General features: G+C 70.3%; 55 protein-coding genes and 1 pseudogene (1 of these 56 running past the window's edge). 25 read left to right on the top strand and 31 right to left on the bottom strand.

Features of this window, described 5'->3' with window-relative positions:
* Nucleotides 1-257 carry the 3' portion of an IclR family transcriptional regulator gene (locus AAFN86_RS16890; protein ID WP_347544532.1) on the top strand. The gene continues 562 nt to the left of window position 1, outside the view, so only the last 257 of its 819 coding nucleotides appear in the window; the start codon falls outside the window, past its left edge; it ends in the stop codon at nt 255-257.
* 127 nt (nt 258-384) lie between these two features.
* Here AAFN86_RS16890 and AAFN86_RS16885 read toward each other — a convergent pair whose 3' ends face one another.
* Nucleotides 385-1,905: an ABC-F family ATP-binding cassette domain-containing protein gene (locus AAFN86_RS16885; RefSeq protein ID WP_347544531.1), complete on the bottom strand. Its 1,521-nt coding sequence runs from the start codon at nt 1,903-1,905 to the stop codon at nt 385-387.
* A 559-nt stretch (nt 1,906-2,464) separates the two neighbouring features.
* On the opposite strand from AAFN86_RS16885, the gene AAFN86_RS16880 reads away from it, so the two are divergent.
* The 3 genes from AAFN86_RS16880 to AAFN86_RS16870 all read left to right on the top strand — a co-directional run bounded on the left by AAFN86_RS16880 (nt 2,465) and on the right by AAFN86_RS16870 (nt 6,047).
* Nucleotides 2,465-3,421 (top strand): tripartite tricarboxylate transporter substrate binding protein, encoded by a 957-nt coding sequence (locus AAFN86_RS16880; protein ID WP_347544530.1) that lies wholly within the window; start codon nt 2,465-2,467, stop codon nt 3,419-3,421.
* A 102-nt stretch (nt 3,422-3,523) separates the two neighbouring features.
* Nucleotides 3,524-4,588 (top strand): patatin-like phospholipase family protein, encoded by a 1,065-nt coding sequence (locus tag AAFN86_RS16875; RefSeq protein WP_347544529.1) that lies wholly within the window; start codon nt 3,524-3,526, stop codon nt 4,586-4,588.
* A 4-nt stretch (nt 4,589-4,592) separates the two neighbouring features.
* Complete coding sequence (locus tag AAFN86_RS16870; protein WP_347544528.1) at nt 4,593-6,047, top strand: GntP family permease; 1,455 nt, start codon at nt 4,593-4,595, stop codon at nt 6,045-6,047.
* Between the two features lie 370 nt (nt 6,048-6,417).
* On the opposite strand, the gene AAFN86_RS16865 is transcribed toward AAFN86_RS16870, so the two are convergent.
* From AAFN86_RS16865 to AAFN86_RS16855, 3 genes are all read right to left on the bottom strand, one after another.
* Nucleotides 6,418-6,975, bottom strand: a complete 558-nt coding sequence (locus AAFN86_RS16865) for a nucleotide exchange factor GrpE (protein ID WP_347544527.1) — start codon at nt 6,973-6,975, stop codon at nt 6,418-6,420.
* 207 nt (nt 6,976-7,182) lie between these two features.
* Entirely contained in the window at nt 7,183-7,530 is a 348-nt protein-coding gene (locus AAFN86_RS16860; RefSeq protein ID WP_347544526.1) for a hypothetical protein, read from the bottom strand.
* Between the two features lie 118 nt (nt 7,531-7,648).
* On the bottom strand, nt 7,649-8,206 hold the full coding sequence (locus AAFN86_RS16855) for an HD domain-containing protein (protein ID WP_347544525.1): 558 nt from the start codon (nt 8,204-8,206) through the stop codon (nt 7,649-7,651).
* Between the two features lie 53 nt (nt 8,207-8,259).
* Between AAFN86_RS16855 and AAFN86_RS16850 the strand changes: the two genes are divergently transcribed.
* A complete protein-coding gene (locus AAFN86_RS16850; RefSeq protein ID WP_347544524.1) occupies nt 8,260-8,628 on the top strand; it encodes a hypothetical protein in 369 nt (122 codons plus the stop codon).
* A gap of 9 nt (nt 8,629-8,637) precedes the next feature.
* Here the strand turns inward: AAFN86_RS16850 and AAFN86_RS16845 are convergent, their stop codons facing one another.
* The 10 genes from AAFN86_RS16845 to AAFN86_RS16800 all read right to left on the bottom strand — a co-directional run bounded on the left by AAFN86_RS16845 (nt 8,638) and on the right by AAFN86_RS16800 (nt 20,211).
* The gene (locus AAFN86_RS16845; RefSeq protein WP_347544523.1) at nt 8,638-10,527 is read right to left on the bottom strand and encodes an AsmA family protein; all 1,890 of its coding nucleotides are present in this window, start codon (nt 10,525-10,527) and stop codon (nt 8,638-8,640) included.
* Nucleotides 10,528-10,960: 433 nt separating this feature from the next.
* Nucleotides 10,961-12,235, bottom strand: coding sequence for a transcription termination factor Rho (gene rho / locus AAFN86_RS16840; protein ID WP_347544522.1), 1,275 nt, complete (start codon nt 12,233-12,235; stop codon nt 10,961-10,963).
* A gap of 362 nt (nt 12,236-12,597) precedes the next feature.
* On the bottom strand, nt 12,598-13,050 hold the full coding sequence (hemJ, locus tag AAFN86_RS16835; RefSeq protein WP_347544521.1) for a protoporphyrinogen oxidase HemJ: 453 nt from the start codon (nt 13,048-13,050) through the stop codon (nt 12,598-12,600).
* Entirely contained in the window at nt 13,047-13,340 is a 294-nt protein-coding gene (locus tag AAFN86_RS16830; RefSeq protein ID WP_347544520.1) for a DUF1330 domain-containing protein, read from the bottom strand. Before AAFN86_RS16830 ends, hemJ begins: the two co-directional genes overlap by 4 nt.
* 95 nt (nt 13,341-13,435) lie before the next feature.
* A complete protein-coding gene (locus AAFN86_RS16825) occupies nt 13,436-14,377 on the bottom strand; it encodes a tripartite tricarboxylate transporter substrate binding protein (protein ID WP_347544519.1) in 942 nt (313 codons plus the stop codon).
* 68 nt (nt 14,378-14,445) lie between these two features.
* Entirely contained in the window at nt 14,446-14,754 is a 309-nt protein-coding gene (locus tag AAFN86_RS16820) for a plasmid stabilization protein (protein ID WP_347544697.1), read from the bottom strand.
* A 161-nt stretch (nt 14,755-14,915) separates the two neighbouring features.
* A complete protein-coding gene (locus AAFN86_RS16815) occupies nt 14,916-15,806 on the bottom strand; it encodes an alpha/beta hydrolase (RefSeq protein ID WP_347544518.1) in 891 nt (296 codons plus the stop codon).
* 82 nt (nt 15,807-15,888) lie between these two features.
* Complete coding sequence (locus AAFN86_RS16810) at nt 15,889-17,001, bottom strand: NADH:flavin oxidoreductase/NADH oxidase (protein ID WP_347544517.1); 1,113 nt, start codon at nt 16,999-17,001, stop codon at nt 15,889-15,891.
* On the bottom strand, nt 16,998-17,768 hold the full coding sequence (locus AAFN86_RS16805) for a DUF2272 domain-containing protein (RefSeq protein ID WP_347544516.1): 771 nt from the start codon (nt 17,766-17,768) through the stop codon (nt 16,998-17,000). The genes AAFN86_RS16810 and AAFN86_RS16805 overlap by 4 nt, the downstream gene beginning before the upstream one ends.
* Nucleotides 17,769-18,474: 706 nt before the next feature.
* A complete protein-coding gene (locus AAFN86_RS16800; RefSeq protein ID WP_347544515.1) occupies nt 18,475-20,211 on the bottom strand; it encodes a hypothetical protein in 1,737 nt (578 codons plus the stop codon).
* 47 nt (nt 20,212-20,258) lie between these two features.
* Between AAFN86_RS16800 and AAFN86_RS16795 the strand changes: the two genes are divergently transcribed.
* On the top strand, nt 20,259-21,053 hold the full coding sequence (locus tag AAFN86_RS16795; protein WP_347544514.1) for a hypothetical protein: 795 nt from the start codon (nt 20,259-20,261) through the stop codon (nt 21,051-21,053).
* A 306-nt stretch (nt 21,054-21,359) separates the two neighbouring features.
* On the opposite strand, the gene AAFN86_RS16790 is transcribed toward AAFN86_RS16795, so the two are convergent.
* From AAFN86_RS16790 to hslV, 4 genes are all read right to left on the bottom strand, one after another.
* Nucleotides 21,360-22,061 (bottom strand): ribonuclease activity regulator RraA, encoded by a 702-nt coding sequence (locus AAFN86_RS16790; RefSeq protein ID WP_347544513.1) that lies wholly within the window; start codon nt 22,059-22,061, stop codon nt 21,360-21,362.
* 253 nt (nt 22,062-22,314) lie between these two features.
* Complete coding sequence (locus AAFN86_RS16785; RefSeq protein WP_347544512.1) at nt 22,315-23,103, bottom strand: FTR1 family protein; 789 nt, start codon at nt 23,101-23,103, stop codon at nt 22,315-22,317.
* Between the two features lie 365 nt (nt 23,104-23,468).
* Nucleotides 23,469-24,794 (bottom strand): ATP-dependent protease ATPase subunit HslU, encoded by a 1,326-nt coding sequence (gene hslU, locus AAFN86_RS16780; RefSeq protein ID WP_347544511.1) that lies wholly within the window; start codon nt 24,792-24,794, stop codon nt 23,469-23,471.
* A 162-nt stretch (nt 24,795-24,956) separates the two neighbouring features.
* Nucleotides 24,957-25,517, bottom strand: coding sequence for an ATP-dependent protease subunit HslV (gene hslV / locus AAFN86_RS16775; RefSeq protein ID WP_347544510.1), 561 nt, complete (start codon nt 25,515-25,517; stop codon nt 24,957-24,959).
* 192 nt (nt 25,518-25,709) lie between these two features.
* Here hslV and AAFN86_RS16770 point away from each other — a divergent pair, with 192 nt between their 5' ends.
* The 6 genes from AAFN86_RS16770 to AAFN86_RS16745 all read left to right on the top strand — a co-directional run bounded on the left by AAFN86_RS16770 (nt 25,710) and on the right by AAFN86_RS16745 (nt 30,222).
* Nucleotides 25,710-26,084: a PilZ domain-containing protein gene (locus AAFN86_RS16770; protein ID WP_347544509.1), complete on the top strand. Its 375-nt coding sequence runs from the start codon at nt 25,710-25,712 to the stop codon at nt 26,082-26,084.
* A gap of 72 nt (nt 26,085-26,156) precedes the next feature.
* On the top strand, nt 26,157-26,771 hold the full coding sequence (hisB, locus tag AAFN86_RS16765) for an imidazoleglycerol-phosphate dehydratase HisB (RefSeq protein WP_347544508.1): 615 nt from the start codon (nt 26,157-26,159) through the stop codon (nt 26,769-26,771).
* Between the two features lie 2 nt (nt 26,772-26,773).
* Nucleotides 26,774-27,148: a DUF2628 domain-containing protein gene (locus AAFN86_RS16760; protein WP_347544507.1), complete on the top strand. Its 375-nt coding sequence runs from the start codon at nt 26,774-26,776 to the stop codon at nt 27,146-27,148.
* A gap of 11 nt (nt 27,149-27,159) precedes the next feature.
* Complete coding sequence (gene hisH / locus AAFN86_RS16755; RefSeq protein ID WP_347544506.1) at nt 27,160-27,816, top strand: imidazole glycerol phosphate synthase subunit HisH; 657 nt, start codon at nt 27,160-27,162, stop codon at nt 27,814-27,816.
* 8 nt (nt 27,817-27,824) lie between these two features.
* A complete protein-coding gene (locus AAFN86_RS16750; RefSeq protein ID WP_347544505.1) occupies nt 27,825-28,403 on the top strand; it encodes a GNAT family N-acetyltransferase in 579 nt (192 codons plus the stop codon).
* A gap of 67 nt (nt 28,404-28,470) precedes the next feature.
* On the top strand, nt 28,471-30,222 hold the full coding sequence (locus AAFN86_RS16745) for an LIC_10190 family membrane protein (RefSeq protein ID WP_347544504.1): 1,752 nt from the start codon (nt 28,471-28,473) through the stop codon (nt 30,220-30,222).
* Nucleotides 30,223-30,592: 370 nt separating this feature from the next.
* Here AAFN86_RS16745 and AAFN86_RS16740 read toward each other — a convergent pair whose 3' ends face one another.
* Nucleotides 30,593-31,576 carry a tripartite tricarboxylate transporter substrate binding protein gene (locus AAFN86_RS16740; RefSeq protein WP_347544503.1) on the bottom strand — a complete coding sequence of 328 codons (984 nt, stop codon included), beginning with the start codon at nt 31,574-31,576 and terminating at the stop codon, nt 30,593-30,595.
* 181 nt (nt 31,577-31,757) lie between these two features.
* Here AAFN86_RS16740 and secB point away from each other — a divergent pair, with 181 nt between their 5' ends.
* The 3 genes from secB to AAFN86_RS16725 are packed head-to-tail and all read left to right on the top strand — an operon-like array spanning nt 31,758 to nt 34,049.
* The gene (gene secB, locus AAFN86_RS16735) at nt 31,758-32,273 is read left to right on the top strand and encodes a protein-export chaperone SecB (protein ID WP_347544502.1); all 516 of its coding nucleotides are present in this window, start codon (nt 31,758-31,760) and stop codon (nt 32,271-32,273) included.
* A gap of 52 nt (nt 32,274-32,325) precedes the next feature.
* Nucleotides 32,326-33,408, top strand: a complete 1,083-nt coding sequence (gene hemH, locus AAFN86_RS16730; protein WP_347544501.1) for a ferrochelatase — start codon at nt 32,326-32,328, stop codon at nt 33,406-33,408.
* Nucleotides 33,405-34,049 (top strand): HAD family phosphatase, encoded by a 645-nt coding sequence (locus AAFN86_RS16725; protein WP_347544500.1) that lies wholly within the window; start codon nt 33,405-33,407, stop codon nt 34,047-34,049. Before hemH ends, AAFN86_RS16725 begins: the two co-directional genes overlap by 4 nt.
* Nucleotides 34,050-34,189: 140 nt before the next feature.
* On the opposite strand, the gene AAFN86_RS16720 is transcribed toward AAFN86_RS16725, so the two are convergent.
* Nucleotides 34,190-34,978, bottom strand: a complete 789-nt coding sequence (locus AAFN86_RS16720) for a hypothetical protein (protein ID WP_347544499.1) — start codon at nt 34,976-34,978, stop codon at nt 34,190-34,192.
* 400 nt (nt 34,979-35,378) lie between these two features.
* Nucleotides 35,379-37,205: a hypothetical protein gene (locus AAFN86_RS16715; RefSeq protein WP_347544498.1), complete on the bottom strand. Its 1,827-nt coding sequence runs from the start codon at nt 37,203-37,205 to the stop codon at nt 35,379-35,381.
* A gap of 160 nt (nt 37,206-37,365) precedes the next feature.
* Here AAFN86_RS16715 and AAFN86_RS16710 point away from each other — a divergent pair, with 160 nt between their 5' ends.
* On the top strand, nt 37,366-38,220 hold the full coding sequence (locus AAFN86_RS16710; protein WP_347544497.1) for a peptidase: 855 nt from the start codon (nt 37,366-37,368) through the stop codon (nt 38,218-38,220).
* Between the two features lie 129 nt (nt 38,221-38,349).
* On the opposite strand, the gene AAFN86_RS16705 is transcribed toward AAFN86_RS16710, so the two are convergent.
* The 6 genes from AAFN86_RS16705 to AAFN86_RS16680 form a co-directional block, all read right to left on the bottom strand.
* On the bottom strand, nt 38,350-38,736 hold the full coding sequence (locus AAFN86_RS16705; protein ID WP_347544496.1) for a hypothetical protein: 387 nt from the start codon (nt 38,734-38,736) through the stop codon (nt 38,350-38,352).
* Nucleotides 38,733-39,332, bottom strand: coding sequence for a hypothetical protein (locus tag AAFN86_RS16700; RefSeq protein ID WP_347544495.1), 600 nt, complete (start codon nt 39,330-39,332; stop codon nt 38,733-38,735). The genes AAFN86_RS16705 and AAFN86_RS16700 overlap by 4 nt, the downstream gene beginning before the upstream one ends.
* A 5-nt stretch (nt 39,333-39,337) precedes the next feature.
* Nucleotides 39,338-40,300 (bottom strand): tripartite tricarboxylate transporter substrate binding protein, encoded by a 963-nt coding sequence (locus AAFN86_RS16695; RefSeq protein ID WP_347544494.1) that lies wholly within the window; start codon nt 40,298-40,300, stop codon nt 39,338-39,340.
* A 304-nt stretch (nt 40,301-40,604) separates the two neighbouring features.
* Entirely contained in the window at nt 40,605-41,480 is an 876-nt protein-coding gene (locus AAFN86_RS16690; RefSeq protein ID WP_347544493.1) for a class I SAM-dependent methyltransferase, read from the bottom strand.
* 126 nt (nt 41,481-41,606) lie between these two features.
* Nucleotides 41,607-45,104: a double-strand break repair helicase AddA gene (addA, locus tag AAFN86_RS16685; RefSeq protein ID WP_347544695.1), complete on the bottom strand. Its 3,498-nt coding sequence runs from the start codon at nt 45,102-45,104 to the stop codon at nt 41,607-41,609.
* On the bottom strand, nt 45,101-45,661 hold the full coding sequence (locus AAFN86_RS16680; RefSeq protein WP_347544492.1) for a hypothetical protein: 561 nt from the start codon (nt 45,659-45,661) through the stop codon (nt 45,101-45,103). Before AAFN86_RS16680 ends, addA begins: the two co-directional genes overlap by 4 nt.
* 175 nt (nt 45,662-45,836) lie before the next feature.
* On the opposite strand from AAFN86_RS16680, the gene AAFN86_RS16675 reads away from it, so the two are divergent.
* The gene (locus tag AAFN86_RS16675) at nt 45,837-46,796 is read left to right on the top strand and encodes a tripartite tricarboxylate transporter substrate-binding protein (RefSeq protein WP_347544491.1); all 960 of its coding nucleotides are present in this window, start codon (nt 45,837-45,839) and stop codon (nt 46,794-46,796) included.
* Between the two features lie 347 nt (nt 46,797-47,143).
* Here the strand turns inward: AAFN86_RS16675 and AAFN86_RS16670 are convergent, their stop codons facing one another.
* Together AAFN86_RS16670 and AAFN86_RS29585 are read right to left on the bottom strand one after the other, a co-directional pair.
* Nucleotides 47,144-48,379 (bottom strand): argininosuccinate synthase, encoded by a 1,236-nt coding sequence (locus AAFN86_RS16670; RefSeq protein WP_347544490.1) that lies wholly within the window; start codon nt 48,377-48,379, stop codon nt 47,144-47,146.
* A gap of 150 nt (nt 48,380-48,529) precedes the next feature.
* On the bottom strand, nt 48,530-48,982 hold the full coding sequence (locus tag AAFN86_RS29585; RefSeq protein ID WP_408906608.1) for a DUF302 domain-containing protein: 453 nt from the start codon (nt 48,980-48,982) through the stop codon (nt 48,530-48,532).
* Between the two features lie 378 nt (nt 48,983-49,360).
* Here AAFN86_RS29585 and AAFN86_RS16665 point away from each other — a divergent pair, with 378 nt between their 5' ends.
* The 8 genes from AAFN86_RS16665 (at nt 49,361) to AAFN86_RS16630 (ending at nt 53,931) form a co-directional block, all read left to right on the top strand.
* Nucleotides 49,361-49,510: a hypothetical protein gene (locus AAFN86_RS16665; protein ID WP_347544489.1), complete on the top strand. Its 150-nt coding sequence runs from the start codon at nt 49,361-49,363 to the stop codon at nt 49,508-49,510.
* Nucleotides 49,485-50,117: a helix-turn-helix domain-containing protein gene (locus AAFN86_RS16660; protein WP_347544488.1), complete on the top strand. Its 633-nt coding sequence runs from the start codon at nt 49,485-49,487 to the stop codon at nt 50,115-50,117. Before AAFN86_RS16665 ends, AAFN86_RS16660 begins: the two co-directional genes overlap by 26 nt.
* A gap of 86 nt (nt 50,118-50,203) precedes the next feature.
* Complete coding sequence (locus tag AAFN86_RS16655) at nt 50,204-50,569, top strand: hypothetical protein (RefSeq protein WP_347544487.1); 366 nt, start codon at nt 50,204-50,206, stop codon at nt 50,567-50,569.
* A 128-nt stretch (nt 50,570-50,697) separates the two neighbouring features.
* The gene (locus tag AAFN86_RS16650; RefSeq protein ID WP_347544486.1) at nt 50,698-51,138 is read left to right on the top strand and encodes a Rap1a/Tai family immunity protein; all 441 of its coding nucleotides are present in this window, start codon (nt 50,698-50,700) and stop codon (nt 51,136-51,138) included.
* A gap of 16 nt (nt 51,139-51,154) precedes the next feature.
* Nucleotides 51,155-51,433, top strand: coding sequence for a glycine zipper domain-containing protein (locus AAFN86_RS16645; protein WP_347544485.1), 279 nt, complete (start codon nt 51,155-51,157; stop codon nt 51,431-51,433).
* A gap of 86 nt (nt 51,434-51,519) precedes the next feature.
* Nucleotides 51,520-51,684, top strand: coding sequence for a DUF3309 family protein (locus AAFN86_RS16640; protein WP_347544484.1), 165 nt, complete (start codon nt 51,520-51,522; stop codon nt 51,682-51,684).
* A 173-nt stretch (nt 51,685-51,857) separates the two neighbouring features.
* Nucleotides 51,858-52,001: a hypothetical protein gene (locus tag AAFN86_RS16635; protein WP_347544483.1), complete on the top strand. Its 144-nt coding sequence runs from the start codon at nt 51,858-51,860 to the stop codon at nt 51,999-52,001.
* A gap of 112 nt (nt 52,002-52,113) precedes the next feature.
* On the top strand, nt 52,114-53,931 hold the full coding sequence (locus AAFN86_RS16630) for an SbmA/BacA-like family transporter (RefSeq protein ID WP_347544482.1): 1,818 nt from the start codon (nt 52,114-52,116) through the stop codon (nt 53,929-53,931).
* A 48-nt stretch (nt 53,932-53,979) separates the two neighbouring features.
* On the opposite strand, the gene AAFN86_RS16625 is transcribed toward AAFN86_RS16630, so the two are convergent.
* Entirely contained in the window at nt 53,980-54,576 is a 597-nt protein-coding gene (locus tag AAFN86_RS16625; RefSeq protein WP_347544481.1) for an exopolysaccharide biosynthesis protein, read from the bottom strand.
* A gap of 98 nt (nt 54,577-54,674) precedes the next feature.
* Nucleotides 54,675-54,944: pseudogene (locus tag AAFN86_RS16620) on the bottom strand (hypothetical protein); the annotation flags it as partial.

The following is a 54,944-nucleotide window of genomic DNA, read 5'->3' as shown; positions in this document are numbered from 1 at the left end:
AGGTCCGCCGCGACGGCTTTTGCGGCGGTGCGGCCGGGCTGATCCCTGGCATGGCCGGGCTCGGCGCGCCGATCCTGGATCAGGACGGGCGTGCCGTGGCGGCCATCTCGATCGGCACCACCACCGACCGGCTGACGCCCGAACGCCGGGCGGTGATGGCTGAGATGCTGAAGCGCGAAGCCGCGGCGATCGGGCGCGGGATCAACCCCTTCGACCCATCGCTGCGGCGTGCCGGCGCGGCGATGGAGGTCGGGTAGTGACCCGTGCGGCGTTGAGCGGGATGGCTGCCATGCGCGGGCAGTGAGGAACCGGAAGGGGCAAGGCCCCCTTCCGCCTTCCCTTCCTTTGCGCATCCCGGCCGGAGCCCCTCCAACCAGCCCCTCGCTATCGCTCCTCCATGGCCGTTGCGAAGAAGTCGTCCGGCGCATCGACCTCGACCAGCCGCCCACGCTCGATCAGCCAGAACCGGTTGCCGACATTCCGCACGAAGCGACGATCGTGGGACACGAGCAGGCAGGCCGCCTCGCCCCGGTTGAGTTCCCGCTCCAGCGCCTCCTGCCCCTCGATATCCAGGTGGTTGGTCGGTTCGTCGAGGACGTGGAAGTTCGGCTGCTCCAGCCGCAGCACCAGCATGGCGAGCCGCGCGCGCTGTCCACCGGACAGCACAGAGACGGGGCGGGATTGCTGTTCAACCGGAAAGCCCGCGCCGGCCAGCAGTGAGCGGATGCGCTGCTCGCCGACCTGGAATCGGCCGGCGATCACCTGCTGCAAGGTTTCTTCGGGCCGCAGATGGCTCAGCGTCTGGTCGCAGATGCCGGGGATGATCGACGGGTTGCAGCGGATGCCTTCGTACGCCTCCCCGCGCATCGCCCGCGTGACGAGGTCGAGCAGGCATGACTTGCCAGACCCGTTCCGGCCAAGCAGCACGACCCGGTCGCCCGGATGCACCCACAGCCTCTCCGTGGTGAACAGGCGCTGCCCGTCGGGTGCCGTCACCCGCACCTCGTTCATCGCCAACAGCACCTTGGCGTCGGTACCGCTCTCCGCCAGCCGGATGGTCCCGGCCGAGCCCTCGCGATGCGCCGGACGGGCCGCGGACTCGATGCGATCGGCACGGTCCTTCAACTGCCGGGTCTTCACCGTCAGCAGGTCCGACCCGGAATTGACGCCGATGTTGTGGAGCTTCGCGGCCTGGCGGCGCAGCTGGTCCGCCTGGCGCAGGTCGGTCTCATGGCGCCTGGCCGTCGCGGCATCCCAGGCATCCAGGCTGGCGCGCGCCGGGGAATACGGCAGCGCGAAATCCACCGAAGCCTCGCCGCGCAGGAACAATGTCCGGCCGGTGACGGCATCGAGGAATGCTCGGTCATGACTCGCGATGATGACCGCGGTGTCCTTCGGCAGCGCGGCGATCCAGCGTTGCAACTGCCCGATCCGCTGCAGGTCGAGATGGTTGGTCGGTTCGTCCATCAGCAGGATGTCGGGTTCGGTCAGCCAGGCGCGAGCGAGCAGCGCCATCCGCTGCCAGCCGCCGCTGAGTTCACCGAGCGGGCGATCCCACAGCGTCGCGGGGATTTCCAGCGCCTCCAGCGCGACATCGGCGCGCCAGGCCTCCCAGGCGCGGCTGTCGGCCGGCAGTTCCTGCAGCACCACATCGCGGATCGGCAGGGCCAGCAGGTCGGTGCCGGGATCCTGCAGCATCAGCGTGACGCGGGTGTTGCGCGCGAACCGGCAACTGCCCTCGGTCGGCTCCGCCAGGCCGGCCAGGCATCGCAGCAGGGTCGATTTGCCCCGCCCATTGGAGGCAACCAGCCCGATGCGGTCGCCCGCCTGGACGGTGAGATCGAGGCCGGAAAACAGTTGCGCGCCCAGCGTGATGCCGAGCGATTGGATGGAGATCAGGGACACGGTGTTGTCTTCCTCGGTCCCGGCCGCACCAAGGGTGCGGGCGCGGAACGGGTGTTCCGGGTATGAGCCGACCGGGAAGAAGGACGCTTGGGGTCCGTGCCCTGATCAGCCCTGCAAACGCATTTGCAGGGCGGCGACAGGCCCGCGCTGGCGATAGTGCCGGAAGAAGGTCACGCGGCCCCCGTGTATCTGGTGCCAATTGCTGAGGTAGCGAAACTAGCGGCGTGTGCCCGCGCGAACAAGTCGAACGCGGCCATCAATCAGGCAAGCCGCGAACCATGCACGTGACTCGCCTTCCAGGGAGCGCCTGGCGTTCGGAAACCTCGACCTGGAACCGCGCTCCGGAGGTGGAAACGATCCCGGCAGGCCGGATCTGGGGCAATCCGGCAACCCTTGGTCTCGGGCGCCAACGGATCGCGGTCCAGGAGCCCGTTGGCTCCTGGCGGGGTGGTCCGGAGGGGCGGCGCCTCTCCGCTACTCCGTCGTTCCCGATGCAAACCTTCCCCCCGCTCCCCGCCCCGCATAGGCTTTCAGTCAAATCGTCCGGGGAGACAACGCCATGACCACACGCCGCATCCTGATTGCCGCTGCCGGCGGCCTGCTCGCCGCGCCGCGCCTAGCGCGTGCCGCCTGGGAGCCGTCGCGTCCGATCCAGCTCATCGTCGGTTTTCCGCCCGGCGGCGGCGCCGATCTCGCGGCCCGTGCGGCCGCCGATGCCTCGGCGCGCTTCTTCCCCACGCCGCTTGTCGTCATCAACCGCCCGGGCGCCGGCGGGGCGATCGCCGCGCAGCAGATGACCACGACGCCGGCGGATGGGCTGAACCTGCTGGTCAATGGCGGCAGCGAGAGCACGTCCCTGCCGGCCTTCCGCGACGTGCCCTATGACCCCAAGCGGTCGTTCCGCGCCATCATCCGCCTGACGCGCCAGCCCATGCTGATCGTCGCCAAGCGTGGCGGCCGCTACGGCGACCTGCCTTCGGTGGTGGAAGCGGCGAAGCGGGCGCCGGGGACCATCCCGCATGCATCATCGGGCATCGGGTCGATCTACCACGCGGTCTTCGTGCTGTTGTCCCAGGCGGCGGGGATCGAACTGCTGCACATCCCCTATACCGGCGGCGCACCGTCGCTGCAGGCGTTGCTCGCCGGTACGGTCGAACTCGCCGTGCTGGCGCCGGAGGAGATGGCCGGCCTCGCCCAGGCCGGGGAGGTCAAGCCGCTCGCCGTCGCCTCGGCCGAACGCATCCCCGCCTATCCTGACGTGCCGACAATCAAGGAACTCGGCTGGGATGTGGTGGCGGAGAACATGAAGGGCCTCGCCGCCCCGGCCGGGTTGCCGGATGATATCGCGACGTCCCTGCATGACCGCTTCCGCCGCGGGATGCAGGAACCGGGGTGGAAGACCTTCCTCGACCGCAGCGGGGCGATGGATGGCTATCTGGACGGGCCGGCGTTCCAGGCCGCGATGGACAGCGTCCTGGATGCGCTGCGGGCCAGCGTGCGTCGCCCGCCGGCCTGACGTGCTGCTTGGGACGGCCGGCACAGGCCGTCCACACGCAAAGGGTGCCATTTGTGCCCTGTCGGGCTATTGTGCAGCGCACAAACCTGACCGGAGCCGCCTGTGTCCAACACGAGATCGCCCCAGCCGCGGGCGGCGCGCAAGTCCGCGACGAACGAGCCACTGCTGATCGACCTGGCACTGCAGGGCGGCGGCAGCCACGGCGCCTTCACCTGGGGCGTGCTTGATCGCCTGCTCGAGGAAGACGGGCTGAAGGTCGAGGCCATCTCCGGCACCTCCGCCGGCGCAATGAACGCGGCCGTGATGGCCTATGGCCACATGCAGGGCGGCGCCGACGGCGCGCGCGCGGCGCTCGAGACCTTCTGGAAGCGGGTCTCCAAATCCGCCGCCTACAGCCCGCTGAAGCGCGGGCCGATGGATGTGCTGCTGGGCCGCTGGTCGCTCGACAGCTCGCCGGCCTATCTGGCGATGGACATCGCCACGCGGATGTTCTCCCCCTACGACCTCGATTTCGGCCTGCCGAACCCGCTGGCCGCCGTGCTGGCCGAGACGGTGGATTTCGACGCGCTGGCCGCAGCGCCCATCAAGCTGTTCATCACCGCGACCAATGTCCACACCGGCCGCCCGCGGGTGTTCCGCAATGCCGATGTGACGCCGGACGCGCTGATGGCCTCGGCCTGCCTGCCATCGATGTTCCAGGCGGTCGAGATCGACGGCCAGGCCTATTGGGATGGCGGGTATTCCGGCAACCCGACCATGACGCCGCTGATCAATGAATGCGTGTCGGACGACACCATCATCGTCGGCATCAACCCGGTGGAACGGCCGGGCATCCCGAAGTCGGCGCGCGACATCCTCAACCGGCTGAACGAGGTCGCCTTCAACGCCGTCCTGCTCAAGGAACTGCAGATGATGGCGCTGCTGCGGGAGGTTTCCGATCCCGGCAACGAGAAGACCGCCCATTGGGCGAGGATGCGCGTGCACCTGGTGCGCAGCGCGCTGCTGGTCGAACTCGGCGCGTCGTCGAAGCTGAACGCGGAATGGGACTTCCTGACCATGCTGCGCGACGAGGGCCGCCGCGCCGCGGACGCCTTCATGGCCGAGCACGGCCCGTCCCTCGGCCAGCGTTCCACGCTGCCGATCGAATACCTGCTGAAGACGGACTGATCCCATGGGACTGATCGGAATCCTCGCGGGGCTCTCGCTCCTCGTCTGGCTTGCCTATCGCGGCTGGTCGGTGCTGCTGCTGGCCCCCGCGGCGGCGCTGATCGCGGCGGCCTTCGCCGGCGAACCGCTGTTGGCGCATTGGACCGAGACCTTCATGAACAGCGCGGCACGCTTCGTCGCGCAGTTTTTCCCGCTGTTCCTGCTCGGCGCGCTGTTCGGCAAGCTGATGGAGGATTCCGGCGCGGTCGGCACCATCGCGCGGTGGATGACGCTGAAGCTCGGCCCCAAGCGCGCGATCCTGTCGGTGGCGCTGGCCGGTGCCGCCGTGACCTATGGCGGCGTATCGCTGTTCGTCGCGATCTTCGTGCTCGCCCCGATGGCCACCGCGCTGTTCCGCGAAGCCGGCATTCCGCGCCGCCTGATGCCGGGGGCCATCGCGGTCGGCGCCTTCACCTTCACCATGTCCGCCATGCCGGGCACGCCGGCCATCCCCAACGCCATCCCGATGCCCTTCTTCGGCACGACGCCCTTCGCCGCGCCGGGGCTGGGCATCATCGCGTCGGCCATCATGCTCGGCTTCGGGCTGTGGTGGATGCAGCGCGCGGAAGCCCGTGCGCGGGCCGCGGGCGAAGGGTTCGGTGACGACGCGGCGGCACCTGTCGATGCCGCCGCCGACGATCCGCTGATCCGCGAACGCGCCTCGGTGGCGCGCGAATTCGACCCGGCGGAAATGCACCGCAGCCAGGCGACGCAGAAGGAATTGCCGATCCTGCTCGCCGCCCTGCCGCTGATCGTCGTGGTGGCGGTGAACCTGCTGATGTCCATGGTCGTGCTGCCGAACATGGACGCCGCCTTCCTGGCCGAACCGCGCTGGGGCGGCACCAGCCTGTCCGCCGTGGCGGGCGTGTGGTCGGTGGCGGTCGCGTTGTTCGTCGCCATTCTGGTGCTGCTGGCGATCAGCGGCTGGCGCCTGCCGTCGCTGCGCGCGACGATGGATGCGGGGGCGAATGCGTCGGTGCTGCCGATCTTCTCGGTGGCGTCGCTGGTGGGTTTCGGCGCCGTGGTCGCCGCGATGCCGGCCTTCGAAGTCGTGCGCGACTGGGTGCTGGGCATCGGCGGCGGGCCGCTGGTCTCTCTTGCCTCGGCGGTGACCATCCTGGCGGCGCTGACGGGCTCGGCCTCGGGCGGGCTGACCATCGCGCTCGATGCGCTGGGGCCGACCTACATGGCGCTGGCGGCGCAGATCAACCTGGATCCGGGGCTGATGCACCGCGTCGCGGTGATCAGCGCCGGCACGCTCGACGCGCTGCCGCACAACGGCGCGGTGGTGACCCTGTTCGCGGTGTGCGGGTCAACGCACAAGGACAGCTACCTCGACATCGTCATGACGACGATCGTCAGCGCGCTGCTGGCGTTGGTGGCGGTGATTGTTCTGGGCAGCCTGGTGGGCTCGTTCTGAGCATCCCGACCCACCGGTTGCGGGGCAGTGCCGGTGGGGCTGCCCCACAAGCGCTGGCTTGAGGCGGAAGGTTGGAGGGGCCTTGCCCCTCCAAACCACCCCACCAAAGGCAGGTGGGCCTTTGGAAACCGATACCTGTCGCCCGGCACGGCGGATGGCATCAGCGACCCGACTTCGTTCTCGTGCCCAAGCAACTTTCGCTCTGTAGACCAGCCATCACCCACAGCACCAAGGCGAGGTTTCCGAAGGCCTTAAGCCTTTGGTGGGGGCGTGAGGCGCTGCCTCACGCGGAGCGGGCGAAGCCCCTTCCGATTCCACTGCGCAGGACATCATCCTGGCGCTGATGGGGCTACCCCCCCTGGCCGTGCTTCTACTTCCCGGCCACCACAACCATCGCCGGCTTCAGCAGGCGGCCGTTCAGCGTCCAGGCCGGCGTCCAGCACGCCACGACCAAACCGGGAGCCACCCCTTCCGGGGCCGGTTGTTCGGCCATCGCCTGGTGCATCTCGGGGTCGAAGGGCTTGCCCGTCGGGTCATCCCGCTTCACCCCGTTGCGCTCCAGGATGCCGATGAAGGAGCGTTCCACCCCTTCGATCCCGTCGCGGATCTTGGTCAGCACCTCAGGCTCGCCGGGGGCCTTGCCAGGCATGGCATCCAGGCCGCGGCGCAGGTTTTCCGCCGCTTCCACCGCATCGCGGGCGAATTTCTGAGTGGCATAGGCCCGGGCTTCCTGCACCTCGCGCTGGGTGCGGGTGCGCAGGTTCTGCATCTCCGCCTCGGCGCGGAGCCACCTGTCCTTGAAGCCGGCGACCTCGGCCTCAAGGGCGGCGATGCGCTCCTCCGGCGTCAGCTCCGGCGCGGCGTCCGCTTCGGCTGCGGCGGCGGCAGCCTCAGTTTCGGCTGCCTTGATATCCTTGTCATCACTCATGGGGAATTACGTCTCATGTCGCGGGCGCGGCGAAGGGCCGCGGGAGGCCCCTCACCTAGGCTGCCGGAGGACCCGGGGCAAGGCGCCCGGGTCCGCCCATCGCGATGCGGCGCACCTCAGCCGAGGGTAGAGCCGCTTCAAGTACCATTCAGCGAGGATCGTCAGTCATCCGGACGATCCGATCCGGATAAGATCCGCCCTCGGCGTCTACCAGCGGCGATCGTCGCGCCGTCCGTCATGCCGGTCCTCGTGCCGCCGCGGTTCAAACCGGGTCGGGCGCGGACCGTTCCAGTCACGGTCGCCGCGCGGCGGCGGACCACCCCAGCCGCGCGAGGGCGGCGGGCCGGCCCAGCGGGTGGGCGGCGCCTGCCAACCCCAGCGGGGCGGCGGCGGCTGCCAGCCCCAGCGCTGCGGCGGCGGGGCCGGGCGCTGGTACCAGACCTGCGCCGGCGCCGGCCCACCCCAGCCGGGCTGGTAGTAGGGCTGTTCGTAGGCGCAGGCGGCGGTGGTCAGGGTGGCAAGGATCACGGTGGCAGCGGGAAGCAGGCGGATCATGGCGCATCTCCCTTTCATGGGAGGAAGCTGACCATTTCACCCGGGCAACGGCGCGGCGCCATGATGGCGACGGCGCGGCGGCGCGTGACGGATTGTGGCGAAACGCGACCCGCCCGCTTCAGCCTTCCTCGGCCGAAAGCTTCGCCACGGCGGCACGGTAGGTGGCGTCGAACACTGCATCCAGGGCTGGATTCACGCCGCGCAAACCGGCCGCGACACGGCCGGCCCAGCCGACATATTCGACGCGCCGCGCATGGATCCAGTTGGCCGGCGGACTGTCCGCGATCGCCAGCAGGTTCGAGATCTTGTCCGCGAGCTTGAGTTGCTTCGCCCCATCCGACTTCTTCGGCGCCTGGCTGACCTGCAGCGCCTTGCGGGTTTCCTTGGGCAGGTCCTTGTCGTCGGTCGCCTCGGCGACCAGGCCGGCGACCTCCGCCCCGAAGGCGGCGACCAGGTCGGCATGGGTGACCTCGGTGTCCTCGACCGTGTCATGCAGCAGCCCGGCCAGGATCACCGGCAGCGGCGCGCCATGGGTGGCGAGGATCGAAGCGACCTCGATGACATGGTTGACGTAGGGTTCGGCGGCCGAGCCCTTGCGCGCCTGGCCGGCATGGGCGCGTGCGGCGAACAATGTGGCGCGCAGGATCTCGGCGCCGGGGTCCGTGCTGGGTTTCATCGTTCCTCCAATGAGGGTGTCATAGCCTACCGCGCAAGGCGGAGGGCAACGGGATGTCGGATCGGATGGGCTGGCGCCGTCGCGGGCTGCTGCTCGCCGCGCCTTTGCTGGCCGCGCAGGCGCCGGCACCCGATGCGGCAAGGATCGTCGCCCAGTTGCGCGACGCACGGGCCATGCTCTGCGGCAATTGCAACAACGACCTGGAACGCGAAGGCGTCAACCGTCCCGCCCGACGGTCGATGATCGGGTCCGACAAGCTGATCACGGCGCGGGAGATGCTGGACGACGCCCCCGCCCTGCCCGGCGCGGCCACGGCGCAGCGCCACATCGCCCGCGCATTGGCCGATCTGGAATCCTGGGACGAAGCTGCCGCGATGCGGGCGATCGACGCGGCGATCACGGCCCTGCGGCGGCGACGCTGACGGGCAGCCTCAGCGCCGCCCCCCGGCCCGGAAGCAGGGATTCTGCCGCGCGAAGGCCTGCAGCGAGGGGGGGAGCGGTGCCACGCGATCGCCCGCCGCCAGTCGGGCGCGCCCATCGCTCGACCAGCGTGCCGGCGCGATGTCGGGGTTGGCGAAGGACCCGCTGACCCGCACCGGAATGTCGAGGGCGAAATCCGACGTCGTCTCGCTCTGGCTGCCGATCACCAGATCCATGCGCTTGCGGTTCAGGTCGAAGGTGGCGAGCCCGCTGATCGTGCCGGTCGCCGCGCGGATGCGCAGCGGCGCGGCCTCGCCACGCCCCCCGCGCACCGAGACGACGGCGAGCAGGCAGGTCATCGGCGTCTGGCCACGCGCGGTGCGGAACAGCGCGCGGATGTCGGTGGAGGCCATCTCGATCACCTCACGCGCGATGGACCCGCCGCGCATGGCGACCACCGCGCCGATCTCGGCCCGGCGCGTCGCCTCGTTCAGCGTCGCGCCTTCGGCGGTGATGGCGGTGCGGGCCTGCACCGGGCCCAGCAACGGAAGGGTGCGGATGCCGAAGGCGCGGCGCAGCGTGTCGATATTCGCATCGTTCAGCGAGGCCTCGGCCGTGATGCGGCCGCCGCGCGGCGCCGGCACCAATTCGCCCGAAGCCTCGATGCGGCCGCCATAGGCGGTCAGCGCCAGGGCCTCGACAGCGATGCGACCCGGCTTCGCTTCCGCGACGAAGCGGACATCGGTGGCGTCGAGCTGGGCGTAGCGGAAGCGTTGCGCGGTGGCCTCGGCGCGCAGTTCCGGGTCGGGGGCATCCGCTATGCTGAGCGGAATGTCGGCATCGCCGGCATCGCCGCCGGGCGTGGCAGATGGCGGACCAAAGATGCGATTGAGATCGAGCCGGGTGAAGTCGATGCGCGTCGCCACGCGGTCGGGCCGGCCATTCGCACCTTCCGTCAATTCTAGCAGCGGCGCGGCCAGGGCTTCCCCGGCCAGTGCGCCGGTGGCCTCCGTCAGGCGCCACAGATCGCCCTGATGGATGAAGGGACCGGCCAGGCTGACCGGCACGGCCGGGCCCGGCCCCGCGCCGGCCATGGTCAGGATCGCGCCGGGCGAGCGCGCCTCGATCGCCAGCCGCCCGTCCAGCCGATCGAAGTTGAGCGGGTCGCGGGAGGTGCCCTCGAAGGTCAGCACCGTCTCTGGTGCGGTGACTCGCAGCGGATAGGGGAAGGGTGTGGTGCCGTCGCGCAGCTGGTCTGGCGTGCCGAGCGTGCCCGACAGGGTGACCGGGACGGACTGGTATGCGCCCTCCATCCGCAGGGACAGCGGCTGGTCTGCGGCCGGCGCGGCGAGGGTGACGGTCGAGAGTTCGGAGCGCAGCGCCGCGCCGCTGCTGGTGCGGAATACCACCTGGCTGCGCGTCAGCCGCAGGTCGAGCAGCAGCGGCAGGCCGGAGCGGTCGGGTGGTTCCGGTGCGAAGGGCGTGGATGGACCGGCGGGGTCGCCATGCAGGCGCCAGTTGCGACGCCGGTCGGCAGTGCGTTCGAGCAGAAGGTCGAAGCCTTCCGCCTCGACCTGGCGCAGCACGACCAGGCCGCGCAGGAGGGGCATGATGTCGAGCACGGCGCGCAGGGATTGCAGCGTCGCCATGTGCGGCGCGGAGCCGCCCTCGATATTGGCGAGGCGCAGGCCGCGGACCTCGATGGTGGTGGTCAGGCCCGGGGTGACCTGTACGCTTTCGACGGTCACGCCGCGGCCGAGGGCGCCGGTCAGCCGCACGGCGGCGCGGGCGGCCAGGTCCATGCGCGGCAGGACGACGAACACCGCCGCGAGCGCCGCGCCCACCGCGAGCAGCGGCAGGGCGACAACGACGCCGAGGATGATCTTGCTGCGGCGGGTCATCGGCGTCGCCCTGCGGTTTGGGTTGAGGATAGGCGGCAGCAGTGGCGGCGGGGAAGCGCAGTGGATGCCGTCAGGGTTGCCACGACCGGTGATGATTTGGCGGAAAGCCCATCGCATCGGGCCGGCTGAGGGCCGTCCCGCTGCGTCCGGATCGGTCGAGGCGGGCGAAGCGCCAGCGCACGGTGCTTGTCCGGCGGCACACGGCTGCGGTCAGCCGCGCTCGCCGCGCCAAACGATGTTCCGGCCCGGGGCGTCGCATCCGCCCGCAAGCGCGCAGCGCGACCGCGCCCAAACCGTCATCGGTCGCCGATGCGGCAACGCGTGGCGTCCAGGCACGGGCTGCGGCTGCAGCCCGCCTGCCATCCGAGGGCCACACAAAGGCTCCTTCGGCGCTCGCCGCTGGGCGACCGACGAAGGGACCCGGTGGACGCCTTCAGGTATTCATCGCGTCGAAGAAGTCCTGGTTCGTCTTGCTGTACTTCAGCTTGTCCGTCAGGAATTCCATCGCGTCCTGCGTGCCCATCGGGTTCAGGATGCGGCGCAGCACCCACATCTTGGACAGCGTGCCGCGATCCACCAGCAACTCCTCCTTGCGGGTGCCCGACTTGGTGATGTCGATCGCCGGGAAGACGCGCTTGTCGGACAACTTGCGGTCCAGGATGATTTCGCTGTTACCGGTACCCTTGAATTCCTCGAAGATCACCTCGTCCATGCGGCTGCCGGTGTCGATCAGCGCGGTGGCGATGATGGTCAGCGACCCGCCTTCCTCGATGTTGCGCGCCGCGCCGAAGAAGCGCTTCGGGCGCTGCAGGGCGTTCGCATCCACACCGCCGGTCAGCACCTTGCCCGAGGACGGCACGACGGAGTTGTAGGCGCGGCCCAGGCGCGTGATCGAATCCAGCAGGATCACCACGTCGCGCTTGTGCTCGACCAGGCGCTTGGCCTTCTCCAGCACCATCTCCGTCACCTGGACGTGGCGCGTCGCCGGCTCGTCGAAGGTGGAGGCGACGACCTCGCCCTTCACCGTACGGGCCATGTCGGTGACTTCCTCGGGCCGCTCGTCGATCAGCAGCACCATCAGGAAGACCTCGGGGTTGTTGGCCGAGATCGACTTGGCGATGTTCTGCAGCATCACGGTCTTGCCGGTGCGCGGCGGGGCGACGATCAGCGCGCGCTGGCCCATGCCGATCGGCGCGATCAGGTCGATGACGCGATGCGTGTTGTCCTTGGTGGGGGACTTCGCGACGGATTCGACCTCGGGGTTCTCCATCTTCAGCCGGCGGTTCGGATACAGCGGCGTCAGATTGTCGAAGTTGATGCGGTGCTTGAGCGCCTCGGGCGGCTCGAAGTTGATGTTGTTGACCTTCAACATCGCGAAATACCGCTCGCCATCCTTGGGCGCGCGGATCTGGCCTTCCACCGTGTCTCCGGTGCGCAGGCCGAAGCGGCGCACCTGGGCGGGGGAGATGTAGATGTCGTCGGGGCCCGGCAGGAAGTTCGCCTGCGGGCTGCGCAGATAGCCGAAGCCATCGGGCAGGATCTCGAGCGTGCCTTCCCCGTAGATCGCCTGCTCATTCTCGGCGAGCGTCTTGAGGATGCCGAACATCATGTCCTGCTTGCGGAGCGAGGACGCGTTCTCGACGCCCACCTCCTCGGCGAAGGCGAGAAGGTCGGCGGGGCTTTTGGCCTTGAGTTCGGAAAGGTGCATGGGTGCTGGACGCGGTCCGTAGCAGGGGATTGGCCGGGACGTTCCCTAGGGCTGCATGGACGCGGATGTTCCGCGCGGTGCGGCCTGTTCGCCACGGATCGCGCCAAGGGATGGTGCGAAGGGCGAAGTCCCGAAAGGAAGGAAGGAAATTGGCGGCGCCTGGCGCGGAGCGCCCCGCACCGCGGGCGGGAAGCGCGCGAACCCTATGAAGCCCGGGGCCGCCCGTCAACCGCTGATGTGCGGGCCACCCGCATCATTTCAAGGGCGAGCCTGGCCGGTGGGCCCTGCCGGCGGCCAGAAGCCCGCCTCGGGCCGGGCGCGCACGACGGCAAGGCCGGCCGCCGCATGGCGGCGCCGGCCACCTAGAACGGCTTCGCGATCACCATCACCACGATCAGGATCAATGCCAGCGTCGGCACCTCGTTCAGCATCCGCCAGGTCCGTTCGCTGCGGGTATTGGCGTCGCGTTCGAAGGCCTTCCGCGCCAGGCCCAGGTCGTGATGGAACCAGGTCATGGCCAGCAAGCCCAGCATCTTGCCGTGCCACCACCCCGCCTTCCAATCGACCACGCCAGGCGTCAGCACCAGCAGCACGCCGAAGGTCCAGACCCAGATCATCGCCGGGTTCATGATGGCGCGCAGCAGGCGGCGTTCCATGACCTTGAACAGTTCCGACTGCACCGAGCCCACCGGCACTTGGCAGTGATAGACGAATAGCCGCGGCAGGTAGAACAGCCCCGCCATCCAGGCGAAGGCCCCGATCAGATGCGCCGACTTGATCCAGACATACCAGGGCGCCAGCGCATCGATCGTCACGCAGCCACGCCCTCGATCAGCGCGACGGTGCCGTCCGCCGCCGCCAGCCGCAGCGCCAGCAGCGGCGCGTAGTCCGCGCTGTCGTAGAAGCCGCGCAGCGCCGCCATGTCGGGGAATTCCAGGATCACGACGCGGTCGAGCCCCGGTTCGCCTTCCTTCACCTCCAGCGCCCCGCCGCGCACCAGATACCGGCCGCCGAATCGCGCAATCACGGCGGGCACGGCCTGGCGATAGGCCTCGAATTGCTGCGCGTCGCGGATCGTCAGGTTCGCGAGGAGATAGGCGGCCATGGCGTTTCCTCCGGTTGCGGCGGCGAAAGTCTTGGCGCCGCGCCACCTGCCGGGCAAGCGGAAGTCGCGGCCGGCAGGTGGGCGAGGCAGGCCCGCTATTGCCGCCCCAGCCCAAGGTCGCGCAGCAGCACGCGGTTCGCCTCGCTCTCCGCGGCGAATCGTTCGCGGAACTGCGCACCCGGCAGGAAGCGTGGCACGGATGCCAGGCGCTGCGCCGTGGTGCGGAAGCCCTCGCTGGCCACTGCGGTCTCGCAGGCACGCTCGATCGCGGCCGCCGCCGCGTCGGGAATGCCGGCCGGCGCGATCAGCCCGCCATGGGACGTCCCCTCCACGGGGAAGCCGAGTTCGGTCGTCGTCGGCACCTGCGGCAGATGCGGCAGGCGCTGCGCGCCGACCACCGCGATCGGCGTCAAGCCGGTCGACGCGGCGATGGACGATGCCTCCACGAAGGCCTGGATCTGCCCGCCCAATGCCGCCTGGCTCATCGGCCCGGCACCGGTGAAGGACACCATCAGCCCATCCACCCCCGCCTGGCGCAGCACCGCGGCCATCAGGATGTGCTGGGTGCTGGCGGCGCCCGGCGCGCCATAGACCAGCGCCTCCTTGCCGGTCCGCCCATGCGCGATCATGCCGCGGAAATCCTGGAAGGGTGCATTGCGGCCCAGGATGACGACCTGCGGATTGTCATAGACCAGGCAAAGGAAGCGGAAGCTGTCGAGCGAATAGGTCAGCGGGATCGCGTGCGGCTGCGCGGTGATCGGATTGTTCGGCGAGATGGCGATGGTGTAGCCATCGGGCCGCGCCCGGGCGAGTTCCGCCGAGCCGATCGTGCCCGCCGCGCCGCCGCGATTGACCACCACCACGGTCTGCCCCAGCGCGCGCGACAATTCCGGCTGGATGGCGCGCGCCATCAGGTCGGTATTGCCGCCGGGCGGATAGGCGGCGATCAGGGTGATGGTGCGGGACGGAAAGGCCTCCTGCGCCATGGCCGCGATGGGCGCGGCAACGGCGAGCAGCAGGGCAATCAAACGCTTCATTCTTGGTACCTCCCGGTCGGACCTCGGCAGACTGGCCTCAATCGCGGCGGGAGGGAACCGGCAGCGTCCTATGTCTCAGCGGCATTCCGCTTCCGGGTCGCGGCGGCCTTGCGGGCCGAGGCGCGTCGTTCGGCGGCAGGGCGCGACGCGGCTGCCGCACCGCCCAGCCGGCCGCCCTTGCGGCTGGAGACCGTGGTATCCGGCACGCCGCGGCCGCTGCCGGATCTGTTCCCGCCGCCCGATTCCTTGTTCACCGTGGCCCAGGCGCGGGCTTCCGCTTCATCGCGGTTGACGCCGCGCTTGACGTAGCCTGCTTCGATATGCGCGGCCTTGCGCTTCTGCTTGTCGGTGTAGGCGGACTTGTCCCCACGCAGCATGGCGACCTCCTCGGCATATGCCGGAGGAAACGCCGCGCCGCCTTCGCGGTTTCGCCGCTCGAGCGTCATGGCCGCAGGTGCGAATGCACCGAAGGTCTGACTCACGCGTCCAAACAACAGGTTGGAGCGCCATGGGTAAACGAAGGTGAACCCATCACGCTCTACGCCGCCGGAAGCCGGCCGCGCGCCCTGAGGAACGCACCGACCGAGGCCAGCGCCCGCCGGCCATCCTCCAGCCGTGCCGCCCACAGCATCCAGGCATGGATCATCTGCGGCCAGACTTCGAGCCGCACCGGCACATCCGCGGCGCCCAGCCGCCCGGCGATGCGCACCGCGTCATCCAGCAGCGTCTCCGCCGAGCCCACCTGCACCAGCACCGGCGGCAGGCCCGCGAGATCCGCATGCAGCGGCGACACCAGCGGATGATCCGCCGCCGCATCGCCGCAATAGGCGGCCGCCAGTTCCTCGAGGTAGCTACGATGGATCAGCGGATCGACCGCATCCTTGCTGTCCATCGACGCCCCCGTCATCGCCATGTCCACCCAGGGCGAGGCCAGCCAGGCGCAGCTCGGCAGCGGCCGCCCTGCACCGCGCAGCGATACCATCAGCGCCAGCGTCAGGCCGCCGCCCGCGCTGTCCCCGCCCACCGCGATGTCGGCAGGCGCGATGCCCTGGGCGACCAGTGCCTCGAACGCCGCGCGCGCATCGTCGAGTGCGGCCGGAAAGGGATGTTCCGGCGCCAGCCGGTATTGCAGCGCCAGCGCCCGCATCCCCCCAGCCTGGCCGGCGCGCGACGCCATGGTCCGATGGCTGACGATCGACCCCGAGCAATAGCCGCCGCCATGCAGGAACAGCAGCACGCGCCGTGCATCGACGCCGGGGGCCTCTGACCATTCGGCGGCAATGCCGGCGATGGTCGTCGGGATGAACGCGATTTCGGCCGGCGGCGCATCGGCTGCCGCCACTTCCTCGATCCGCGAGCGCCGCTCCGCCCATCCGATCGGGCGAGGGCGCCCTCCCAGCAGGGCACGGACAGCGTCGATTTCCGCCATGGCGATCGTGGTCCTGTCGCAACGGCCGGACCTTACGGGTGATCGGCCATGCGCGCCAAGCCGGCGCGCATGGCCGCTCCGGTCACAGCGCGTGCATCGGCGCCGCGACGGCCTTGTCCATCTCCAGCTTCGCCAGCGTGTTCCAGCCGCGCTCATATTGCGGCGGGATGGCGAGCACCGGCGCGCGGCCGAGTTCCACCGCCGCGCGCAGCGGCCAGTAGGGCTCACGCAGCAGTACGCGGGCCAGCAGGACCAGGTCGGCCTTGCCCTCGGCCAGGATGGCCTGCGCCTGGGCCGGTTCGGTGATCAGCCCGACCGCGGCGACGGGGATGTCCGCGCCCTGCTTCACCGCTTCCGCCCCCGGCACCTGGTAGCCCGGCCCGAGCACGATCTTCTGCCCGGCATCGAGCCCGCCCGAGGAGACATCGATCAGGTCGACCCCGAGCGCCTTCACCCGCCGCGCCAACTCGATGCTCTCCTCCGTCGTCCAGCCGCCTTCCACCCAATCGGTGTGGGAGATGCGCAGCGCCAGCACGATGTCGTTCGGGATCACCGCGCGGACGGCCGCGGCCATCTCCCGCACGAAGCGGGTGCGGCCCTCGAAATCCCCGCCCCAGGAATCGTTGCGGCGGTTGGAGATCGGGCTGCAGAACTGGTGGCCGAGATAGCCATGCGCGCCATGGATCTCGATAAAGCGGTAGCCCGCTTTCACCGACCGCTTCGCAGCCTCGGCGAAGGCGGTGATGGTGGTGGTGATGTCGGCCTCGGTCATCGCCTGCGGCACGGCGAAGCCCTCGAAGGCTTCGGCCGATGGCGCCATGGTCGTCCAGGACGGCACCGCCGGCCCATGCACCCAGGGTGCCGCGCGCGACGCCTTGCGCCCGGCATGGGCGATCTGGATGCCGGCGACCGATCCTGTCGCATTGACCGCGGCGACGATGCGAGCATGTGCGGCCATCTGCGCATCGTTCCAGATCCCGACATCGGCCGGAGTGATGCGCCCCTCGGGCACCACGGCCGAGGCCTCGGTGATGACCAGGCCGGCGCCGCCCACCGAGCGGCTGACCAGGTGCTGCATGTGCCAGTCGGTCGGCACGCCATCGTCGCGGCACGAATACATGCACATCGGCGACACGCCGATACGGTTCTTCAGCGTGACGCCACGCAGGGTGAAGGGCGAGAAAAGATCGCTCACGGGGCAGGACCCTCATTGTGGGATGGTGAGGACCATGGGGGCAGGCGCCCCAGCCGGTTCTCGAAGATGGCAAACCATGTAGGCTCGCCCGGCGCGCGCGGAAGGAGCAGCCCGCCCGCATCCGTGGCGAACCGCGACAACGTCACCGCATCGCGGACATTGCCGCCCACCGCCTCGACCCGGCCTGGCGCGACCCGCACCACGATATCGCAATGCATCGGCCGGAACCGGCCGCGTTCCGCGACCCGGTCCCGCCAGCCCGCCAAGGGGGACGCGGAACGGTCGGCGCAGACCAGGTCGCCCACGCGCGGCGCCCGGCCAGCCACATCATGCGGCACGAAGGGGGCGGTCGCCGGGAAGCGCTGCGCATCGGCAATCAGCCCGTCCAGGTAGAAGGCGTGGGCGGCGGAGGAGGGAAATTCCCGCCCATCCACCCCGGCACCACGCAGCACGAAGGAGATGAAGGCCGCAGACCAGGCCGGTTCCCGCCACAACCCCGGATCCCCGTCGCGATAGAGGACCCGGTTGCGCGCGATCGGTCCCGCGCCATCCGGCACGGCCCGCCAATAGGCCAGCACGCGCGGGAAGTTCGCCGGATCGGATTCCTGGCCGCGCGGCGGGGCGGCGGCATCCTGGCGACCCCAATCCTCCCATTCCGCCTGGGCAATGCGCAGCATGCGGTCCCGTGCGGCGGGCGGGTAGGCCAGCGGTGGTTCGGGCGGCGGCGGCGGGGCGGCGCAGGCGGCCAGCAAGGCCAGCAGGGCCATGGCAGCAAGGGTCGTTCGTCCCGGTCGGGCAGCCGATGGAGCAGGCCTGCCCCAAAAGCGCGAAGGTTGGAGGGGCGCTGCCCCTCCAAGCCACCCCGCCAGGAGCCAACGGGCTCCTGGACCGCGGGATTTTGGCGCTTTGCACGGGGGACAGCGTCTGGCCGGAGCAGAGCCAAGGATGGCCCCAAATTCCCCGCACCGAGCCGCGGTGTTCAGCCCCAAAACGGAGGTTTCCAAAGGCCTTAAGCCTTTGGTGGGGAGAGGTTCGGAGAGGGGCAAAGCCCCTCTCCGAGGCGCCACGGCGCCCGCGCTTCGCGCCAATGGGACCCTGCCATTCCAGACCTCCCCGCCAAAGGGCAACGGCCCCTTGGAATGCGATCTTTCGGCGCTTTGCGGCCGAGCCGGGATCGATGCCCGTGCGGGGGCCTGGGCCCGACAGGCTTCTTGCGGGTAGGGATCCGTTTCCTGCCGGGCGGCATGCGCCAGTATCCGCAGTCCGGTGGACCATCGCCATGGATTGCGCGGCGCCAGGCAGGGCGGATGTTCGTCAACCGCTACATGTGCATCGGGCACAAGGCGTCGCACCAGCATCAATGCTGCCCCCCGTGCCCGGCGCCGGACGATGGCATTCTGAAGGACCCCGTCCTTTGCCGGGAGTGGTCCGGACGGGGCAAAGCCCCTTCCGGTGCGTCCACCGCGCCCGTCCTCACCGCAGCGCCCCTTCCGGCGGCACCAGCGCCGCCAGCGCCGCCACCTGCACCGATACGCCGCCATCCACCACCAGCGCGTCGCCATCGGGGCGGAACCGTGCCTGCAGGAAGCGCAGCGCAAGGTCCGCCAGGAAGGCCAGGCGCCGCGCCTCGGCCTCGGGCATCGCCAGGGTGCCGGCGGCGCGCGCGGCCTGCGCCGCCCGCAGCGCGCGCAGCAGCATCGCCAATTCCTCGGTTCCCGCTGCCGGCGTGGTCGGCAGGGTGATGGTGTCGACCGGTCCGGGCAGGGTGATCAGCGCGAGGGCCGCGATGCCGCGCCGCAGGGCGGCGCCGGCCGCCTCCACACCATCCAGCGCCAGGCGTCGTGCGAGGGCCAGCAGCGCCGTCGCATGTTCCGCGATGGAAGCGCTTGCACCACCCGGTTCGCGGAAGGTGCCATCCGCGATCTGGGTCGCCAGCAGCCTTGCGGCCAGCGCGTCGATCTGCGCGCGATCATCGGGGTTGCGGGCGGCGCGGAACAGCACCTCGCTTGCCATCAGCGCATGGGCCAGTTCGGCGGGCGCGGTCTCGGCCTCGGAAAGGGCGGCGAGGTTCCGTCGTGCTGCCGCCGTCAGGATCGGCGCCTTTGCGGCGTCACCGAACAGCGCCTGCATCGCCAGCGCGGCGGCGATGCGTTGCCGCGGCGCGGCGCTGGCGGCATCGGCACCGCGCGGCGCCTCGAATGGGGCCTCGGTGCCGCGCAGCAGCAGGCGGTCCTCGCGCTGGGTCAGCGATTCACCTGCCGCCAGCCGCGTGCCGGCATAACGCGTCAACAGCCAGTGCAGCCGTTCTTCGGCCGGGCCACTCGCCTTCACGGACAGCAGCGTGGCGGGGCCGCGCGGCGTCAGTTGCAGGCACAGCGCGCGCGACGGCGTGCGCTGCTGGCGCGCGCCGAAGCCGGCCACCGGACCCTGCTGGATCGTGACGTTCTCGCCGGCCGGACTGGGGCGCTGCACCTCGCCGATCACCAGCGTGGCATAATCCACGCCATCGCCGGGGCTCATCGCGTCGCAGGCGGTGGTGATGCGCGGCCGGTCCAGCACCACGCCGGGCAGCGGTGTGAGCGTGACGGTCACGGTGACGACCGGCGTGTCGGCGCGCAGGTCGTAGTCGTAGCGAAGCCTCGCGAGTTCGCGTGGGCCGCCGCGGGTGAAGCGGCCACCGCGGCCGGACAGCACGCTCTCATGGTACAGGCGCACGCCGCCCTCGGCATCCTCGATGCCGGCGGCGACGATCGCGTCTTCCACATCCAGGCAGTGCCAGCGGCGCCGATACGCGAATTCGACCAGGTTGCCGCCATGGATCGCGGCCGGCGCGCCTTCAGTACCGTGCAGGTGCTGGCGTATCTCGCCGCGGAACAGATTGCCGGTGAACAGGTGGTGCGGCGTGGTGATTCGGAAGTCGCGCGGTGCGGCATCCTCGACCACCACGCGGGCCGGGCCGATCGCGCGCGGCGCCGGGCCAGGCCCGCCGGCCAGCGCGAGCAGCAACGCCACCGCGCCGTCGCCGCCGCCCAGCATGGGCTGGGCCAGCGCCTCGGCCGCCGCGGCATTGGCGGCGAGGTCGAAGACGCCGCCTTCGGGCTTCTGCGCGAAGGCCGGCGCGAACCCTTCGGGCAGCCGCGCCGGTGCGACGAAGCGCGCCAGGCCGCGCGCCAGACCACCCCGCACCGCATCCATGCCATTGCCACTCATCGCGCCCGTTCTAGCCGTGCTGCGCGGGGACGCGATAGGGTGGGGGGATGAACGCAACGGCATGCAACCTTCCCTTGCGCCGGGCGCGGCGCGGTTTCGCCGGCGGCGTGGCGCTGTTGGCGGCGCTGCTGGCCACGCCCGCCCGGGCGGAGACCGCAGACTGGCGATCCGCCGCGCCGCTGTTGCCGCTGCAGGGCGCGATCCGGCAGATCGGCACGCCGATCCCGATCGGCGGCGCCGGCTGGGGCCCCTGGCGTAGCATCTGCCGCGAGCAGACGCTGCGCCCCGGACGACCGCCGCAACGCGATTGCCTGGCGGTGGCCGAGGTGCGCCCCGAGCGCGGCGGCACGCGGTTGCTGCTGGTGCAGGACCGCACCGGGCTGCGCATCGCCGCGCTGCGCGGCACCGATGGACGCATCAGCGAATTCGCCGCGGTGCAACCCGATGGCAGCGCACCGCCACCGGATGAGGCGCGCGACGCGCTGCTCGTCGCCTGGCGGGCCCAATTCGCCACGCTCAGCCTGTCGGTCCGACAGATCACCGGGCGCGAAGACTTCGCCATGCGGGTCGAAGGTTCAACCCGCGGCGGTTCGTGCCGGGCGGAGGGTGTGTCGACCATTGCGCAACGCTCGGTGGTGGTGGCGCGCTGCGCGGTGGAACTCGCGGGCCGCCTGAGGGGTGGCGATTCGGACGCGCGGGTGGCGATCTTCGCCCGGGTCGCGATCGACGTGGCGACCGGGCTGGTCTCGGCGCAGGGCTACGCGACGCGGATCGAGACCTTCGCGGCGAATGGGCGGTCGAACGGGGTGGTGGTGACGCCGTCGCGGATCGTCCTGGAATAGCAACGCAGGCTTGCCGCCTGGCTGTCACGGTGGGTGACCGGAAAGGGGCTTTGCCCCTCTCCGGACCTCTCCCCACCAAAGGCCTAAGGGCCTCTGGACACCTCGATCTGGTGCCGGGCGCCGAGGTGGGGACCGCGTGTTGCGGACGCTTCAGGCACGATGGGGACTTTGTTTCCGGGCGCCGGGCCCATCCGCAGCGCCTCATGATGGCTGAACCGTCGTGCCGGGCCCCGGTTTCCCGCGGTCCAGGGGCCCGCAGGCCCCTGGCGGGGTGGCTTGGAGGGGCAGCGCCCCTCCAACCGTGTCCTACTTCCGCGTCGCCTCGTACCGCGCCTTGGTCTCGGCATTGGGCGGATACAGGCCGGGCAGCGGCACGCCGCGTTCGACCTCGGTCATGATCCAGGCTTCCAGCCGTTCCTGTTCCACCGCGGCGTCCACCACGGCATCCAGCAGCGCGGCCGGGATCACCACCGCGCCGTCCATGTCGGCAACGATGATGTCGCCGGGGATGACGGTCACGCCACCGCAGCCGATCGTCTCCTGCCAGCCGACGAAGTTCAGCGCGGCGACCGAGGCGGGCGCGACATAGCCCTGGCAGAACACCGGCAGGCCGGTGCCGATCACGCCGGCGCCGTCACGCAGCACACCGTCCGTCACCAGGCCGGCGACGCCCTTCTTCGCCATGCGGGCGCACAGGATGTCGCCGAAGATGCCGGCGGCGGTGCTGCCCATCGCGTCCGCCACGGCGACGCAGCCTTCGGGCATGTCCTCGATCGCGGCGCGGGTGCTGCGTGGGGAGGACCAGGAATCGACGGTGGCCAGGTCTTCCCGCGTCGGCGTGAAGCGCAGGGTGAAGGCGGGGCCGACGATGCGCTTCGCCTGGCCCGGCACGATCGGGCGCGACCCGGCGATGTAGCAGAAGCGCACGCCCTTCTTGAGCAGCACCGTGGTCAGCGTGGCCGTCGTCACGCCCTCGAGGGCGGTCTTCTGGGCGGGGGTCAGGGGCATGGCGCGACGGTCTCCTTCAACGTCGCCCGTGCATCGCAGGGGGCCGGGCCGGGGGCAAGGGGCGTGGGCGGCGGTTCACGAAATTAGAGCATGCTCGGTTCACATTCGTTCACCCATCACGCTCTAACCGATTGTTTGATCGGGTGATTCAGACCTCCGGTGCATTCGCACCTGCGACCATCACGCTCCAGGAACACAAGCGCGAGCGGCGCGTCGATCTCGGGCAGGATCGGGGGCGGCGCCCGCCGACCCTTTAGGCCGCCGCCGCCCGCCCACTGCCCCCGCGCAACCCGGCCAGCAGCGCCGGGATCGCCAGCACCGCCACCAGTGCCATCGCCGCGGCCTGTTCCAGATTGTCCGGCAGGCCGATGGTCGCCGCCCAGCGAGGGAGGTCGAACGGGTCGAGCGGCAGCATGGCCTGTTCCTGGAATTCCTGCACCGCCGCGGCGGCCAGCCGGGCAGCCATGACCAGCAGGAACACCGAGGTGCCGAGGAACAGCGGCCGCAGCGGCAGTTTCAGCGCAAGCCGCGTCAATGCGAACCACAGCGCCGCGAGCAGCGCGGCCGCCACCGCCATCCCGGGCAGCAGCGCGGCGGGGGATGGCGCGTCGCCCAGCAGGGCAGCGAGGAACAGCACCGTTTCCGCCCCTTCGCGGAACACCGCGAGGAAGCCGATTGCCGCCACGGCCAGGCCGACGCGCGGGGCGGCCATCGCCGCTTCGGTCTTGCGGCGCAGTTCCGCGGTCCAGGCGCGTGGGTCGGACCGCCTGGCTAGCCAGCCGCCGGTCCACAGCATCAGCCCGGCGGCCAGCAGGCAAACCACGCCTTCGAGGCGATCATCATGGGCGCCGTCGCGCCAGGCCATGAAGGCGGCTGCGGCGATCAGGCTTGCGGCCACGCCGGCGATGGCGCCGAAGCCGAGCGCGCGCCCCTGTTCCGGCGCCGCGCGTTGCAGGAAGGCGGCGAGCGCCGCGAGGACGAGGATGGCTTCCATCCCCTCGCGGAACAGGATCAGGCCGGCATCGAAGGCGTGAGCGGACATGGCGCGTACCTGTCGCGGTTGCGAAGCGTTCGCAATTTATGCCGGAAACGCGCCGGCCCGTCGCGTGAAACCTGCTTCATCCGTTCCGGCGGCAATGGCCTCGGTTCGCCTTCGCCTCCGCAATCCGGCCGGGACAGCGCGCCGGGGGCGCATCGCCTCCCGATCCACTGTCCGCGCCCTGCGCCCCCATCATCAGGGCGGGTGGCGTTGGACCGTGATCACGCCGGCCGCTGTCACCCTTGGCCCGACCGGGCATCGTCACGCGTCCGACCGATTCCGGCGAGGCGCGATCCGCTGACGTCGGGAGGCCGCAAGCCCCGCGGCAGGCCCGTAACCCGGGTCCGCCGGCCTGCGGCCTCACCCGATCACAGTATGAAGCGCGACAGGTCCGCGCTGCCGGCCAGGGGCGCGACTTTCCCGCGCACCATCGCGCCATCCACGCGCACCATTTCCCCGCCGCGGTCCGATGCGGTGAAGGACACATCCTCCAGCAGCCGCTCCAGCACGGTGGCGAGGCGCCGGGCGCCGATATTTTCGACGCTCGCATTGATCTCGGCGGCGAGGTCGGCGAGCGCGTCCACCGCATCGGCCTCGAAGTCGAGCGTCACGCCCTCGGTGCCGAGCAGCGCGGTGTATTGCTTGAGCAGGGAATGCTCCGGCTCGGTCAGGATGCGGCGGAAATCATCGCGCGTCAGGGCGGCGAGTTCGACGCGGATCGGCAGGCGGCCCTGCAATTCGGGCAGCAGGTCCGAAGGCTTCGCCAGGTGGAAGGCGCCGGACGCGATGAACAGGATGTGGTCGGTCTTCACCGGACCATGCTTCGTCGTGACGGTGGTGCCTTCGATCAGCGGCAGCAGGTCGCGCTGCACGCCTTCGCGAGAGACATCGCCACCGCGCACGCCGCCTTCGCCGGTGCGGGCGCAGACCTTGTCGATCTCGTCGAGGAAAACGATGCCGTTGTTCTCGGCATTGTGGACGGCGTCGCGCACCAGCGCATCCTGGTCCAGCAGCTTGTCGGCTTCCTCCTTGGCCAGGGCGATGCGCGCCTCGGCGACCGTCATCTTGCGCGGCTTCTGGCGCCCGCCGAACATCTTGCCGAGCATTTCCTGCATGTTCTGGAACTGCACGCCCTGCTGGCCTGGCAGGTCCATCATGCCGATCGGCATGCCGCCGCCGGCATCGGCGACCTGCACCTCGACCTCGCGGGTTTCCATCGTTCCTTCGCGCAGCATGCGGCGGAACTTCATGCGCGTCTCGCCGGAGGCTCCTTCGCCCACCAGGGCGGACAGCAGGCGTTCCTCGGCGGCGAGTTCCGCCTTGGCCTGCACGCCACGGCGCGCCTGTTCGCGCGCCATGGTGATGGACGATTCCACCAGGTCGCGGACGATCGATTCCACGTCGCGGCCGACATAGCCGACCTCGGTGAACTTGGTCGCTTCCACCTTCAGGAAGGGCGCATTCGCCAGTTTGGCGAGGCGCCGCGCGATCTCGGTCTTGCCGACGCCGGTCGGGCCGATCATCAGGATGTTCTTCGGCACCACCTCCTCGCGCAGCCCTTCGGGCAGCTGCTGGCGGCGCCAACGATTGCGCAGCGCGATGGCAACGGCGCGCTTGGCGTCCTGCTGGCCGACGATGTGGCGGTCGAGTTCGGAGACGATCTCGCGCGGGGACAGGTTGATGGATTCGGACATTGTTTTAACCCTCAGACGCCGGGCGCCGGCCATCCGGCCGGCTTGGCTTCGCGCCGTGCGCTGGCGCACCGGGCGGGACGGACAGGTTGGGCGCGGTCGCGCTGTGCGGTCCCGGATCGCTGCAGGCCGCGATCCGGGCGCGCTCCGTGGTGGGCGTCACGCTCAGCCTTCCAGGCTTTCAAGAACGATGTTGCCGTTGGTGTAGACGCAGATGTCGGCGGCGATCTTCATCGCGCGGCGGCAGATCTCCTCCGCATCGATGCCATCCACCGGCAGCAGCGCGCGCGCGGCCGACAATGCGTAGTTGCCGCCCGAGCCGATGCCGATGATGGCGTCTTCCGGTTCCAGCACATCGCCCTGGCCGGTCAGCAGCAGGCTGCGCTTGCTGTCCGCCACCGCCAGCAGGGCTTCGAGACGGCGCAGGTAGCGGTCGGTGCGCCAATCCTTCGCCAGTTCGACGCAGGCGCGCTCCAGCTGGTCGGGGAAGCGCTCGAGCTTCGCCTCCAGCCGTTCAAGCAGGGTGAAGGCATCGGCGGTGGCACCGGCGAATCCGCAGAGGACGCGGCCCTGGGCGATGCGGCGCACCTTGCGCGCATTGCCCTTCACCACCGTCTGGCCGAGCGAGACCTGGCCGTCGCCGGCCATGGCGACGCGGCCATCCTTGCGCACGCACAAAATGGTGGTGCCGTGCCACCCGAGGGGATCATGTTGTGAGGAGGTCATGGTGCGCCGAATGTGGGCGCGCCGGTGCCACGACTCAACCGGGGGGCGCTGGTCGATCGGTGACGCCGCCGGGGCGGTTCAACCCTCGGTGCGCCCCGTCGCCCGGCACGACCCGCCTGCGCGGTTACCATTCGGTAGGATTTGCAATGCTTTCCTGAACGGAGCCCAGAACCCCACGAGGCCCGCACCGCCATGCAGCCCATCATCGCGCCGTCGCCGGCAGGGCTTCCGGCCCAGGCCGCTTCCCTTCGCCACGCTGCCGGCGACCGCCGGGTCCACGAACGGGTGCCGCTGCGCCGCGGCGGCATCCTGGAACTGGCCGGTCGCCGGATCGCCGTGAACCTGCTCGACCTGTCAGCGGGGGGCGTGGCGCTGTTCGACACGGGCATCGATGCCGTGCCGGGCACGGCCGGCGCGCTGATACTCGATACGGCCCTGCTGCCGGTGACCGTCGCGGCGGTCTCGGACGGTCGGCTGCACCTGGCCTTCCAGGCGCTCTCGCCGGCGGCCGATTCGGTGCTCCGCCGGTTGCTGGGCGGCCCGCCGGACCGCATCCCGCCGGGCTGACGCAGGCCGCGGGCGCCATCGCCCGACCGCGGCGATTGCGGGACCGGGGGCGGGGGGCGTAGGAAGCGCCCCATGGATGGAAACGTTGCCCCCCCGCGCCGTGCCGAGATCACCCGGGAGACCGCCGAGACCGCGATCCGCGTCGCGCTGGACCTGGACGGGTCGGGCCGTGCCGAGATCGCGACCGGGATCGGCTTCCTCGACCACATGCTGACCGCGCTGGCGCGTCATTCCCTGGTGGACATGACCATCGCCGCCAAGGGCGACCTGCATATCGACTTCCACCACACCGCCGAGGATGTCGGCATCGTCATCGGCCAGGCGCTGCGGAAGGCGTTGGGCGACAAGCGCGGCATTCGTCGGTATGGCGCCGCGCTGCTGCCGATGGACGAAGCCCTGGCGGAATGCGCCATCGACATCTCCGGCCGGCCCTTCCTGGCGTGGTCGGTGCCCTTCGGCCGCGACAAGGTCGGCGAGATGGACACCGAGCTGTTCGAGGAATTCTTCCGCGCCCTGGCCTTCAACGCCGGCATCACCATGCACGTAACCTTGAAGGCGGGCACCAACGCGCACCACGTAGCAGAGGCCTGTTTCAAGGCCGCCGCGCGTGCCCTGCGGCAGGCCGTCGAGCCCGATCCGCGGGCGGGCGGCGCGATCCCCTCCACCAAAGGGGTGCTGGAGGCCTGACCATGCGCGTCTGGACAGTGCAGATCAGGCCGCCGGCACAAGGCACGCCGCCGCGGGTCATGCTGCTGCGGGATGGCTTCGCGTGGATCGCCCTGCTGGCCCCGCTGCCCTGGTTCCTGGCGCATCGGCTGTTCGCGCTGGCGGGGCTTTATCTGGCGGCGATGGTGGTGCTGGGCGTCACCCTGCCGCCGGCCGCCGTGGCGCCCCTGCTGCTTGGTCTGCACCTTTTCATCGGCTTCGAGGCGCGCGCCCTGCAATGCTGGTGGCTGGGCCTGCGTGGCTGGCGGACCGAGGCGGTGGTGATGGGGCGGGATGCCGATGCTGCGTTCCTGCAACTCGCGGCCTGGCGGCCCGATCTGGCCCATGCGGCAGTCTGAAGGGGGCGGGGATGGTGCAGCGCGTGGCGGTGGTGGATCCGGGGTCGGGCAACCTGGCCTCGGTGGTCCGAGCCTTCGAGAAATCGGCCGAGGACCATGACATTGACGCCGTGGTCAAGGTTGTGACGGCCGCCTCCGACCTGCGCATCGCCGACCGCATCGTGCTGCCCGGCCAGGGCGCCTTCGCCGCCTGCCGGCGCGGCCTCGATGCCCTGCCGGGCGTGGTGGATGCGTTGGAGGAGCGGGTGCGCGGCCATGGCGTGCCGTTCCTGGGCATCTGCGTGGGCATGCAGCTGATGGGCACGCGCGGGCTCGAACACGGCGAGACGCCGGGGCTGGACTGGATCCCGGGCACGGTGGCGCCGATGGACCCGCGCATCGACGGCGCGCCGCTGCCGCTGCCGCAGATGGGCTGGAACGCGCTGTCCTTCGAGGAAGGCTTCCACCCGATGCTGGACGGGGTGAAGCCCGGCGACCAGGTGTATTTCGTTCACTCCTACGCCTTCGAGGCGGAAGAGGCGGAGGATGTCATCGCCACCACCGACTACGGCGGTCCGGTGACCGCGATCATTGCGCGCGGCAACCTCGCCGGGCTCCAGTTCCACGTCGAGAAAAGCGGCCCGATCGGGCTCGCCATGCTCGCCAACTTCCTCCGGTGGGAACCTTGAACGCATCCGTGGCCGTGCAGCCCCCGCGGGACATCGCCGTCGAACGGGCCGAGCGCCTGTCCGATGCTGACCTCGCCGACCTCGCCGAGGCGACGGATGCCGCCATCATCGAGGGCGGCGGCTTCGGCTGGGTGGAACCCCAGGGCCGCGCGGCGCTGGAACGCCATTTCCGCGGCGTGCTGCTGGTGCCGGAACGCGAATTGTTTGTCGCCCGGCTGGATGGCCATGCGGTCGGGTCGGCCCTGCTGGTCCGCCCGCCGCGCAACAACGAAGCCCAGGCCTTCGCGGCGACGCTGACCCACGCCTACATCGCGCCCTATGCGCGCGGCTTCGGCCTGGCGCGGCTGATGGTGTCGAAGGTCGAGGAACGCGCAGCCGCGCTGGGCCATCGCGTCATCAACCTCGATGTGCGGGAGACGCAATCCACCGCCATCGCGCTGTTCGAGACGCTGGGCTACCAGCATTGGGGCACGCATCCCTTCTATGCCCGGGTGCGTGGCCAGACGGTGGCCGGGCGCTTCTACATGAAGACGTTGGAACCGGGACGCGGGCGCAGCACGGGTACGCTGATCGACGGGGCGGCCTGATCGCGGTGGCGAAAGGCGGCGCCGCGCCGGCTTGTCGCGGCGGGGCGAAGGCGGGGGTGATCATCCCATGCTGATGTTCGGCGGGCTCGTGCTGCTCGCCGCCATGGCTTGCCTCGGCTACGGGCTGGCGGCGCTGCGGCTGGCCGAGCGGCTCCGCCCCGGCCTCGGGCGCGCGGTCACGGTCGGGGATCTCGGCCTGCTCGGCTATGCGGTGCTGGGCCTGCTCGCCACCATGCTGCATGTGTTCGTCCCGCTCGGCGGCGTCCCGGCGGCGGCGGCCTGCCTCGCCGGGATCGGGCTGCTGCTGGTGCAGTGGCGCGGCCTGGCGCGGCAATCAGGGGCCTTCGGCTGGCGCATGGCGGCGACGCTGGTGCTGCTTGTGGCGGCCTGCCTGAGGCTCGGCGCCATGATCCCGGGCTCGACATCCGGGCATTTCGACACCGGGCTGTATCATCTGCAGGCGGTGCGCCAGGCGATGGAATTCCCGCTGATCCTGGGCAGCGCCAACATCCACATGCGCTTCGGCTACAATTCGTCGGTCTTCCCCACCGCCGCGCTGCTGTCGGGCGGGCTGCCGGGGCTTGCCGGGGCCATCACCACCAATGCGCTGATGATGGTCTTCGTCATCCTGGCGGTGGCGCAACGCGCGCTGTCGAGGGGCGACGGCGCCGGGCTGCGCTCGACCCTGTTCGGCCTGCTGGCGGTCCTGCTGGCGCTGTTCACGCCGCTGCTGATCCTGCGCGTCTGGGCCGGCACACCGAACAGCGACATCCCGAGCGCGCTGATGGCGCTGTATGCCTTCCACCTGGCGCTGCGCCTGTCGGACCTGGGCGGGGTCGTCGATGCGGCGGCCGAACGCGGCGGCACGGCGGCGCTGCTGGCCGTGGTGGTGGGGCTGGCGGTCACGCTCAAGCTCTCGGCGCTGCCGGTTGTGTTGCTGATGCTGCTGCCGCTGCTGGCCTGGCGGCGTGGCTGGATCGGCGGGCGGGATATCGGCCTGGGTGTCGGCGGCGCGTTGGCGATCGGGCTGCCCTGGCTGGCGCAGGGCATCGCCACCTCGGGCTGCCTCGCCTATCCGCAGCCATCGACCTGCCTGCCGGTGCCCTGGCGGATCAACATCACCGTCGCGCAATCCGACATGGACTGGATGCGGGCCTGGGCGCGCCGGCCGGATGCACCGCCAGAGCGCGTGCTGGCGGACTGGTCATGGTTCCCCGACTGGATCGCGCGGCTGGACCAGGAGCCATCGCGCGTGACGTTCCTGCTGCTGGGTGGCGTCGTCCTGGTGCTGCTGGCGGCGCGTCTGCTGCTGGGGCGGCGGCTGGTGATCGTGGCGGACCTGCTGCCGCGCGCCGCCCGGCGGGACATGCTGCTGCTGCAGGCGATCGCGGTGCTGGGGATCGCCTTCTGGTTCGTCACCGCGCCGCTGGTGCGGTACGGGCAGGGCTGGCTGGTGCTGCCGCTGCTGCTGGCCATCGCCCAGGCCGCGCCGGTGGGCTGGGGTGGCAGCAGCCCGGCTGCGGGGGTGTGCGCCATCCTGGCGCGGCCGCGCTGGCGCACCGGCGCCGCATTGGCCCTGGCTGCGGCGACAGTGGTCTCCCTGGCGGGCCAGCCGCTGCGCCGGCTGCTCGACACCCGGCCGGTGACTGTTCCCGAGGTCGCGGTCGCCCGGCATGGCGACCTGGCGGGCATCCCCATCCATGTGCCGCGGGACGGTGGCCAATGCTGGGATGCGCCGCGGCTGTGCACGCCCAATCTGCGCGACGGGCTGGTCGCCACGCCGTTCCTCTGGAGCTGGATGGTGCGCGATCCGTCGTGATGGCATGGGCGCCGCCCGTCTGCGTGAGGCTTGGAGGGGGCTTGCCTCTCCCGGACCCACCCCACCAAAGGCCAGCGGGCCTTTGGAAACCGTCACCGGGCGCGGACATGGTGCGCGGGATGGGTGCGCGGCGTCGTCGCCGGGCCCGGGCTGCGTTCACGGATCGCACCTGGTCGCGGTTTCCAACGGTGTTGCGCCCTGAGGGGCGGGGGCATGGCCACGGGCGGAGGCGGCAAGGCCCGGTCCAGCCGGCCGTGGTTGACCAGGCCGCGCTCGCGTCGGGCGTCGTCCTGGGAACCGTCCCGCCGGGGTCCTGCGCGTCCCTGGTGCCAGGCGCTGTGCGCCCCAACCGGCGGGCCCGTCGTCCCTTTCAGTCCACCCGTGCGCCCGACGCCCGGATGATCGGCGCCAACCGCCGTTCCTCTGAGGCGCGGAAATCGGCAATCTGTTCCGGCGTGGTCCACCACGCGGTCGCGCCCTGGTCGAGGTATTGGCGTTTCAGATCATCCGATTCCAGGGCGCGGCGGGCCAGCGCCGACATGCGTTGCACCACGGCGGGCGGCAGGCCGGCCGGGCCGCAGATACAGGTCCAGGACGACATGTCGTAGCCCGGCAGCGTCTCGGCGATCGAAGGCGATTCCGGCACCACCGGGCTGCGCTGGGCCGAGGTGACGCCGAGCGCGCGCACCCGGTTCTCCTTTGCCTGCGCCAGCGCGCCGGGGATGTTGTCGAAGATCATGTGCACCCGCCCGGCGATGATGTCCGGATAGGCCGCGGCGCTGCCGCGATAGGGGACATGCGTCATCTCCACCCCCGCCATGGCGCAGAACAGCGCGCCGGCGATGTGCAGCGTGGTGCCCGCGCCCGCGGACCCATAGGAGTATTGGCCCGGGCGCGCCTTCAGCAGGGCGATCAGTTCCGGCACCGAGCGCGCCGGGATATCGTTGTTGATCACTAGCAGGTTCGGCAACTGCCAGATGCCGGTGACCAAGGTGAAGTCGCGCTGCGCGTCGAAGGGCATGCGGGCGTACAGCGTCGGCGATATGGCGTGGGAGGCGATGCCGCCGAGGCCGATGGTGTAGCCGTCCGGGGCCGATTGCGCGATCGCCTGGTTGCCAACCAGGCCGCCCGAGCCGGTGCGGTTCTCGACGACGAATTGCTGGCCCGACAGCTCCGACATCTTCTGGCAGATCTGGCGCGACAGCGTGTCGGTGGGGCCGCCGGCGGCATAGGGGTTGATGTAGCGGACCGTCCGGCTGGGCCAGGCGTCCTGCGCGGCCGCGAGGCGCGGCGCGGCCAGGATGGCGGCGGCCGTCCCGAACAGGGCGCGGCGGCGCGGGGTGTAAGGCGGCATGCTCATGTCCTCCCTTGGCCGTCGTTGCGGCCGGTTGAGGCAAAGCCTAGGACAACGGCCGGGCCGGGCGCGAGATGAAACGCCGCCTTGCCCGCTTTGTTTGCCCCCCCTGGCCCCGCGTGCTAACCGCGCCGCCATCCTTCCGGCGCGCCCGGCGCGCCCGATACCATGAGGCTCCGCCATGTCCGACCAGCCGATCCCGCCCAATGGTTCCAATGGGGGCGTCAACGGGGGTGCCAACCCCGCCACCGGCCCGGTGGTCCTGAACCTTCAGTTCACCAAGGACCTGTCCTTCGAGGTGCCGGGCGCGCCCGAGATCTACCTCAACATGCGCGACGCGCCGCGCATCGACATCGCGCTCGACGTCCAGGCGCGCCGCCTGCAGGACGGGCAGGAGACCTATGAGATCTCCCTGCAGATCCGCTGCGACGCCAAGACCACCGACGGCAAGACCGCCTTCATCGCCGAGCTGGTCTATTGCGGCATCTTCACCCTGAACGGCGTGCCCGGCGAAATGCTGGAGCCGGTGCTGCTGGTGGAATGCCCGCGCCTGCTGTTCCCCTTCGCCCGCAACATCCTGGCGGATGTCACGCGCGACGGCGGCTTCCCGCCGGTACTGCTGGCGCCGATCGACTTCGTGCAGCTGTGGCAGTCGCGGCGCGGCCAGCCGTCCAACGTGCCGGTGGCGAACGCCTGAAGCAGGGCTCGGCCTTGACGCGGGCACCCCCCGCGTCATCTGGGGCGACATAATGACCAAGCGCCGCGTCGCCATCGTGCTGTTCAACCTGGGCGGCCCCGACCGCCCGGAAAGCGTGCAGCCTTTCCTGACCAACCTGTTCACCGACCCGGCCATCCTGCGGGTGCCTGGCTTCGTGCGACCCTGGCTCGGCCGCTTCATCGCCTGGCGGCGGACCAAGCCGGCGCAGGCGAATTACGCCGTCATCGGCGGCCGTTCGCCGCTGCTGGAACTGACCGAGGACCAGGGGCGCGCGCTGGACGCCGCCCTGGCCGACGACCAGGCGATGGAAGCGCGCTGCTTCGTTGCCATGCGCTACTGGCATCCGTTGTCGGACGCCGCCGCCCGCGCCGTGCAGGCGTGGGGGCCTGACGAGGTGCTGCTGCTGCCGCTGTATCCGCAGTTCTCGACCACCACGACGGGCAGTTCCATCACGGCCTGGGACGACGCCTGCCGTGCCATCGGCCTCGCGGTGCCGACCACCACGCTGTGCTGCTGGCATTCGCATGGCGGCTTCGCCGCGGCCACCGCTGCGCTGGTGCGTGGTGCCTACGCCAGCGCCCGCGCCGCGCTGCCGGGCGATGTTCCGCTGCGCGTGCTGTTTTCCGCCCACGGCCTGCCCGAGACCATCGTCAAGGCTGGCGATCCCTATCAGTGGCAGGTCGAGCAGACCGTCGCCGCCGTGGTCGGTGACCTCGGCGACATCGCCGGGCTGGACCACACGGTTTGCTATCAATCGCGCGTGACGCCGCAGGTCTGGATCGGCCCGTCCACCGAGGCCGAGATCGAGCGTGCCGCCCATGACAAGGTGGCGCTGCTGGTCTGCCCGATCGCCTTCGTGTCCGAGCATTCGGAAACCCTGGTCGAACTGGATGTGGAATACCGCGAGGTGGCGGAGAAGCTCGGCGTGCCGGGGTATTTTCGCGTGCCGGCGCAGAACAGCGACCCCGCCTTCATCGCTGCCCTGGCGGAGCTGGCGCGCGGCGCCCTGGGGTCCGGCCGCGCACTGTGCTCCTTCGCCGGCGCGCGGCAATGCCCGAAGCAGCACGGCGACTGCCCGCATGCCCGCGCACGCGTGACGGCCGCCGCCGCATGACACCGCGGGCCGTGCTGTTCGACTGCGACGGCGTGCTGGCGGACAGCGAGATGGTGGTGAACGCGCTGGTCGCGGACCAGCTCACCGCGCTCGGCTGGCCGATGACCGCGGTGCAGTCGCGCGAGACCTTCCTCGGCCTCGCCCTGCCGGACATGGTGCCGCGCATCGAGGCGCGCGTCGGCCCGTTGCCGCCGGGCTGGGCGCAGGAGATCTCGGCCCTGCTCGCGCTGGAGATGACCGAGCGCACGCCGGCCATGCCTGGTGCGATCGAAGCCGTGCGGCGCGTCGCGGCGGCCGGCATCCCCGTGGCCGTTGCATCGAATTCCGCCCGCGCCGAGCTGGCGGCGAAGATGCGCGCCCTGGGCCTCGCGACGGTGTTCGGCGAACGCGTCTTTTCCTTCGAGGATGTCGACCGGCCGAAGCCGTATCCCGACATCTACCTGGCGGCGGCGGCGGCCTGCGGCGCGGCGCCGCAGGATTGCGTGGTGGTCGAGGATAGCGTGCCCGGCGTGCGGGCCGGCATCGCCGCAGGCTGCCGCGTGCTGGGCTTCGCGCATGAGACGCCGCGCGGGGTGCTGGCGGTGCATGGGGCCGAGCCGTTCGGGAGCATGGCGGAGCTGGACGGGCTTTTGGGAATTTAGAGCGTGATGGCCGCAGGTGGACTCACCGGAGGCGTGTATCACGCGATCAAACAAAGGCACGGAGCAGGAGGCGTGAGCGGAAGCGAACGGATCCTGCTCCAGGGGGATTGCCGGAAGGGCGCCGCCCCCTCCGGAATGCCTCACCCTTCCGGGCACCCCACGACCACACGCTGCAACGTCCGCACGCCTTCGGCCGTCTGCGTCCACCGCGCATCCGACTGCGGCGGGTTCAGCAGCCGGGCGGCCTCGCCCAACTCCGTGCACCGCTGGTCTTCCGCCCCGCAGGAGACGGACACGCCGATCATTCGCGCGCTGGCGCCGTGGAAGCGGGCGCTGCTGTTGCCGGGGGCGTCGCGCAGCAGCGTGTCGGCCTCGGCGCGCATCAGGTCGTTGTCGGGGCAGATGCTGGCGCGCGGGGTGACGGCGCGGCGGTCGTACAGCGCGGCGAGCAGTTCCTCCCGCCAGGCGTTGCGTTCGGCCTGGGTGTTGGCGCCGCTGGCGGCGAGGGCTGCCTGCCCGGCGGTCACGGCGCAGTCGCGATAGGCCTGGCGTTGTTCGGCCGGCACGGTCGCGGCCTGGCGGCGGCAGGCGCGGGCGCGCAGTTCCTGGGCCTCGGCGCAGGGCTTGTCGGCGGCGCCGGTGCAGGCGGCCACCGGTTCCTGGGCGACGGTGTCCCACGCACCCTGGGCCGCAGCGGTGGACATGCGGGTCAGTTGCGCGACGGCGAGGTTGGCACCGGCGCCCGCCGCCGCCCCCGCGACCTGCCCGGCGGGCCCGCCGACCGATCCGGCGACAGCGCCCGCGGCGGCCGCGCCGGCCACGCTGCCGGCCGCGGCGCCAGCCGCGCTGGTGGCCTGTTCGCAGCCGGCCAGCAGGCCAAGGCACAGGACGACAACAACGGGGCGAACGGGCGAACGGCGAACCGGCATGATGTCTCTCCTGCTGTAGGCGCAGGCTAGGCTGAAATTGAGGTCAGGTCATACCGGCGCGACGTCGGTCCTCGGCGTTGTTCGCGCCTAGAGCAGATCGCGTTCGGATGGAATCATCCGGACGCGTGAAGATGCTCTCAAAACAATGGGCTGGAGCATGTGGCGTGAGTGCATGCGAACGCAGCATGCTCCCGAGCAGATCGCGTTCGGATGGAATCATCCGGACGCGTGAAGATGCTCTCAAAACAATGGGCTGGAGCATGCGGCGTGAGCGCGTGCGAACGCAGCATGCTCTAGGTCCCGGCACTGTCCCGAGCCTGCGGGCTATCGATGTGGGCGGCGGCAGCAGGCCGCAGCGAAATGCCGATATGCACCGAAGCGTGCCTTGCGGAAACGACCCCTATTCCGGTGCGAAGAGCCGGAAGCTGGACAATGCGGCGGGCAGTGGCACCGGGCGAAGCCAGGCCGGCGCCGCGCCGTCCCGGACCAGGGCCAGGAGGCTATCCGGCACCACCACAAGCCCCGGCGCTTCAGCGCAAAACAGCAGCAGCGCGACCTGGCGCCGATGCAGCACGGCGCGCGCGGCGGCCTGGTCCGTCGTCGAGAAAACGGTCAGCGTGTCCGCCAAGGCCGGGCCGGCACGATGATAGGGCCCGGCGACGGTGTGATAGGGCGCGCGCCAGGCAATCTCCGGCCCCAGGAAGATGTCCGAGGCCATCAGGATGGGCGGTGGCCCGCCCGGCGTGACGCCAGGTTGCGCCGTGCCCAGCCAGCGGGCCATGGCGGTCCCGTCACAGCCTGCCTCGCGCGCCTGCCGCCCCGGTCGCAGGGCCTCACCGGCAGGGGAAGGGCTGGCAAGCGACATCAGAGGCAGACCCAGCAGCCCGAACAGCAGCCCAGCCGCCAGAACCGCGCGCATGGCCTCGGTGCGCGGCCAGGGGGCGACGAGCAGCAACCCGACCATTCCTGCCCCGCCGACGGCCGCCGGCACCGCCAGGTCGAGCGTGAATCGCCGTGCCGCAAAGGCCGCGATCAAGGTGACCGTTAGCGCCATTGCAATGGCCAGCCCCGCCGGCCACCGCCCGTCACGCCGCCAGGCCGGGGCAGCAAGCAGGATCGCGATGATCGCGATCACGGGCGGCCCGCCCATCGTCGCGAGCGTGACACCAAATCCGTCATCGCCGAAGGGCGCCAGGGGTTGCATCTCCTGAACGGCGGGCAGCATCGCGCTGGCCGAGGTCGCGTCCGCCTGGGCGAGCGAGGCGAGCAATGCACGCGGAAACAGGAGCAGCAGGCCCGCCAGGGCGATGCCGGCGGCGGCCGCGCAGACGACGGCACGGCGCATGCGCGGCCAGGCGCCGACCCGGGCAGCGACCAGAAAAACCGCGGTCATCAGCAGCGCCAGCACGAGATGATGCACGGAGACGCGGTCATAGGCGACCTCGAACCAGCCATGTGGCGGCCGTTCGACCAGGATCGCCATGACGACCGTGGCCGCCGCGCCAAGTCCCATGCGCATGCCTTGCAAGGCAAGCACGCGACCATCCACTGCCAGGGTCGCGGCGACCCCGGTCGCCAGCAGCATCGGGGCGGCGCCCAGCAGCACTTCCGGACTCACCCAGATGCCGGCGCCGAAAGCGATTCCCGCCGCCATCGCCGCCCGTGCCGTGCCGCCCGGGGACAAGGCGCGGAGTGTCGCCCCTGTCCCGACGGCCAACGTCAGCAGCATCAGCGCGTGATGGTCCGAGCGGCCGGCGATGCTGTACATTGCCGCGCCGGGCGTCGCGACCATCAGCAGCACCGCATACCAGGGCGCCCTGCCGGGCCAAAGACCGCGCGCCGCCCATGCCGCGGCGATCGCCGCGAACAGATGCAGCACCGGAGAGACGAAGACGCCGGCAATGAAGATCGCCCGCCGAGGTTCGATACCGCCCAACCATTCCATGGCGAGCGCCGGCAGCAGGATCAGCAGGTCGAGCGGTCGGGTCCAGTGCAGCGGCAACCCCTCGGGCGCCATGACCGCGAGGGTCACGTCATCGAACCAGCCGGCGCCCATCCGCAGTTCAAGCACGCGGGTGAGCCGCAGATAGGCATCGGAATCCGCCAGCCGGCCGTGGGGCAGCGAGGCATCCGGCGCTGCGAATGCGCCGAGGTTCATCGCCGTCACGGCGATGACGGCGAACAGGATAAGCGGAAGGCCAATGCGGGCGGGCGGTTCGGGCGGCATCGGCGGGCGGGCGTCCTTTCTTCTCTTCCGCACGGCATCGGGTGTGCGCGGTGGCGGCGCGTCGCGTCAAGCGCGGCGGGCCGTGTGAGCGCCGGCTGCACCGGCTTGCCCGCCCGCCCCCCGCGCGCCACGCTGCCCGCCTTCCAGCGAGGGCAGAACCATGGCGCGCCACCAGCTTTTCGTTCGTCTCGGGCAGACCCGCTACCGCATCGAACGCCCCTGGGGGGAGGTGCCGAAGGGCTGCGGCGTGCCTTCCGATGTCGCCTGCGACGCCGAAGGCCGCGTCTATGTGCAACTGCGCCAGGACCCAATGGCCGATCCGGAGAACCCCGCCGTCGTCGTGCTCGCACCCGATGGCCGCCGGATCGACGCCTGGGGCGGGGCGGAGGTGGCGGATGGACACATGCTGTCGGTCCATCCGGATGGCCGCGTCTTCGTGGTGGATCGCGACGCGCAGGAGATCATCGTCTTCTCGCGCGATGGCAAGCGCCTGGGCGGCATCGGCCGCCGCCACTATCCGGGTGAACCCTTCAACGCGCCGTGCGACGTCGCCTTCGGCCCCGATGGGTCGATCTACGTCGCCGATGGCTACGCCGCTTCCGTCGTGCACCGCTTCAGCGCCGAAGGCACGCCGATGGGGAACTGGGGACGCGAGGGCACCGGGCCCGGCGAATTCTCCACACCGCATTCCGTGTGGGTGCTGCCCGATGGGCGCGTGACGGTGGCGGATCGCGAGAACAACCGCGTTCAGGTCTTCACGGCGGACGGTTCATGGCTCGACGACTGGTATGGAAACCACAAGCCGATGAGCGTGCATGGCGCGCCGGCCGGCGGGCTCTATGTCACCGACCAGGTGCCGCAACTGTCGCTGCTGGGGCCGGACGGCACGATCCTGGGGCGCTGCCGACCGGTGCTGAATGGGGCACATGGGATGTGGTGCGGGCCGGATGCGTGCATCTACCTGTCGGAGCAGAATCCGTCGCGGCTGACGCGGCTGGTGCCGGTGGCGGAGTGAAGGTCGGGGGAGAGAACTCCCCCGATCCCCCTCCTTTTTCTGTCTTTTGGGGACTGACCGGCGGTGCCGGCGCCAGGGATCAAAAAACGGAGGGGGATTCGGGGGAGGTGTTCCTCCCCCGCCTTTCTTTCATTCAGCCCAGGACGACCTTCCCTGGATCGCCCAGCGCCCATCCTTGAACGTCACGATATAGAACGACTTGTACGACCCGATCAGCGAACCATCCGGGCGGAAGCGGCTGAACTGCACGCGGAAATGCACCTTGTTGGGGCCGGCATCGACCAGTTCCACATAATCCCAGCCGCTGCGCGCCCATTCGCGAGCCTGGCCCTTGCGATCAAAGACGATGGAGCTGAAATCCTCCGGCCTCTCGAAGATGGTGACCTTGCCGCTGTGGAAGCGCACATGCGGGAAATGGTACCAGCGCGTGCGGATCGCCTCGGCATCCTCGGCGCTGAAGGCCGCCATGAAGCCGTCCATGGTGGCGCGGGCGGCGGCGATATCGGTCTCGCTCATGTCGATTCGGTTCCGTGCACGGCGACCCAGGTGTCGAGTAGCATGTCGCGGCGCCGCGCGAACAATGCGCCCCATTTGGCGCGCTGCGCCTGGTCCGGCCCGGCGGCGGCGCTGTTCCAGAAGCGGCTCTGCTCCCAATGCGCGAGCGACGGGTACCAGGTCATCAGCAGCACATGGGCGGGGTCGGCCTCCGCGCGGTCCTGCCACAGGCCGAGCGGCTCGCTGCCGGTATCCCCCTCGAAGCCGACCCAGGCCTCGGTGGTGATGGCGACCATCTCGGCCACATGCTGCGGCGGCAGGATGAACCAGCGATGCGTCACGATCCCGCCGCGTGCGGGATCGAGCGGGGTTTCCCCGCGCGTCAGGATGGTCAGCACACGCGTGGTCAGCGACGCCACATCGGGGTCGTTGATCTCGGGCGCCATGGGCGGTTCGCCGGGCCACAGGGAAACGCGCGTGACGCGGTTCATCGACGGGCCGATCTGCGCCCGCCACAGGCCGAACATCCGCCCGCCAGGCACGGCGCTGAGCTTCGCCTGAAGCGCGGCGGCGCGGCGCGGGCGCGCGTTGAATTCCTCGAATCGCAGCAGGGTCATGCGTGTCAGCTCTCCAGCGTCAGCCCGGTGCGGGCGATGATGTCGCGCCAGCGGACGCGCTCGGCGGCGAGGAAGGCGCGGAACGCCTCCGGGCCCAGGAAGGCCGGGTCGAAGGCGAGGACGCGCAGCCGCTCCGCCGTGTCCGGTTCCGCCAGGATGCGGCCCAGCAGCGCACCGGTCTGGTCCACGAAGGATTGCGGCACGCGCGCGGGGCCGGACAGCGAGTAGAAGGCCGAATGGTCGTATTGCGGGAAGCCGGCCTCGATCATGGTCGGTACGCCAGGCAGGTCCGGCTGCCGGATGGGGCCGGTCACCGCCAGGACGCGCACGCTGCCTTCCCGCAGCAGCGGCAGCAGGCCGCCGGCCGATACGGCGTAGAATTGCAGCCGTCCCGCCACCAATTCCTGCAAGGCCGGGCTCGCGCCGCGATAGGGGATGTGCTGCATCTCCAACTGCTGCCCCTGGCTCATCATCTCCCCGATGACATGGGCCAGCGTGCCCGGCCCCGCCGAGCCGTAGTTCACTCGCCCCGGATTGGCCTTCGCCCAGGCGAAGAACTCGGCGACGGTGCGCGCCGGCACCGAGGCATGCACGGCGATCGCGTACCAGGAGATCACCAACCGGGCGATCGGCGCGAAGTCGCGTTCCGGGTCATAGGGGATGCCCCGGCGCAGCATCGGATTGCGCACCAGGGATGAATCGCTGCCGAGGATCAGGGTGCTCCCATCCGGTTCCGCCGCAGCGCCGGCCTGCATGGCGAGGTCGCCGCCCGCGCCGGGCTTGGCTTCCACCACCACGGCCTGGCCGGTCAGGGCGGTGATGCGCGCCCCGATGATGCGGGCGAGCGCATCGGTCGCGCCGCCGGTGGCGAAGGGGGTGATGATGCGCAACGGTCGCTGCTGGGCATGCACCGGAGGTGCAAGCAACAGCGCCTGCGCGGCGAGCAGCAGGGCCCGGCGGCTGGACATGGTGGTTTCCTCCGACACCGATGCTGCGCCGTTCGCACGGATGGGGAAAGGGGGGCATCCAGTGCCCGTAACGACCGGGATGCCGGAGTGCGGCTTCGCTCTCCTCAAATTTCCAGGCAATGCACCGATGGCGCGGCCCCTCCCGGGCCTTCGGCTGATGCGGTCCGCTGGAGCGTTCTTCGATCGGACGCCACCGGCCCGCGGCGTTCGTTGAATGCCCGGCGAAGCGGACGAACAGGCAGGCCGTTGAAGATTATGGCGGGTGGCCCGGGAACGAAGTCTGCAGGACTTCGGACTCAGGAGATTACCGCCGTCGCGCGATCAGGCGGTGCGTGAGGCCGAACAGGTCGAAGCTCGTATAGCCCTTCGCCAACAAGGCCCGCACCAGCGGGGGATCGTATCCCGCCTGTTCCTCCATCTCGATCGCGTTGCGGAGGATGTCCACATCATCGAGTGCGGCGCAGGCATCGAGGTATTCATGCGCGCGCCGGCGGTTGAACAGCAGCGGATCGGTCATGAAGTGACGCAGCCGATCGGCCTCATAGTATTCGCTCGTGCGGCCCGCCGCCTGCGCCGCCCGGCCCAGCGCCACCACGCCTTCGGCGTCCAGGCGCAGATGCGGCCAGGGATCGTGATCGAAGGCGCCGCCCCAGTGCGGCCCTGAGCGCGCGCACCACAGCGGCGCGGCGGCGCTGTAGACGATGCCCCCGGGCGCGGCGACGCGAGCCATGTCGCGGAAGGCGGCGGCGATGTCCGGCACGTGCTCCAGCGTCGCGAAGGCGAAGACCAGGTCGACGCTGCCGCTGTCGAGCGGCATCGCCTCCGCGGAGGCCTTCACATAGGACACGGCCGGATCGGTGTAGTTGCGGCCGATCTCGTCCATCACGTCCAGCCCGACGACGCGCCTGGCGCCGAGACCGACGAAATGCGCGCAATCCTCGCCGCGATTGCAGCCGACCACGAGCACGCTGCGGCCGGTGAGGTCGACCAGGCTCGCCGCGATGGACTGGTGATACCGCTTGTAGTCGGGCGGGTCGGCGGCGACCGCCGCCGCGGCATCGGCTTCGCGCAGCGTCGCCCAACTCGGTGGTGGCGGCGGCGGGGGCGGTGTTGGCGGTGGGGGTGGCGGGGGTGGTGAAATACGGTCCACCATCCGCAGCAGCCTGTCGCGCAGCGCCATCGCCGCCTCCTTGAGTTTGGACCGCGCGCGGCCGGGCGGGATCACCTGGCCGGCCGAAGACGCACATGCAGGCGGAGGACGGGCCCCGCCCTCAGGGGAGCGGGCGCACGGAACACACCCAGGGTGTCAGTGTAGCGCGTGGCGGTCCAGCAGCGCATCGGGCAGCGCCATCACCCGCGCGCCGTAGGTCCAGACCAGCGTGCATGCCACCGGCCGGCCAGGAAAGGCCGCGCGCAGCAGCGCGCGATAGGCGGCCATCTGCCGCAGGTACAGCGGTGCCACCGCCTCGGCGGTCGCCGGCGGCGGGCGGTTCGTCTTGTAGTCCAGCACCAGCACGCGATCGGGCGTCACGAGCAGCCGGTCCACCTGGCCGGCGATCAGCCGGTCGCCGACACGCCCGGCGAGCGGCGCCTCGGCCAGGCTGTCCGGGCCGAGCGCGGCGGCCAGGATCGGGTTCGCCAGCAAAGCCGTGACCTCGGCGAGCACCGCGTCGCGTTCGGCCGGTTCCAGCCCGTGGCCGGGGCGGGCGAGGAAGCGCTGCGCCATCGCGGCGCGCTGTGCGGGCGGATGGTCGGGCAGGTGCTGCAGCAGCGCATGGACCAGCCGGCCGCGGCGGAAGCGCAAACCGCGCGGATCGTCAGCGGGGCGCGGCGGGGCGGCGGGGGTTTCCTCCTCGCCCGGCAGGCTGGACGGGGCGATGGCACCCTCCGGGGCTTCCCGCGGCGCCGGACGGCCCGCCCAGGGCGGCACCTCGGCGGCGGCGACGCGCGCGCGCGGGGGCGGCTCCGGCCGCGCGGGCAGGGTCTGCGCGCCGTCCAGCCGCCGGCAGGTCGCCTCGGGCGGGAACAGCCCGCCGGCGGCGCCGAATGCGGTGGGATCGAAGTGGGTCTCGGTGGCGCCGGGCAGGCGGGCGAAGCCGCTCTCGACCAGGCGGTACCAGGATCCGTCGGGCACCTTGTTCTTGCCCTGCCAGCCGCAGACGATGATGCGGTCCTCGGCCCGTGTCAGCGCGACATACAGCAGGCGGTGGCGTTCGCGCGCATCGGCATCCTGGTCCTGCTGCCGCCTTGCGGCCAGCGCGGCGGCGTCGAAGCCATCGCGGTGCGGCGCCCAGGCCGGCAGGTCGGGTTCCAACCAGCGCAGCGTGGTGCGATCGACGGGCTCGGCCGTGGTGTCGGGCAGGATGACGACCGGCGCCTGCAGGCCCTTCGCACCATGCACCGTCATGATGCGCACGGCATCGCCGGCGCCCTCGGCCTCGCGCTTCACCTCGGCGCCGCCTTGGCGCAGCTGCTGCACGAAGCCCTGCAAGGATGGCGGGTGCGCGCGTTCATGCTGGAGCGCGGCATTGAGGAATTCATCGAGCGGGTCGGCCGCATCGGGGCCCAGCCGCGCCAGCATCCGCGCCCGCCCGGCGCGCGGGTCGAGCGGCCCCGGCGCGCCCAGCACGCCGGCGAACAGCGCGTGCGGGGTGGCAAGGTCGGCCCGCGCCATCAGCCCGGCGAGCCAATCCGCCACCTGGCCGAAGCGCGACGCCGACCCCCGATGCGCCGCCAGCGCCGACCACAATGCCCCCTGCCGCGGCTGCGCCAGCGCGAGCAGGTCGTCCTCATCCAGCCCGGCCAGCGGCGATTTCAGCAGGGCGGCGAGGGAGAGGTCATCCTCCGGCAGCAGCAGCACATCGGCCAGCGCCAGCATGTCCTGCACGGCGATCTGGTCGGCCAGCACCATCCGGTCCACGCCGCCGACCGGGATGTGCAGGTCTTTCAGGGCGCGCACCAGGGCGGGAACGAAGCCGCCGCGGGCACGGGCGCGCACCAGCACCAGGATGTCGCCCGGCCGCACACGGCGACCTTCAGGCTGGTCCGCCGCGCGGCCGGCATCGACGCGGGCGGGCAGCGTCTCCGTCGCGATCATGTGGTGGATGCGCTGCGCCAGCAGGCTGGCCAGGCGCTGCGGCGCGCCTTCGGCATCGATCGGCGTATCCGGCGGTGCCCAGGGCGGCGGTTCGGCCGCATCGGTGGCGGCAAGCAGCGGCCAGAGCTCGACCCGCCCGGCATGGCCGGCGCGATCGGCGAAGTGGCGCAGCGTCTCGCCGTCCGCCACCACGCCCTCGCGCGCCGCGCCTTCGGCGAAGACGGCATCGACCAAGGCGAGCACCGGTTCCGTCGAACGGAAGGAGACGTCGAGCGTGACCGGGCGGAAATCCTGCCCGGCATCGGGCACCGTGACCGCGTAGTGCCCGCGTTCGCGCGCGAAGCCTTCGGCATCGGCACCCTGGAAGCGGTAGATCGACTGCTTCTCGTCGCCCACGGCGAAGATGGTCCGCCCGGCCTCCCGCGCGCCGAGCCCGGCGAAGAATTCCGAGGTCAGGGCGCGCACGATGCCCCATTGGTCCGGATTGGAATCCTGCGCCTCATCCAGCAGGACGTGGTCGAGCCCGCCATCGAGCTTGAACAGCACCCAGGCGCTGCCGGGGTCTTCCAGCAGGCGCTCGGCGCCGCGAATCAGGTCGTCGTAGTCGAGCATGCCGGCGCGGCGCTTGGCGGCATCGTAGCGTTGCAGCACGGGCGCGCCGATCGACAGCAGGGCGATGGTCGCCGCCAGCAGGCGGCATGCGGCGCGGGCTTCCTGCACGGTGGCGAGTCGCTCGGCCTCGGCGGTCAGGGTGTCCTGGATCCAGGGTGCGTCCGCCCCCGCCTGCTTGGTCGCCAGGCGCTTGCGGGGGGCATCGTCATTGGTCAGCAGGATGCCGCGCCAATCCTCCCAATGCGTCGCGCGGCCGGGGATGTCGCGGGCAAGCCAGGCGGCGATCGCAGCACCCCGTTCCTGGTCGTTGGCATTGCCGCTCGCGCGCAGCAGCGCGCCGGCACGCGACAGCGGGGTCGCATCCGGATCGCAGGCCGCGGCGATCAGCGCATCCTCCCGCGTCGCGCCTGGCGCCAGGCCGAGCGCCCGCGCCAAGGCCGGTTCCAGCCCGGCGACGCCCTGCCGGCTTTCCACCGCGCGCAGCAGCCGGCCGCGTTCCTGCGCCAGCGTGCCGACCACCTCGGCGAAGCGCGTGGGCGGGACCAAACGCGCGAGGTTTTCCAGCGCGGCGCGGTCGGGCGCGGCTGCCAGCACCGCCTCGCGTTCCCGCGCCAGCATCGCCCGCGCGTCCTGTTCCTCGACCACCGCGAATTGCGGGGCGAGGCCGGCTTCGAGCGGAAAGGCGCGCAGCAGCGACTGCGCGAAGGCGTGGATGGTGGAAATGCGCATCCCGCCCGGCTGTTCCAGCACGCGCACGAACAGCGCGCGGGCGGCGCGCAGCTCCTCCGGTCCCGGCAGGCGGTCGGTCAGCGCCGCCAGCGTCCGCGCCAGTGCTGCATCATCGGCCGTCGCCCAGCCGCCAAGGGCCTTCGCCAGTCGCGTGGCCATCTCCGCCGCCGCCGCCTTGGTGAAGGTCAGGCACAGGATGCGTCCGGGCTCGACACCCGCCAGCAGCAGCCGCAACACGCGGTCGGTCAGCAGCTTGGTCTTGCCTGACCCGGCCGAGGCCTCGACCCAGGCCGAGGCCGCGGGGTCGGAGGCGCGCGACTGCGCCGCCTCGGCGCGCGCGCGCGGGGTGGCGGGCGGCGCGTTCAGAAGGGGCGCCCGGAGGCCGGCTGGCCGAGGTAGGGCGCGACCGCGTTGGCGAGGAAGGCGAACAGCGCCGCATCGTCACGGCCCTGGCGGTTGCAGCTGACGAAGGCGGTCCAGACGATGCGCTGCGTGGCGCGATCCCGCAGGTCGACCGTGCCGGTAACGCGCAGCGTCGGCACGGTGCGCCCGCCCATGCGCGGCACGTCCTGCGTCCAGGTGATGTCGTCGCTCTCGCGGAAAGTGCGGCCGCTGGTGCGGTCGTTGAAGCCGCCGAAATTGTCGCCCTCGACCGAGGTATTGCCGCGCCAGGACAGGATGAAGGGCGCATTGGCATCCACCCGCCGCCCGGCATTGGCGAGCGCGGACAGCACCGCTTCACGCAGCATGCGGTCATTCGGGCCGCCGCCGGGGCGATCGGGCACCGCGATCGCCGCATCGCGCGGCACCGGGGCGAAGACATTGGCCGAGATCTGCCCCGGGCAGGCCGATTGCGCCAGGGCCGGCACGGCACCGAACGCGATGGCGGCGAAGGCAGTCAGGCGAAGGGCGATGCCGCGCATTGGCGTTTCCTCGGTCGGGCGAGACGGTGTTGAATGGCGGCAGCGTAGAGCAGCCGGCGCGCTGCTGGAACCACGGCCAGGGGCTTTGCGCATTGGAAACCGTCGGCAGCGCATGGCCGCCAGTCGTCGCGTGACGGCCATGCGAACCCACGCCCCATAGCAAGGAGATCGATGAATGCGCCGACGCCGCCTGCTAGCCTTGGGGGCCGCGGCACTGGCCGCACCGCGCATCACCCTGGCCCAGTCGCGCCCGATCCGCGTGGTCGTGCCCTTCGCCCCCGGCGGGCAGTCCGACACGGTGATGCGCCTGCTGCAGCCGAAGATGAGCGAATTCCTCGGCACCTCCATGATCATCGAGAACCGCCCCGGCGGCGGCGGCGCGGTCGGCGCGGGGGTCGTCGCCGCCTCACCCGCCGATGGCACGACGCTGTATTTCGACAGTTTCGGCTTCGTCGTGCAGCCGCTGATCCAGCGCGGACTGCCCTTCGACTACGCCACCGCCTTCGCCCCCGTCGCGCAGGTCGTCGCCGCGCCCTATGTGCTGGTGGTGAAGAAGGACTTCGCCGCCACCGACCTCGCCGGCTTCATCGCGGAGGTGAAGCGGCAGGGGGCGGTGCCGTATGGCTCGCCGGGCATCGGCACGGTCGGGCACCTGGCCGGCGCCCTGCTGGCGAACCGCGCCGGCATCACCTTGGAGCACCTGCCCTATCGCGGCGGAGCGGAGGCGGCGCGGGACGTCGCGGCCGGCAATCTCGATTCGGCGATCGGGTCGGTGAACTCGCTGAAGCCGGTGATCGACGCCGGGCGTGGGCGCGCCATCGCGCTGACCAGCGGGGATCGGCGCGGGCCCCTTGCCGCCAGCGTGCCGACCATCGCCGAGAACGGCTTCCCGGGCTTCGACCTGACATCGTGGAACGGGATATTCGCGCCGGCAGCGACGCCACCGGCCATGATCGCGCGGTTCGAAGCGGCGGCGGCGCATGCGACATCCGATGCGACCACGCGGGAACGGCTCGCGGCCAGCGGCAATGATCCGGTGACGGGAAGCGCAGCGGATTTCGCCGCGGTGCTGGAGCGGGACGGGGCGATGGTGCGACGGCTGGTGGCGGAGACGGGGATGCGGCTGGAAGGGTGAAGGCAGATCAGGGCGGGGGAGAGAACTCCCCCGCGCCCCCTCCTTTTTTGTCTGTCGGCAGGGCGCGCTGCGGCGGAAGGCTGGGCCATCAGGCGGAGGTCAGGTAAGCGCCGGGATCCAGCTGATCCGTGTGCCGTTGCCGGGATCATCCATGCAAGGCGCTGGGCGGCCGCATACCGAAGGCCAATGATGGTTCCCGGGTGCGTGTATGCGGACCTTGGGCCTGCAACGGGTCGGCCCGAACGGAGCCACTGCCTCGCCCGGCGCCAATTCCCCGTGGTCCAGGGGGCCGCAGCCCCCTGGCGGGGTGAGGTTTGGAGAGGGGCAGGGCCCCTCTCCAAGAAAGCCTACAGCGCGCCGCCCTTGCGCCCGGCCATCGCGCCGAGCCGCAGCCGCAGCGCGTTCAGCTTGATGAAGCCCTGGGCGTCGAACTGGTCGTAGGCGCCCTGGTCATCCTCGAACGTCACGTGCTTCATCGAATACAGGCTGTTGGGCGACTGCCGACCCGACACGATGGTGTTGCCCTTGTAGAGCTTCAACCGGACGGTGCCGGTCACACTCTTCTGGCTCTCATCGATCAGCGCCTGCATCATCCGGCGTTCCGGGGCGAACCAGAAGCCGTTGTAGATGATCTCTGCATAGCGCGGCATCAGGCTGTCCTTGAGGTGCGCGGCCTCGCGGTCCAGCGTGATCGATTCCATCGCGCGGTGGGCGGTGTGCAGGATGGTGCCGCCCGGCGTCTCGTAGCAGCCGCGCGACTTCATGCCGACGAAGCGGTTCTCGACCAGGTCGAGCCGGCCGATGCCGTTCTCCTTGCCGAGCGCGTTCAGCCGCGTCAGCAGCGTCGCCGGCGACAGGCGTTCGCCATTGATGCCGACCGCGTCGCCGCGTTCGAACTCGATGGTGATCTCGGTGACCTTGTCCGGTGCATCGACCGGGCTGATCGTGCGCTGCCAGACCATCTCATCCGGCGCATCCCAGGGTTCCTCGAGGATCTTGCCTTCGGAACTGCTGTGCAGAAGGTTCGCATCGACGCTGAAGGGCGATTCGCCGCGCTTGTCCTTGGCGATCGGGATCTGGTGTTCTTCGGCGAAGGCGATCAGCGCCGTGCGGGAGGTCAGTTCCCATTCGCGCCACGGCGCGATGATCTTGATGTCCGGCTTCAGCGCATAATAGCTGAGCTCGAACCGCACCTGGTCGTTGCCCTTGCCGGTCGCGCCATGGGCGACGGCATCGGCGCCGACCTTCTCGGCGATCTCGATCTGGCGCTGGGAGATCAGCGGGCGGGCGATGGACGTACCCAGCAGGTACATCCCCTCGTACAGCGCATTGGCGCGGAACATCGGGAAGACGAAGTCCTTTACGAAGGTCTCGCGCAGGTCGTCGATGTAGATGTTCTCGGGCTTGATGCCGAGCAGCAGCGCCTTGTCGCGCGCCGGGCCGAGTTCCTCGCCCTGGCCGAGATCGGCGGTGAAGGTCACCACCTCGCATCGGTAGGTGGTTTGCAGCCACTTCAGGATCACGCTGGTGTCGAGCCCGCCGGAATAGGCAAGCACGACCTTCTTCACGTCCTTCACGCGCATCGGGCGCTCCCAGTATCTCGTACCGGGGCGGGTATGGCGCCGGGGGGCGTGGGAGTAAAGGTCGGCGAAGGTAGACCGGCCCGACTGACGTCCTTCGGCCCGATTCAAGGCATCGGGCCGGGAGCGCACAGCGCGACCGCGCCCAGACTATCAGCCGCCGGCAGCGCAACAGTGCGGGGCGCGCAAGCCAAGCCGCCGCATGGCGGCGCCGGCGCTTGAGGCAAAAATAGTCAGAAAAAGGAGGGGGTTTGGGGCCCATACCCATTTATACCGAGCGCTTCTTGGGTCAACATGATGTTTGATAGACCCCATAGACACCGCCTGAAGTGTCAAGCCCGACTTACCCATACCATGGCGGGGGTAGATTGTACCAAACAGGCAGCGGGCGGAATTCCAACTCACCGAGACTTTGCCGGCCTGGTCCTGCCAGAGCAGCGCACGCAACGGCAGGTCGAGCGCCAAAGTGGGCTGGCGCAGGAAGTTCGGCGTACCCATGCGCGGATTGCCGAACACAACCACCGTCGAGGGCGGCACGGCCCGACCTCCCGCGCGCCCTCGGCGTGGTCGAGGTGGCCGAAGACGCGGAAGCCCCTCCTGCCGCATCGAGGCTTCCAGCCGAGAGAGGGTTGTCGCGAAATCATGTGCGCCTGGGCGGGTGAGCACGCCGCTGTCTTGCGCAACCGCGGCCAAGCTGGCGCATAGCGAGAAGGCGAGGGCCAACGCGCTGCGACGCATGGTCGGATACCCTCGTGAGGGATGTTTATGGCACGTCTGCAGCGCCGGGGGGGCTGAAGTGACACGCCGTCGGCCAGCGGCGTGCGCTTTGATCGACGCGGGGACTTTCCTCCCCGATCTGGCCGCTCTGCGTCCTGCTGCAGGTCTCTTCTTGCGGTGGCCGATGCGGGCTTCGGCCTGGTGTCAGAGATGGAGTTCCGCCCCGGGACGGGGTTTGACCGACGGCGATTAGGGCCGCGGCCATCCGTGAAAGCCAAATCCATCGAAGCGATTGGCGCCGCGAAGAAAATTATTGCAGATGCTTTTGGAACCAACCTGCCGGTTCGCCGTTTCAACAAGGGAAATAACTGGCGATTGGCAGGTCACGACGATGAATTCTCTTGGCGGGCGGGCTGAAGACCGCAGGGTTGGCCCCGATCATCCCGCTGCCGATCCTGTTGATCCTGCCGGCCTCCGCGGCGCGTTGGCCTCCCGTTTGGCAGGTTTGGCCACACCGACCGTGCAGGATGTCACTGGATCGCCGGAGCGGGCGCCGAATGGCGGCGGCACGGCGATATCCCAGATGCCGATCCCGGCCGCCAAAGCCCCGCGCGAACACATATCGCATCCCGTCGATATCCATGTCGGTGCGCGGGTACGGTTGCGACGCCAGCTTCTCGGCATGAGCCAGAAGGATCTGGCGGCTGCGCTCGGCATCACCTTCCAGCAGGTCCAGAAGTTCGAGCGCGGGAGGAACCGGATCGCCGCCGGCAGACTGCATGACATGTCCGGCGCCCTCGATGTGCCGATCTCCTTCTTCTTCGACACCTTGCCGTCCGAGTTCGGCGGCCGGGCCAGGCTGCCGCGCGGCATGCCGCCCACCTGGGTCGGGGAAGAGATGGGGAACGATAGGATGCAGCACCGTGAGACGCTGAACCTGATGCGGGCCTACCACGCCGTTCCCGGCCAGGCATTGCGTCTGCGGATCCTCGACCTCGTTCGGAGTCTGGCACCGGCCGCATAGCCGCGGGCCTTGGACGAAGATTCTACGCGCGGCGGCCCCTCGGGCGTTCGCGTCGCGCAACACGCGCTGAGACGGAGGAGACCACCATGCGCTCGCTGCGTCCCGCATTTCTGCTCATCGTGGGCCTCGGCCTCACCGGCTGCGTCGGTGTGAACGGCGGATATGACCGCCAGCCATACGGCAGCACCTTCAGCGGCAATTCGGGCTTCGTGACACCATACCGCTACCCCAGCCCGTCAAGCGGGTATCTGTACGACCAGTCGAACCGGTCGTGGCAGGGCAATGCCTACAGGCCGGGTCCCAACTACAGGCCGCCCCCGAACTACAGGCCAACTCCCTATTACAGGCCGAACCCCAATTACGGGCAGAGCCGGAGCAACAATCCCAACCGCAACAACCCGCCGGGCCACGACAACCCGCTAGGCCGCGGCCACGGACGCGACAACGACTGACCGCAGGCCGTCAAGGCCGCCCGTGATGGGTTCGGCCTGGCGGGAATGGGCACCTCGGTCAGGGGCCTGGCGAAAAGGGCGCTGGCCCGATTGAACCAGCGATGCCGACAGCATTGGAGACGATAGTCATGCGAACCGTTACCGCAGTTGCACTGGCCGCGACGCTCGGTTGCTCCATGGTCGCGCCCGTGGATGCGATGGCGCAGGGCCGACCAGCCCCCGCCATCGTCACCCAGGCCCAGACGGCAACCGAACTCGCCGCCATCTGCGATCCCGCCTGGGGCGGTGTGCCGCGCCTGGAGGCGATCGCCTATTGCCAGGGCTTCCTGACCGGCTTCGGCCAGTATCATGCCCTGCTGTATCCGCAGGGCGGGCCGGCGCGGCCCCTGTTCTGCGTACCCGTCCCCGGGCCGACGGTGGCCCAGTCAGGCGTCGCCTTCGCCGCCTGGGCGCGCGAGAATACGCAGTACGGCAGTGAGCCGGCACTCGACGGCCTGCTCCGTTGGGCCCAGGCAACCTTCCCCTGCCCGGCGAGCCCGCCGTCGCGCAGCTCGCGCCGCGCACGCTGAGGCCGAGAAGATGAACATGCGCTCAACGCAACGTGCACTCCTCCTTCTGGGCGGTCTCGGCCTGGCCTCCTGCGCCGAAATGTCGCCGACGCAGCAGAGCATGGGCATCGGTGCCCTCGGCGGTGCGGCGCTCGGCGGCGTCGTGGGTTCCTTCAGCGGCAATGCCGGGCTCGGTGCCCTGCTCGGAGCGGGCGTCGGCGCGGGCGGAGGGTATCTGTACGGCCAGTCTCAACAGTCACGGCAGCCCTACTACGGCGGCAACAACGGCCCGTATCGCGACAACCGGAACTACTGAGCAGCCGTTGGCCGCTGCGTGCGGCGGTCCGCGCTGAAGACTATAATGGGATGCCGTGCGTTCGAACGGCACAAGGAGAAGACATCATGTCGCTCGGAATGATCCTGCTCATCATCCTCGTCATCGCCTTGTTCGGGGGCTTCACCGGGGTGGTCGGCGGCTATGGCTATGGCTTCGGCCATGGCGGCGTCGGCGTCCTTGGCGCGGTGTTGATCATCGTCCTCATTCTCGTGCTGCTCGGCCGGATCTGATCTGCCCTGGCCGAATATCGGTCGGGGGCACCTTGGCCGGCACGCGGAGATCGGCCTCGTCGAGCGTGGCGTTCCGGGCGGCGGGCGCTGTTGCTGCGCCCGTCAGCCCTTCACGGCATGACCGGGAACGCTGCGCGCCTCCCGATCCTCGAACCTGATGGCGACGAACAACCATGAATCGCAATCTGCTCGTCATCGTGATCGGCGTGCTAGGAATTGCCGCCGGTGTCCTTGGCTATTGGTTCTACCAGGAGCAGCACAGGTCAGGCGTCGACATCAGCATCGGCCCGCGCGGCGTCACCATTCAGGAGAGATAGCGCCGGGCCTGCCGCAGGACGCAGGACAGGGCTCCCCGGCCGCATCCACTACACCTCTCCTCCGGCCCGGGTTCCGCCTGCCCCAGGCACACGATATCCGGAAAGGGGTTCGATGAGCAGCACCGCCGAGCCGAGCCACCCGCAACGGTTCTTCGGCGACTTCATCAGGATTGCCGGCCCGTATTGGACAGGACCGGAGCGATGGCGACCACGCCTGCTGACCGCGGCGCTTGCCCTGCTCGTGGGCGCCCAGGTGGCGCTCGCGATCCGACTTAACATCTGGAGTGCAGACCTGTTCGATGCGCTGGAACGGCACTCGACCGACCGCGCCATGGCCCAGATCGGCATCTTCGTTCTCATCATGCTCGGCACCATGGCGACCAACACGGCGCATCTGGTGGTTCGCCGACGCCTGCAATTCGACTGGCGACGCTGGCTGACGGCGCGGGTGATCGGCGACTGGATGGAGGATGCGCGACACTACCAGGCCGACCTCATCCCTGGCGACCACGCCAACCCGGACGGGCGCATCGCCGAGGACATCCGCATCGCCACGGAGGTCGCCATCGATCTGGCCAGCAGCCTGTTCTACTGCAGTCTTCTGCTGATCACGTTCGTCGGTATCTTGTGGTCGCTGTCGGGCTGGATCCGTGTGGCAGGCCTGGATGTTCCCGGACATCTCGTCGCGCTCGCCTTCGGCTATGCTGGTACCGGCGCCGCCGTCGCCTTCCTGCTGGGCCGCCCCCTCGTGCGCGCCACCGATACGCGGCAGACGAGGGAGGCCGAGTTCCGTTTCAGCCTGGTACGGGCGCATGAGAGCGGGGAGCCGATCGCCGTCGCGCGCGGCGAATCTCTGGAGCGTGAACGCCTCGAGACCGTCTTCGAGACCATCGCGCAATCCTGGCGCGACCAGTCCGCGGGACTGGCGCGCCTTCTGGCCTTTTCCTCCGGTTACGTGGCCCTTGCCGGCGTGCTTCCCATCCTGGTTGGCACGCCGCGCTTCCTCGAGGGAGCACTTTCTCTCGGTCGCCTGATGCAGTCCGGGCAGGCGTTCCAACAGGTCACGGCGGCGTTGTCCTGGCCTGTCGACAACCTGGCCCTGATCGCTGGATGGCGCGCCTCGGTGGAGCGCGTCCTGATGCTCGACGAGGCAGTCCGCATCGTCGCCCTGGAAGCCGCACGCGTGGGTGAGACCGCGATCAACCTGGATCGCGTGCCGACGTCGCAACTCGGGGTCCGAGATCTGTGGGTCGCAGCACCCGACGGCACCGCCATGCTCTCCGACCTCACCCTGACGGTGGAGCCGGGCGAGCATGTCCTGGTGGATGGCGACCCCGAGGCGGCGAGCGCGCTGTTCCGGGTGCTGGCCGGCATCTGGCCCTGGGGGCGCGGCCAGGTGGATCTGCCGGCCGATGCCGGGATGATCGCCATCGGTCCATGGCCATTCCTGCCGCAGGGATCATTGCGGCAGGCGCTGGCATTCCCGGAGCCGGCGGACGCTCACGACGATGCGGCGCTGCAAGCCGCCCTCGCCAGCGTGGGACTCGCGCATCTCGCAGAACGGCTGGACGAAACAGCCGACTGGGCGCGCGTGCTGACCGCGGCGGAGATCCAGCGGCTGTCCTTCGCGCGGATCATCCTGTTTCGCCCGCAATGGATCATACTGGGCGATGCGACGGATGCACTCGACCCGGCCTCGGCCGACCTCATGCTGCGCCTAATCGTGGACCTGCTGCCACACGCCGGCATCGTTCTGATTGGGCGGCACCCGGGATCGGCGGAGATCTTCGACCGGCGGCTGTCACTGGAGCGTGCGGCCGATGGTGAAGTCCTGCTCCAGGAGGTCTATGCGCGGCGCCAGGCGGCGAAGCTGCCGCGCCCCAGGCCGCTCAGCGTGATCGATCGGTTGCGCGAAGGCTACGGGCGCTGATCCCGGACACAGCGATTGCTTGGGCGGGTGCCGCTCGCAGCACCCGGCTCAGAGAAGTCCAGGCAACCAGCCCGTGGCGCTCGCCGTCTCCCATAGGAGGATGCCGGTCGTTGCAAGGATGGCGAGCGCTGCCAGCAGCGCGGCGCACAACAGCAGACCGTCCTCCTCGAGATAGGCGAAGGCGATGAACGTGATCGCCAGGGCGGGCAGGACATTGCTCAAGGGTAGCGGCACAAGAAGGCTGGCGCCGAGGAGAAGTACGATGCCGCCGACCACCCGCTTGGTCGCCTCGAACGGAGTATACCATCGCGGGCGGATGAATCGCTCCAGCCAGCGTATGACAGGGACTGCGCGACGGACCATGTTGCCAAGCCTGCGTGCATCGAAATGCCTTTCGCCGACGCGATCCGGGAAGATTGGCCGGCTGCGGGCCAGGATCATCTGCATCGCCGGCACCATCAGCAATATGCCGGCGACGGCCGAGACACCCGGTAGAAGACCAAGGATCGCCAGAAGCAGAAGCACGATGCCGAACGAACGCTCGCCCAGGCGTTCCAGGAGCCAATTGAGCGTTACCTGCTTCTCAGCAACGACAGCATCGAGCATCGCTTCCAAGGCGAAGGAGGTCGGCGGGCGCGGGATCATGACGCCGCCAGCATAGACACGCGGGGCGGTAGCGGATCAACCGATCGCATTCCGCTCGGCGGAGGCCATCGGCACGTGACGGTGAACAAACCTCCGTCCTACTGGCCCGCGCCGCAAGGCGGAACAGCACTGAGAACACGTTGGATGGCTTCGGCGAGTTCGGTGTCGCGATAGGGCTTCTCAAGCGCCGCCGAGCCTGGCCGCAGCGCAAGGGTGCGACAATCATCGCCACTGACGAAGATGTGCGGCACGAAGCCGGATCGGATGATCTCTCTGACTGCCGAGATGCCACTACCATCACGCAGATGCGCATCGACGATCATGAGGTCGGGGCGAGATCGCTCGACGGCCACGAGCGCGCGGGCCAC

This window comes from Roseomonas sp. CAU 1739, from assembly GCF_039839775.1.
Classification (GTDB): domain Bacteria; phylum Pseudomonadota; class Alphaproteobacteria; order Acetobacterales; family Acetobacteraceae; genus Neoroseomonas.
The sequence above is the reverse complement of the archived record's forward strand: the minus strand, read 5'-3'. Positions and strand labels throughout refer to the sequence as shown.

What these genes read in the sequence shown, in the direction of transcription:
- AAFN86_RS16880 (WP_347544530.1), top strand. Translation starts at nt 2,465, where the DNA reads ATGACCACACGCCGCATCCTGATTGCCGCTGCCGGCGGCCTGCTCGCC.
- AAFN86_RS16870 (WP_347544528.1), top strand. Translation starts at nt 4,593, where the DNA reads ATGGGACTGATCGGAATCCTCGCGGGGCTCTCGCTCCTCGTCTGGCTT.
- AAFN86_RS16865 (WP_347544527.1), bottom strand. Translation starts at nt 6,975, where the DNA reads ATGAGTGATGACAAGGATATCAAGGCAGCCGAAACTGAGGCTGCCGCC.
- AAFN86_RS16860 (WP_347544526.1), bottom strand. Translation starts at nt 7,530, where the DNA reads ATGATCCGCCTGCTTCCCGCTGCCACCGTGATCCTTGCCACCCTGACC.
- AAFN86_RS16855 (WP_347544525.1), bottom strand. Translation starts at nt 8,206, where the DNA reads ATGAAACCCAGCACGGACCCCGGCGCCGAGATCCTGCGCGCCACATTG.
- AAFN86_RS16850 (WP_347544524.1), top strand. Translation starts at nt 8,260, where the DNA reads ATGTCGGATCGGATGGGCTGGCGCCGTCGCGGGCTGCTGCTCGCCGCG.
- AAFN86_RS16845 (WP_347544523.1), bottom strand. Translation starts at nt 10,527, where the DNA reads ATGACCCGCCGCAGCAAGATCATCCTCGGCGTCGTTGTCGCCCTGCCG.
- rho (WP_347544522.1), bottom strand. Translation starts at nt 12,235, where the DNA reads ATGCACCTTTCCGAACTCAAGGCCAAAAGCCCCGCCGACCTTCTCGCC.
- AAFN86_RS16830 (WP_347544520.1), bottom strand. Translation starts at nt 13,340, where the DNA reads ATGGCCGCCTATCTCCTCGCGAACCTGACGATCCGCGACGCGCAGCAA.
- AAFN86_RS16825 (WP_347544519.1), bottom strand. Translation starts at nt 14,377, where the DNA reads ATGAAGCGTTTGATTGCCCTGCTGCTCGCCGTTGCCGCGCCCATCGCG.
- AAFN86_RS16820 (WP_347544697.1), bottom strand. Translation starts at nt 14,754, where the DNA reads ATGCTGCGTGGGGACAAGTCCGCCTACACCGACAAGCAGAAGCGCAAG.
- AAFN86_RS16815 (WP_347544518.1), bottom strand. Translation starts at nt 15,806, where the DNA reads ATGGCGGAAATCGACGCTGTCCGTGCCCTGCTGGGAGGGCGCCCTCGC.
- AAFN86_RS16805 (WP_347544516.1), bottom strand. Translation starts at nt 17,768, where the DNA reads ATGGCCCTGCTGGCCTTGCTGGCCGCCTGCGCCGCCCCGCCGCCGCCG.
- AAFN86_RS16800 (WP_347544515.1), bottom strand. Translation starts at nt 20,211, where the DNA reads ATGAGTGGCAATGGCATGGATGCGGTGCGGGGTGGTCTGGCGCGCGGC.
- AAFN86_RS16795 (WP_347544514.1), top strand. Translation starts at nt 20,259, where the DNA reads ATGAACGCAACGGCATGCAACCTTCCCTTGCGCCGGGCGCGGCGCGGT.
- AAFN86_RS16790 (WP_347544513.1), bottom strand. Translation starts at nt 22,061, where the DNA reads ATGCCCCTGACCCCCGCCCAGAAGACCGCCCTCGAGGGCGTGACGACG.
- AAFN86_RS16785 (WP_347544512.1), bottom strand. Translation starts at nt 23,103, where the DNA reads ATGTCCGCTCACGCCTTCGATGCCGGCCTGATCCTGTTCCGCGAGGGG.
- hslU (WP_347544511.1), bottom strand. Translation starts at nt 24,794, where the DNA reads ATGTCCGAATCCATCAACCTGTCCCCGCGCGAGATCGTCTCCGAACTC.
- hslV (WP_347544510.1), bottom strand. Translation starts at nt 25,517, where the DNA reads ATGACCTCCTCACAACATGATCCCCTCGGGTGGCACGGCACCACCATT.
- AAFN86_RS16770 (WP_347544509.1), top strand. Translation starts at nt 25,710, where the DNA reads ATGCAGCCCATCATCGCGCCGTCGCCGGCAGGGCTTCCGGCCCAGGCC.
- hisB (WP_347544508.1), top strand. Translation starts at nt 26,157, where the DNA reads ATGGATGGAAACGTTGCCCCCCCGCGCCGTGCCGAGATCACCCGGGAG.
- AAFN86_RS16760 (WP_347544507.1), top strand. Translation starts at nt 26,774, where the DNA reads ATGCGCGTCTGGACAGTGCAGATCAGGCCGCCGGCACAAGGCACGCCG.
- hisH (WP_347544506.1), top strand. Translation starts at nt 27,160, where the DNA reads ATGGTGCAGCGCGTGGCGGTGGTGGATCCGGGGTCGGGCAACCTGGCC.
- AAFN86_RS16745 (WP_347544504.1), top strand. Translation starts at nt 28,471, where the DNA reads ATGCTGATGTTCGGCGGGCTCGTGCTGCTCGCCGCCATGGCTTGCCTC.
- AAFN86_RS16740 (WP_347544503.1), bottom strand. Translation starts at nt 31,576, where the DNA reads ATGCCGCCTTACACCCCGCGCCGCCGCGCCCTGTTCGGGACGGCCGCC.
- secB (WP_347544502.1), top strand. Translation starts at nt 31,758, where the DNA reads ATGTCCGACCAGCCGATCCCGCCCAATGGTTCCAATGGGGGCGTCAAC.
- hemH (WP_347544501.1), top strand. Translation starts at nt 32,326, where the DNA reads ATGACCAAGCGCCGCGTCGCCATCGTGCTGTTCAACCTGGGCGGCCCC.
- AAFN86_RS16725 (WP_347544500.1), top strand. Translation starts at nt 33,405, where the DNA reads ATGACACCGCGGGCCGTGCTGTTCGACTGCGACGGCGTGCTGGCGGAC.
- AAFN86_RS16720 (WP_347544499.1), bottom strand. Translation starts at nt 34,978, where the DNA reads ATGCCGGTTCGCCGTTCGCCCGTTCGCCCCGTTGTTGTCGTCCTGTGC.
- AAFN86_RS16715 (WP_347544498.1), bottom strand. Translation starts at nt 37,205, where the DNA reads ATGCCGCCCGAACCGCCCGCCCGCATTGGCCTTCCGCTTATCCTGTTC.
- AAFN86_RS16710 (WP_347544497.1), top strand. Translation starts at nt 37,366, where the DNA reads ATGGCGCGCCACCAGCTTTTCGTTCGTCTCGGGCAGACCCGCTACCGC.
- AAFN86_RS16705 (WP_347544496.1), bottom strand. Translation starts at nt 38,736, where the DNA reads ATGAGCGAGACCGATATCGCCGCCGCCCGCGCCACCATGGACGGCTTC.
- AAFN86_RS16700 (WP_347544495.1), bottom strand. Translation starts at nt 39,332, where the DNA reads ATGACCCTGCTGCGATTCGAGGAATTCAACGCGCGCCCGCGCCGCGCC.
- AAFN86_RS16695 (WP_347544494.1), bottom strand. Translation starts at nt 40,300, where the DNA reads ATGTCCAGCCGCCGGGCCCTGCTGCTCGCCGCGCAGGCGCTGTTGCTT.
- AAFN86_RS16690 (WP_347544493.1), bottom strand. Translation starts at nt 41,480, where the DNA reads ATGGCGCTGCGCGACAGGCTGCTGCGGATGGTGGACCGTATTTCACCA.
- AAFN86_RS16680 (WP_347544492.1), bottom strand. Translation starts at nt 45,661, where the DNA reads ATGCGCGGCATCGCCCTTCGCCTGACTGCCTTCGCCGCCATCGCGTTC.
- AAFN86_RS16675 (WP_347544491.1), top strand. Translation starts at nt 45,837, where the DNA reads ATGCGCCGACGCCGCCTGCTAGCCTTGGGGGCCGCGGCACTGGCCGCA.
- AAFN86_RS16670 (WP_347544490.1), bottom strand. Translation starts at nt 48,379, where the DNA reads ATGCGCGTGAAGGACGTGAAGAAGGTCGTGCTTGCCTATTCCGGCGGG.
- AAFN86_RS29585 (WP_408906608.1), bottom strand. Translation starts at nt 48,982, where the DNA reads ATGCGGCAGGAGGGGCTTCCGCGTCTTCGGCCACCTCGACCACGCCGA.
- AAFN86_RS16660 (WP_347544488.1), top strand. Translation starts at nt 49,485, where the DNA reads ATGAATTCTCTTGGCGGGCGGGCTGAAGACCGCAGGGTTGGCCCCGAT.
- AAFN86_RS16655 (WP_347544487.1), top strand. Translation starts at nt 50,204, where the DNA reads ATGCGCTCGCTGCGTCCCGCATTTCTGCTCATCGTGGGCCTCGGCCTC.
- AAFN86_RS16650 (WP_347544486.1), top strand. Translation starts at nt 50,698, where the DNA reads ATGCGAACCGTTACCGCAGTTGCACTGGCCGCGACGCTCGGTTGCTCC.
- AAFN86_RS16645 (WP_347544485.1), top strand. Translation starts at nt 51,155, where the DNA reads ATGCGCTCAACGCAACGTGCACTCCTCCTTCTGGGCGGTCTCGGCCTG.
- AAFN86_RS16640 (WP_347544484.1), top strand. Translation starts at nt 51,520, where the DNA reads ATGTCGCTCGGAATGATCCTGCTCATCATCCTCGTCATCGCCTTGTTC.
- AAFN86_RS16635 (WP_347544483.1), top strand. Translation starts at nt 51,858, where the DNA reads ATGAATCGCAATCTGCTCGTCATCGTGATCGGCGTGCTAGGAATTGCC.
- AAFN86_RS16630 (WP_347544482.1), top strand. Translation starts at nt 52,114, where the DNA reads ATGAGCAGCACCGCCGAGCCGAGCCACCCGCAACGGTTCTTCGGCGAC.
- AAFN86_RS16625 (WP_347544481.1), bottom strand. Translation starts at nt 54,576, where the DNA reads ATGATCCCGCGCCCGCCGACCTCCTTCGCCTTGGAAGCGATGCTCGAT.